Here is a 55,761-nt window from a genome sequence, read left to right as displayed (position 1 = left end):
AAGGCGCCCCCACCGACGGCTGGAAAGCCGCCCTCAACCACCTCGAACTGCTCTACCCCGACCGCCTAGCCGGACACATCAACTAAAACCGATACAACCCGTCCTACACAGAAGAATTGACAGGCCCCGACCCCGGTATGCAGCGCCCCGGTGGCCAGGGCGAACAGCGCCTCGGCGCGCAGCGCCTCCACGCTGCGGGAGTCCCCGTCCGCCCGCGCCGCCCGCGCCGCGTTGGTCAACAACAGATCGAAGGGCACCGCGTCCTCGGCCCCGGCCACGATGTACATCGACGCCATCCCGTCGGCCAACGCCCGCGGATGGGTCACGTGCTGACCCCGCACCGCCCGCGCGTGACGGGCCGCGGCCTCCTCCGGATCGACCTTGACCAGCTCGCGGGCCAGGTCCCGGCCGATCTGGTTGTGCGTGCGCCCCGCCGCCCCCGCCAGCACGTCGTGCTGGACCGACCAGGCCACCTCATCGGCCACCGGCCCCAACGTGGACACGATCGTCGCGGCCTTGCGCCAGTCGATCACCCCGGCCAACAACGCCTCCCCCGTCTGGGCGAACGCCCCCCGCAGCCCCGCCCCCACCGCCACCAGCCGCCGCGCCTCGGCCCGGGTGGTCGCCAACCGCATCGCCAGCTCCGCGCTCGTGCCGTTGACCTCCTCACCCACCCCCGGGGCGATGATCCGCTGGGCGCTCATCGCCGGCATCCGCGCCAGCTCCGCCGCCGCCAGCGCCGCCTGCCCCGCCGCCCACGCCTCCACCCGCTTGAACGCCGCGACCACCTCCACCGCCGCGAACGGGTCCAACGCGGCCACCTCCACCCCCTCCAGCACCACCGCCAGCTGGGCGTCCGGCGCCATCTGCGCCAGCACCCCCGCCGGCAGGTCCTGCGCCAGGCACCCCGCCCGCCCCGGCGGGCCCGGCACCGACGCCACCGGCACCGGCGGGGTCGGGGCGAAGGACTCCGGGCACTCCTCCCGCGCCAACGCCGCCGCGAGCTCGTCCTCGTCCCACCACCCCAGCAACGCCCGGGCGTGCCGGTCCCCCTCGATCGCCGCCGCCCGCGCCTCCAGCACCGGCGCCGCCGCCCGCTCCGCCGCCTCCTCCGCCTCGGCCTCGGCCCGCGCCTGAGCCATGACCGCCTCCATGTGCTCACACACCCGCCGGTCCGCCGCCACCTCGCAACACGCCCCGGCATCCCCGCCCGGCACGCCGCCCCCACCACGTTCCTCTTCGAACATACGTCCAGCCTAGAACGCCCCCCCGACACCGGCCACGAAGGCTAGGACGCCTGTGGAAACCCCGGCGACAGCAGTGCGCGAGAGCAGCGCACGCGCCCACAGCTGTGCGCCATCAAGAGCGGACCCGCTCGCGCGGCTGACATGATCGCCTCCATGAGCGCCTCTGATGACGCCACGGGCCAGGCTCCCTCGCACGACGTCCCGACAGGAGACATCCCAGGCCGAGACGCCCCGCCGCCGGACCTCGAGCCCCGCCAAGACATCCTCGGCCCGCCCTGGGCGGCCCGCACGATCCCGCTCGGCCGCCTCACCGACGGCGGGGAGGAGTCCAGCGCGCCAGACGTGGCCACCCTGGTCCACCACGACGACGCGGGACACCGGGAACGCGCGGTGCTCTACCTGTCCGGGTTCGTCGACTACTTCTTCCAGGCCCAGCACGCCCAGGCGTGGATCGACGCCGGCTACGACTTCTACGCGCTGGACATGCGCCGGGCGGGCCGCTCGACCAACGGCCATCCGCGCCCTGACGACGTCCGGGACCTGCGCGTCCACGACGAGGAGATCCAGGCGGCGCTCGACCTCATCAGAGCCGCCGGGGCGCGGCAGGTGGTCCTGCTGGGCCACTCGACCGGTGGCCTGCAGGCGGTGCTGTGGGCGGCGGACCACCCCGGGTCGGTCGACGTCGTCGTGCTCAACTCCCCCTGGCTGGACCTCAACCGCAGCTGGCTCGAGCGCACGGTGGGCACTGCCCTCCTCGACCGGCTGGGCACGTGGCTGCCCAGCCTCCCGGTCGGCAAGCTCGGCGACGCGTACGGCAGCTACCTCCACGCCGACAGCGGCGGGGAGTGGACCTACGACCTCACGCTCAAGCCGCTCGCCGGCTTCCCGGTGCGCGCGGGATTCATCCGCGCCGTCCGCCGGGCGCATGCCGAGGTCGCCCGCGGCCTCGACATCCAGGAACCGGTGCTGCTGTGCTGCTCGACGCGCTCCGGCCACCCGCGTGACCCGGGGCCGGCGGAGCTGAGCACCACCGACGTCGTGCTCAGCGTCGAGCAGATGCTGCACCGTGCCCCGTTGCTCGGCCCCGACGTGACGATCATGCAGGTGCCCGGCGGCGTGCACGACCTCGCGCTGTCCCCGGGGACGTCACGGGAGTACTACACGCGCGGTGCGGTGGAGTGGGCGGGGCTGCGGCTCGACGAGCAGACGGCGCGGCGGACGGCGGAGCAGCCAGCCGGGCGGACGGCAGAGCGGTCAGAGGGGCGGACGGCGGAGCAGCCAGCCGGGCGGACGGCAGAGCGGTCAGAGGGGCGGACGGCGGAGCCGCCGGCAGGACCGACGGCGTAACGGCCCCATGCCACGAGGGCAGCACACCGGCGGTGTGCTGCCCTCGTGGTCGTGACGGGTCGTCAGCCGCGCGACTCCCGGCGCCCGACGGCGTCGCCGAGCCCGTCCGCCTCGCCGGCGCCACCGCGCGGGACGCGCGCACCGCCGGACGCGCCGACCGACACCCCAGCGGGCGGGGCCGGCACGGTGGCGTCCACGGAGGCCGCCGCGGCGGCGCTGAGCGCGCCCGGCTGCTCCGGCTGCCCGGCCACCTCCTCGATGATCTTCTGGCTGCGGGCCGGGACCTCCCACGTGTTGCGCAGCTCGCTGCCCTTCATGAACAGCACGGCCACCAGGGCGATCGCCGAGATGATCGCTGCGATGCCGAAGACCAGGCCGATGCCGTCGCCGTAGGCGCTGTGGATGATGTCGGCGATCCCCGCCGGCAGCTGGCTGAGGTCCAGCGACGAGGTCGAGCTGTCCATCCCCGTCACGTCCACCCCCTGCGCGGCGAGCCGCGTGCGGGTCAGTGAGGTGACCTGCTGGGCGTACACCGCACCGAGCAGCTGGATGCCGACGGCGCCGCCGAGGGACCGGAAGAAGGTCACCGTGGAGGTCGCCGCGCCGACGTTGCCCAGCGAGATGCTGTTCTGCACGGCCAGGACCAGGTTCTGCATGGACGCGCCGAGGCCCAGGCCGGCGATGAGGAGGAACAGCCCGATCAGCACCAGGCTGGTGTCCGCCCCCACGGTCGCCATGAGGCCCATGCCGGCGGCCAGCAGGGCCACGCCGCCGACGACGTACGGCTTCCACCGGCCGCTCGCGGTGACCCACCGGCCGGCGACCGTCGAGGAGATGAGCAGCCCGAACATGAGCGGCAGGCCCAGCCAGCCGGCGATCGTCGGGGAGTACCCGCGGCCGATCTGGAAGTACTGGCCGAGGAAGACGTTGGCGCCGAACAGCGCCGTGCCCACCGCGAGGCTGGCGACGATCGCGAGCGCCGTCGTCCGGTCCGAGAGGATCCGCAGCGGGACCACCGGCTCGCTGACGCGCTGCTCGACGATGACGAACAGCACGGCGGCGATGGCCGAGGCCCCGAGCATGACGCCGGTCTGCCAGGAGACCCAGGCGAACTCGTGGTTGGCGAAGGAGACCCAGATGAGCAGCAGGGTGGCGGAGAGGGAGATGAGCACCGCGCCGAGGTAGTCGACCTTGGCACCCGGCCGTCCGGTGCCGGGCACGTGCAGGTTCCGCACCACGACGGCGATGGCCGCGAGCATGAAGGGTACCGTCGCCCAGAAGCACCAGCGCCAGCCGAGCCACGGGACGTCGACGATGAGGCCACCGGCGAGGGGGCCCGACACCGTGGCGACGGCGATCACGGCACCCATGTAGCCGTTGTACCGACCGCGCTGCCGCGGCGGGATGATCGTCGCGATGATGATCTGCGTGAGGACCATGTTGGCCCCCATGCCGATGCCCTGGAGCACGCGGACGCCGATGAGCATCCCGGCCGAGGTGGAGAGCCCGGCGAGGATCGACCCGCCGATGAAGACGACCATCGAGGCCAGCAGCAGCTTCTTCTTGTCGAAGAGGTCGGCCAGCTTCCCCGCGATGGGCGTGATCGCCGTCGAGGCGAGGATCGTCGAGGTGATGATCCAGGTGTACTGCTGCTGCGTGCCGCCGATCTCCCCGACGATCACCGGCAGCGCGTTGCCGACGATCGTGGCGGAGAGGTTGCCGACGAACATCGCCAGCAGCAGGCCGGTGAGCACCTTGAGGATCTGCCGGTGCTCGTGGTGGGCCCTGTCCGCCTCCTCGGCGGTCATCCCGGCATAGGCCCTCCGGGTCGTCAGGTCCTTCTTGCTCAAGAGAGCTCCTTCATCAGTTCATGTGCCGGCTGGTCGCCGGAAAGATCCTTTGCCGGCTGGTCGCCGGAAGAACTCGCGCCCGCGCGGGAGGTGCCGGCGTCGTCCACCGGCGCGGCCAGGCTTTGGTAGGCGTGCTCGGCGTTGCCGATCAGCTCCTCCAGGTCCTGTGCCAGGTGGTGGATCCGCTCCGCCGGCCAGCCCGCGACCGCCTGGGCCATCGCCCCCATGTGCAGCTCGCGGACCTGCTTGAGGCGGGCGAGGCCCGCATCGGTCAGCGAGACGAGGGAGGCGCGACCGTCCTCCGGGTCCGGACGGCGGCTGAGCAGCCCCTCCTTCTCGAGGCCGGCGATCTGCCGGCTCGCGACCGAGGGGTCGACGAGCTGCTGCTCGGCCAGGGCCGCGACGCGGCACTCCGAGGCGCGGTACAGGCTGAAGAGCAGGTTGACCTGGGAGGGCTGCAGCCCGCACTGGTGGGCGACCGCCGTGCTGAAGCTGCGCGACCGCCGGCTCAGGCTGATCAGCTGGGTGAGCAGGTCGACCGCCGCCTCACGCGGCGACTCGACGGCTCGGGAAGATTCAGTCGCTTGTGGCACGCAATCGACAGTACGCCTACATGCACCATGCATCTATGTGAAGGGATGTGCAGTGCGCCATATCGCGCCCGACGACGCCGCGGCGGGACGGAGGTCCTGGGCGCGGCGACCGCCTTTCGCCGGGGACCGGAGCTCAGAACCCCGCGCCCGTCCCTCAGCCGCGCACGTCGTGCAGGTGATGCAGCACGTCGTGGATGAAGTACTGGCTCAGCGTCGCCACGGTGAACTCAGCGCCGTTGCTGCGCAGCCCGCGTCGCTGCCAGCTCTCGGGCGGCACCGCGGCGAACGCGTCGGCCACCGCGGCCCCGGCCGCGGCCAGCTCCTCCCCCACCCGCGCGGGGTCCTCGTGCTCGTAGTCCCCCGCGACGGCGGCGGCGTCCTGGTCCCAGTTGGGGAAGACGGGGCCGTCCTGCTCGAGCATGAGCCGCAGGCGGCGGTCGAACACGCCGCACACGTCGCGCACGTGGGCGGCGTACTCGAGCGGGAACCACGTCGCCGTGTCCGGACGCACGGCGACGTCCGGCCGCCGGAGCACCTCCTGCCAGCGCCCGACGGCGTCACGCACCAGGGCGGGCACGCTCGCCGGGTCCTCGCGGGCGGCCTCCACCCCGCACTCCGCGCACGGACGCCGCAGCACCCACGTCCAGTCCTTGGTGTCCGGCTCGATCGCCATGCTGGCCCCTCTCCCGCGTTCGGACGGGCGGCGCACCGCCCGTCCGCAGGCTACGGCGTCCTGACGTCAGGGAACCGCCGGGGAGGGCGGGCGGTGCGTCCCCGGCGGGCATCCCGCGCGCAGCGCCCGATCCTGCTGCTTGACTGCGGTCATGCCTCTCATCGGAACCTACGAACCCAGCCCTCGTCAGTGGGTGCGCGACCAGGTCGAGCTCTACGAGAGCTCGGGCGGCACCGAGGGCACCACGCTGCACGGCAGGCCGTGCGTGCTGGTCACCGTGCGCGGCGCACGCTCGGGCAACCTCCGCAAGGTCCCGCTCATGCGCGTCGAGCACGACGGCAGGTACGCGATGGTCGCCTCGGTCGGCGGGGCGCCGAAGCACCCCACCTGGTACTGGAACGTGCGCGCCCACCCCGAGGTCGAGCTGCAGGACGGCCCGCAGAAGTGGGACATGGTGGCCCGCGAGGTCACGGGCGCCGAGAAGGCGGAGTGGTGGGAGCGCGCCGTCGAGGCCTTCCCGACCTACGCCGAGTACCAGGAGAAGACCGACCGGGAGATCCCGGTCTTCGTGCTCGAGCGCCGCTGAGACGGAGCCGGGACGCCGGAGGCCTGCCTGCAGCCGTGCTGACGCAGAAGGCTGCGCGCGGTCCGAGCCGATCCGATCCGTGGCGCCGGCCGAGGATGCGGGGCCGTGACCTTGGGCCGCGGTTCCGCCCGCGCTGCCGCCTACAGTGAGGGCATGCCGCTTGCGCCCCTGGTCGAGCCCGGCCCGCCGCTGACGAACGCGCAGGTCCAGCGCTACTCGCGCCACCTGCTGCTCGCCCAGCTGGGCCACGACGGCCAGCGCCGCCTGCTCGCCGCCCGCGTCCTGGTCTTGGGCGCCGGCGGCCTCGGCGCCCCGGCCCTGCTCTACCTCGCCGCCGCGGGCGTGGGGCACATCGGCGTGATCGACGACGACGTCGTCGACGCCTCCAACCTTCAGCGCCAGGTCATCCACACCCAGGCCGACGTCGGACGCCCCAAGGTCGACTCCGCCGCCGAGAAGGTCCGCGCCCTCAATCCCGAGGTCACCGTCGAGCGCCACCACCTGCGCCTGGACGCCGCCAACGCCCGCGACGTCGTCGCCGGCTACGACCTCGTCCTCGACGGCACCGACAACTTCCCCACCCGCTACCTCGTCAACGACGTGTGCGCCGACCTCGGCGTCCCGCTCGTGTGGGGGTCGATCCTGCGCTTCGACGCCCAGGTCTCGGTGTTCTGGTCCCGGCCGCGCCCGGTCGCGGGCACCGAGGCCCCCGCCGTCACGCTGCGCGATCTCTTCCCCTCCCCACCCCCGCCCGGCACGACGCCGTCATGCGGGCAGGCCGGCGTGGTCGGCGCGATGTGCGGGCAGGTGGGGTCGGTGATGGCCACCGAGGCGGTCAAGCTCATCACCGGCGCGGGCGAGCCGCTGCTCGGACGCGTCCTCGTCCTCGACGCGCTCGGCGCGCGGTGGAACGAGATCCCGCTCCGGCCGCGCCCCGGGGCCCGCCGCCCGCAGACGGTCGCCGAGCTCGGCTACGACCCGGCCGGCAGCCCCGACGGCTCGACGGCCGCGGCGTGCGCCGTCGCCCCGGGCGCCGTGACGACACCCGCCCAGGCCGAGCCCGAGCTCCCCGCGATCTCCGCCACCGACCTCGCCCGCCGCCTGGCCCGGCGCGAGAGCGGCGACGACGACTTCGTCCTCCTCGACGTCCGCGAGCCCACCGAGCGCGGCATCGTGGCGATCCCCGGGGCGCTGGCCGTCCCGCTCGGCGAGGTGCTGGCCGACCCCGACGCCACCGTCCACCGCCTCGGCCTGCACCACCCCGGCGGGGCCGGCCGCGAGCTCCTCGTGCACTGCCGCAGCGGGCAGCGCTCGGCCGAGGCCGTGCGCGCCCTGCGCGACGCCGGCGCGCGGGCCGTGAACGTGTCGGGCGGCGTGCTCGCCTGGGTCGAGGACGTCGACCCCACCCTGCCCACCTACTGACCGCTCGTCCCACCCACGAAGGGGCCCCGGCCCCGCCCCCGAGGAGTCGCATGATCACCGTCGAGCAGCACCTGGAGCGCGTCCTCGCCGCCGTGCGACCGCTCGCCCCGCAGCGCCTGCCGCTCGACCAGGCCCACGGCTGCGTGCTCGCCGAGGAGGTCACCGCCCTCCTCGCCGTCCCGCCCTTCGACAACTCCGCGATGGACGGCTTCGCGGTCCGTGCCGCCGACGTCGCCGCGGCCGAGGACGGCGCACCGGTGCGGCTGCGCGTTGTCGGCGACGTGCCGGCCGGCTCCCCCGCCCGCCCGCCGGTCGAGCCCGGCACCGCGGTGCGGGTCATGACCGGCGCCCCGATCCCGCCCGGCGCCGACGCCGTCGTGCCCGTCGAGCACACCGACCAGGCGGCCGGTCCCGGGCAGGCGCTGCCCGCCGTCGTCGAGGTCCGCCGGCCCGCCGCGCCGGGCGCCCACCTGCGCGGAGCCGGGGAGGACGTCACCCCCGGCGCCGTCGTGCTGCGCGCGGGCACCCCGCTGCGCGCCCGCGACCTGTCCACCGCGGCGTCCGTGGGGCACGGCGCGCTGCTCGTCCACCCCCCGGTGCGCGTGGGGGTGCTCTCCACCGGCTCCGAGCTCGTCCCGCCCGGCCAGACCCCGGACGCCGGGCAGATCCCGGACTCCAACCACATCCTCGTCGCCGGCATGGTGCGCGAGGCCGGCGCCCTGCCGGTCCTGCTCGGCGCTGTGGCCGACGACGCCGCCGCCCTGCGCGCCCGCCTCGCCGAGAACCTGGGCCGGGTGGACGCGGTGGTGACCACCGGCGGGGTCAGCGCCGGCGCGTACGACGTCGTCAAGGAGGTCCTCGCCCCGCTCGGCGAGGTGGCCTTCGAGCAGGTGGCCATGCAGCCGGGCAAGCCGCAGGGCTTCGGCGTGCTGCGCGAGGGCGCGGACGGCCCCGCGAGCGGCGCCGGCCAGGGCGCACCGGACGGCCCCGCCGCGACCGAGGCGGGTGTGCCGATCTTCTGCCTGCCCGGCAACCCGGTCAGCGTCTTCGTCAGCTTCCAGGTGTTCGTGGCGCCCGCGCTGCGCCGCCTGCGCGCCCTGGTGGGCGACGCCGGCCCGCTCGCCGCGGCCGTCGCCGCCACCGGCTGGCGCTGCCCGCCGGGCCGCCGCCAGTACATGCCCGTGGTCGTCGACGGCACGGACGGCACCGGCGCCCTGCGGGTGCGCCCGGCCACCGCCGGCGGGTCCGGGTCCCACCTCGTCGCGTCCCTCGCCCTGGCCGACGCCCTCGCCGTCGTCGACGCCGAGGTGGACGCCGTGCGGGAGGGGGACGCCGTGCGCGTCATGATGGTCCCGTGACCAGCACCGACCGGCGCGAGCTGCGCCTGACCCACCTCGACGCGGCCGGCCACGCCCGGATGGTCGACGTCACCGGCAAGCAGCCCACCGTGCGCGAGGCCGTCGCCACGGGCGAGGTCCGCTGCAGCCCGACCGTCATGACGGCGCTGCGCGAGGGCACCGTGCCCAAGGGCGACGTGCTCGCCGTCGCGCGCATCGCGGGCATCGCCGCGGCGAAGAAGACCCCCGAGCTGCTGCCGCTCGCGCACACCATCGGCGTGCACGGCGCCGCCGTCGACCTCGAGCTCGCCGAGGACCGGGTGGTCATCACCGCCACCGTGCGCACCGCCGACCGCACCGGGGTGGAGATGGAGGCCCTGACCGCGGTCTCGGTGGCCGCCCTCGCCGTCGTCGACATGGTCAAGGGCGTGGACCGCTCGGCCGAGATCACCGGGGTGAAGGTGATCGCCAAGTCCGGCGGGCGCTCCGGCGACTGGCGCCGTCCGAGCTGACGTGAGCGCCGCGATGCCGTCTCCAGATGCCGACGCGAACGCCGCGACACCGTCCCCCGACGCCGACCCGAGCGCCCCGCTGCCCGCCTTCGACGCGATCGTCCTCGCCGGCGGCACCGCGAGCCGGCTCGACGGCGTGTCCAAGCCCGACGTCGAGCTCGCCGGGCGCCGGCTGCTCGACCACACCCTCGCGGCCACCGCGGGCGCGGGCCGGGTCGTCGTCGTCGCGCCGGAGTCGGTGGCGGTGCCCCACGGCGTCGTCCGCACCCTCGAGGACCCGCCACACGGCGGCCCGGTCGCCGGCCTCGCCGCCGGGCTGGCCGCGCTGGACGGGCACCCGGCCGGCGGCACCGGCACCGCGCCGTTGCTGCTCGTGCTCTCCTGCGACGTGCCCTTCGTCGCCGGCGCCGTCCCCCGCCTGCTCGCCGCCGCCGGCGAGGGGGCCGACGGCGCGTGCCTGCGCGACGCCTCGGGCTACCTGCAGTGGCTGGTCGCCGTCTACCGCACGGACGCGCTGCGCGGCCGGCTCGACGCCCTGGCGTCCGGGCGGCGCGGGTCGTCGGTGCGGGCCCTGGTCGCCCCGCTGCGCCTGGCGGCGGTCGCGGCGCGCGGCAAGGAGGCGGCGGACGTGGACACCTGGGCGGACCTCGACGCGCTCGACTGACCGAGAGCACGCCGGGCCCGCAGAACACACCTGGGCCCGGACGGCACACCGGGCCCCGCAAAGCGCGCCCGCGCGCCGGTGGGGCGCTGTACGGTCCGCTCATCGGCGTCCGCGTCCTTCCGGCGGCCACAGGAGGTCGACCGCGATGATGGGATACTCCCTCGCCTACCGGCTGGGGTTCACCCCCTGGGAGCACCACGGGAAGGTGACCCGTGCCCATGTCGAGGCCCTGCTGGAGCGCGAGGAGGCCGGACGCTCCCGCCCGCCCGGTCGCGCCCTCGACCTCGGCTGCGGCCGGGGCCAGTACACCCCCCGGCTCACGCGCCGGGGGTGGGAGGTCGTGGGGATCGACGTCGTCCCGCAGGCGGTCGAGGCCGCCCGGCGCCGGCGCCTCGCCCACGCCACGTTCGTGGTCGGCGACGTGACGAACCTGGTGCCCGGCGAGCTGGGCACCTTCGACTTCTTCCTCGACGTCGGCTGCTTCCAGGGCCTGAACGCCGAGCAGCGCCGGGCCGAGGGACGCGGGGTCTCAGCGCTCGCCAACCCCGGCGCGACGCTGCTCATGCTCGCGTTCGGGGCCACGCCGATCCGGTCGGTCGTCGGCGGCGTGAGCCGGGCGGAGGTCGAGGCCGCCTTCGAGGGCTGGGAGATGCTCTCGGTCGACCCCGCGGACACCACGGGGCTGGGGTGGCCGCTGACGCGGACCTCGCCGCGGTGGTACCGCCTCCGCCTGGCGGCCTAGCAATCAGCGCGCCGACGCCGTCAGGACGGCTCGTGCGCTCCGCCCCCGAGCTGGTCGAGGATGTGGTGGACCAGCGGGGCGAGGACGGCGACGGCGTCGCGCACCCCGCCGGGTGAGCCCGGGGCGTTGACCACCAGCGCCTCGCCGGCCCGCCCGGGCGCGATGCCGGCCAGCCCGCGCGAGAGCACCGCGGCGGGCACCGCGGCGGCCCCCCGGGCGCGGATCGCCTCGGCCAGGCCCGGCAGCTCGCGCCGCAGGAGCGGGCCGGTGCCCTCCGGGGTGAGGTCGCGCGGCCCGATGCCCGTCCCGCCGGTGGTGAGCACGACGCGCGCGCCGGCCGCGAGCGCCCGACGGATCGCCCGGCGCACGCTGTCGACCCCGTCCGGCACGACGACGACGTCCGCGCGCACGCCGACCTCGGCGAGCAGCGCGGCGGCGAGCGGGCCGGAGCGGTCCTCCGCCTCCCCGCGGGAGCACCGGTCCGAGACGGTGATCACCGCGCCGGGCACCGGCTCACCGGAGGCCGCGCCCGCCTGGCGCGCGTCGTTGCTGGTCACCCGCTCACCGTATCGGGGCGCCCGGTCGGGCCGCGGACCTCGCCGGTCACGCCGTGCCGGTGGGCGAGGAGCACCGCCTGCACACGGTCGCGCGCGTCGAGCTTGGCGAGGATGCTGCGCACGTGCGTCTTGACGGTAGCGAGCGAGACCACGAGGCGATCGGCGATCTCGGGGTTGGTGTGACCGGCGGCCATCAGCCCGAGGACCTCCCGCTCGCGGGGGCTGAGGGACTGCAGGTTTGCCGGCTCGGGCGCGGGCGCGCGCTCGAGGAACCGGTGGATCATCCGGGTCAGCACGGGCGCCGCCATCGGCGCCTCCCCGTCCACGGCCCGCTCGACGGCGGCCACCAGCTGCTGCGCCGATGCCTCTTTGAGGAGAAATCCCGACGCACCGACCGTCAGTGCGTCGTACACGTGCCGGTCGAGGTCGAACGTGGTGAGGATGACGACGCGGCAGGGCAGGCCGGCGTCGATGATGCGACGGGTGGCCTCGATACCGTCGGTCCCGGGCATGCGGACGTCCATGAGCACCACGTCGGGTCGCAGCTCGGTGGCCAGAGCGACTGCCTCCGCGCCGTCGGCCGCCTCCCCGACCACCTCGATCCCGCCGAGCTCGAGGATCAGCCGCAGCCCGTTGCGGATCATGGCCTGGTCGTCGGCCAGCAGCACGCGCGTCATCGCTCGGCCTCCGCGGGCGCCGGCAGCCAGGCGTCGACCTCGAAGCGGCCGTCGACCTGTCCGGCGTCGAGGGTGCCGCCCAGCAGGCGGGCGCGCTCCGCCATGCCGGGCAGGCCGTGCCCGGAGCCCGGGCGGGCCGCGGCCGCCGCGGGGTTCACCACCCGTACCCGCACGCCGGCGTCCGACCAGTCCACGGTCACGTCCACCCTCTCCCCAGCGGCGTGCTTGCCGGCGTTGGTGAGCCCCTCCTGGACGATGCGGTTCACCGCCAGCCAGTGCCGCGGGGTGTCGGTCCAGGGCTCGCCGGTGACGACGAGGCGGTTGGCGATTCCGAGCCGTCCCGCCCGGTCGACGAGCTCGGCCAGCCCGCGCTCGTCGGGGGCGACGGCCAGCTCACCGTCGCCCAGCAGGTCGAGGATCGCCCGTAGCTCGCGGCTGGCCCGGTGGGCGGTCTCCCGCACGGCCGCGACGGGCACGGCCGCCCGCTCGGGCGCGAGCTCGAGCGCCTGGGCGGCGGCCTCGGACTGGATGGACATGAGGGTCACCTCGTGGCCGACGACATCGTGCAGCTCCCGGACGATCCGGGCCCGTTCCTCCTCCACCGCGTCGCGGCGCGCCGTCTCACGCTCGGTCGCGATCCGCTCCTGCGCCTCGCGGTCCTGGGCGGCCAGCAGCCGGCCGACGCCGTAGCTGCCCAGCACGAGCAGCCAGAACCCGACGATGCCGAAGACCACCTCGCCGTCCGGGATGCGGAGCTCCACCGCCATCTGCTGGACGTCGAAGTCGAAGAGCAGATCGACCAGCCGGTTCTCCGCCTGCTCGATGGTCACGAAGCCGCACGCCCCGCTGAGCATCGCCCAGCCGCAGGCCAGCGCGCCGAGGCGCCCGTCCGGGCACCGGCGGCCCACGGAGAAGAAGAGCAGCACGGCGCAGGCGTACCCGAGGAGCAGGAACCCGTCGGTCGGCACCCACCACAGCGAGCTGCCCACGACCGCGGCGCCCACGGGGCGGGCGCGGCGCCAGGCCAGCGGGAGCACCGACACGACGGCGAGGACGACACCGAACCACGAGCTGTCCGGCCACCACAGGGAGCTGACGGGCCGGAACCAGATCATCTGCGCGAGGCCAACCAGGAGGAAGCCGGCCGTCAGCACCACGTCCGAGCGGCGCACCCCGCTCGGCAGCACCACGTCGGCGCGGCGCGCGCCGCTGCTGAGCCCGTCGTGGATCCGCACGTCGCGAGGGTAGGGCTTACCGGAGCCCCACGTCCTCAACCCTGGGGCTGAGCCGACATCCAGCCCTCGGCGCGATGCGGGCGGGGTCCGTGCCGTCCTAGCGTCACGACCGCTCGACCCCGCGTCGCCGGGACCGGACGGCGACCCCCACGACAGGAGCACCATGACCACAGCTACGACCACCTCGACCACGACCACGCGAAACACCGCGCTCACCATCGCGCGCGTGGTGGCCGGCGTGCACGGCGCACTCGGACTGGCCGGCGTCGCCTTCTTCACCCTCATCGCCCCCGAGGAGTCCGTCTGGGTGGGGCCTTGGCTCGACATCCCGGTGGTGGCCCTCCTGATCGCCGCCCCGCTCGTCAAGCTCGGGGTGGCCCTCCTGCCAGGGCTGCCCGCGCCCCGACGGATCGCTCTCGGCCTCCTCGCGTTCCCGATCGTGTCCGTGGTGACGGTGGTGAAGGTGATCGCCTACGACGAGCCGGAGAGCGGCCTCTTCCTGATCGTCGACGCCGTCCTGCTCCTCCTGCTGCTTCTCGCGCGTCGAGCCGACCGTCTACGGGTCGCACCGCTCCCGACGGCCTGAGCCCGGCGGCCCGGAAGAATTCCGGGAAATTGGAGCCGGTGCCACGTGTCGACGTTCTCGCACGGGGCAGAAGAATGCCGCGGCCGCCCTCACCGACAACGCCGGTGCCGCAGCCTCGGCCAAACGCCGGGCAGGCACGACTGGCGGACGCAAACAATCCGCAAAGCGGCATGTTCCCACAGGCTCGCACCGGCCGCACCTCGAAGCGAGATGGGCGTCACGTCAACGGTTGACGATCCCTTGCGCGCCGCCGCAGCACCCCCTCCCCGGCCCCGGTGAGAACGGGAGAAGCAGGAAAGAAATCCGAGACAAACCCGCATTTAAACGTTCAACGAAAGGAGGCTGTCACGTAATCGAGAGGATCCCGAGAATTGGGACCACCCCCTGGTCGAAACAACGGGCGAGGCCGTGCATAATGACGGCCACGGCCTCCGGGTCGCGCGATTTGTCTGACCGACCAGGGAGCACTCGATGCCCGTCGTCACCGCCACCAGACACCACCCCCACACCGCCGCGGGGGCGGCATCGTGAGCGCCGGGCAGCCGGGCGGCGTCCCGGGCGCACGGCCCGGGACGGCGGGGGCCGCCGCCCCGACCGGCGCCCCCACGGCCCAGGGCCGGCCCGGCCTCATGCTGACGCTGGCCACCCTGGGCTTCCTCCTCAACTTCTGGGCGTGGTCGCTCATCGGCCCCCTGGGGCCGACCTACCGCGAGGAGCTCGCGCTCACGCCGGTCGAGCTCTCGGTGGCCGTCGCCGTGCCGGTCATCGTCGGCTCCCTCGGCCGCATCCCGATCGGCGCGCTCACCGACCGCTACGGCGCCCGGGTCATGTTCCCGGTCGTGAGCCTGGTGACGATCCTCCCGGTGCTCTTCGTCGGCCTCGTGGCCAGCAACTTCGCCATGCTCGTCGTCGGCGGGTTCTTCCTCGGGGTCGGCGGCACCGCCTTCGCCGTCGGCGTCCCGTTCGTCAACGCCTGGTTCGCCCCGGCGCGGCGCGGCACCGCGCTGGGCATCTTCGGCATGGGCACCGCGGGCACCGCGGTCGCCGCCTTCACCACCGTGGCGATCGCCGAGCAGTTCGGCCGCCCCGCCCCGTTCATCCTCGTCGCCGTGCTGCTGGCGCTCTACGCCGTCGTCGCCTGGACCGTGCTGCGCGACGCCGCGGGCCGCGCCGCTCCCACCGGCTCCCTCGCCGCCCGCACGTGGGCCACGGTGAAGATCCCGGCCACCGGCCAGCTCGCCCTCATCTACGCCCTGGGCTTCGGCGGGTTCGTCGCGTTCAGCGTGTACCTGCCCACCTACCTCACCACCGACTTCGGTCTGACCCGCGGCGACGCCTCGCTGCGCACCGCCGGGTTCGTCGTCCTCGCCGTGGTCGCCCGCCCGGTCGGCGGGTGGCTCTCGGACCGCTGGCACCCGGTGCCGGTGCTCACCCTGTGCTTCACCGTCGCCGGCGCCGCGGCGGTCCTCGCCGCGCTCCGGCTCCAGCTGCTGCCGGCCGGGACGGTCGCCTTCCTCGTGCTCGCCGCCACCCTGGGCGCGGCGTCGGGCGCGTGCTTCGCGCTGGTGGCCAAGGTGGCCCCGGCGGACAAGGTCGGCTCGGTCACCGGCATCGTCGGCGCCGCCGGCGGCCTCGGCGGGTTCTTCCCGCCGCTGGTCATGGGCGCCGTCTACAGCGCCACCGGCCACTACACCATCGGCTTCATCCTCCTCGCGGTCTCGGCCTTCGCCGTCGCCGCCTTCACCTGGGGCCCGGTGCGCCGCGCCTCCCGGCGCGGCGCCTGAGGGCCCGCCCGGCCACCACGGCCACCGCGCCCCGCCCCCGCCACCCGCCAGACCCCCCCGTACGGAAGGACCACCATGACGGTCACCAGCCCCCGGGAGAGCGCCCCCGAGGACGCCCTGCTCAAGCTCGGCACGTTCCTGCGCCGCGGCGAGGCCTCCCCGGACCTGCGCCAGCTCTTCCTCGAGGGCGGGCGCGAGGGCGACACGTTCTACCGGGACCGGTGGAGCCACGACAAGGTCGTGCGCTCGACCCACGGGGTGAACTGCACGGGCTCGTGCTCGTGGAAGGTCTACGTCAAGGACGGGATCATCACCTGGGAGACCCAGCAGACCGACTACCCCTCGGTGGGCCCGGACTCCCCCGAGTACGAGCCCCGGGGCTGCCCGCGCGGGGCGGCGTTCTCCTGGTACACCTACTCCCCCACCCGGGTGCGCTACCCGTACGTGCGCGCCGCGCTGCTCAACCTCTACCGCGAGGCCAAGGCACGCCTGTCCGACCCGGTCGAGGCGTGGGCCGACGTCGTCGAGGACCCCGAGCGGGCCCGGCGGTACAAGGCGGCGCGCGGCAAGGGCGGCCTGGTGCGCGCCACCTGGGACGAGGTCGAGGAGATGATGGCGGCCGCCCACGTCTACACCACCCAGCAGTACGGCCCCGACCGGCTCGCCGGCTTCACCCCGATCCCGGCCATGTCGCAGGTCTCCTACGGCGCCGGGTCGCGGTTCTACTCGCTCATGGGCGGCCACATGCTGTCCTTCTACGACTGGTACGCCGACCTGCCGGTGGCCTCCCCGCAGGTCTTCGGCGACCAGACCGACGTGCCGGAGTCCGCCGACTGGTTCAACGCCGGGTACCTCATCATGTGGGGCTCGAACATCCCGGTCACCCGCACCCCGGACGCCCACTTCATGACCGAGGCCCGCTACCGGGGGCAGAAGGTCGTGGGCATCTCCCCCGACTACGCCGACAACACCAAGTTCGCCGACGAGTGGCTCGCCGTCCACCCGGGCACCGACGGGGCGCTGGCCATGGCGATGGGCCACGTCATCCTGACCGAGTTCCACGTCCGCGACCGCACCCCGCGCTTCCTCGACTACATGAAGCGCTACACCGACGCCCCCTTCCTCGTCAGCCTCGAGGCCCGCGACGACGCCTACGTGCCCGGCAAGTTCCTCACCGCCGCGGACTTCGCCGGCGACGCCGAGCACGCCGCCCTGGCCGACGGCGAGAGCCCGGCCTTCCGCACCGTCCTGCTCGACGGCGACGGCACGCCCGTCGTGCCCAACGGCACCCTGGGCGACCGCTTCGGCGAGGCCGGCGCCGGGCGGTGGAACCTCGACCTGGGCGGCACCGACCCCGTCCTCACGCTCGCCGACCTGCCCGGCGGCGAGGCGGTGGCGGTGGACCTGCCGCGCTTCGACCTGCCCCCCACCGAGGCGTCCGGCGAGGTCGGCGCGCACGCCGGCGGCGCCGGGGTGATCCGGCGCGGGGTGCCGGTGCGGCGGGTGGCCGGCCGGCTGGTCACCACCGTCTACGACCTGCTCCTGGCCCAGTACGGCGTGGCCCGCCCGGGCCTGCCCGGCACGTGGCCCACCGGCTACGAGGACGCCACCAGCCCCGGCACCCCGGCCTGGCAGGAGGAGCTGACGAACGTCCCCGCCGCCGCGGCCATCCGCGTCGGGCGCGAGTTCGCCGACAACGCCGTGCGCTCGGGCGGGCGGTCGATGATCGTCATGGGCGCCGGCGTCAACCACTACTTCCACGCCGACGCCATCTACCGGGCCATGCTCGCGCTGACCACGATGACCGGCTGCCAGGGCGTCAACGGCGGCGGCTGGGCGCACTACGTGGGCCAGGAGAAGGTCCGGCCCATCACCGGCTTCCAGCAGTACGCCTTCGCCCTGGACTGGCAGCGCCCGCCGCGGCAGATGACGGCGACGTCGTTCTGGTACCTCGCCACCGACCAGTGGCGCTACGACGGCATGCCCGCCAACACCCTCGCCTCCCCGCTGGCCAAGGGCGCCTTCGCGGGCCGGACGACGGCCGACACCCTCGTCGAGGCGGTCAGGCGCGGCTGGACGCCGAGCTTCCCCACCTTCAACCGCAACCCGCTGCTCATCACCCAGGAGGCCGCCCAGGCGGGCAAGGAGGTCGCCGACCACGTGGTCGACGAGCTCAAGGCCGGGACCCTGCGCTACGCCGTCGAGGACCCCGACGCCCCGGAGAACTTCCCCCGGGTGCTCACCGTGTGGCGCTCGAACCTGCTGGGCTCCTCGGCCAAGGGCGACGAGTACTTCCTCAAGCACCTGCTCGGCACCGAGGCCGCGGTGCGGGCCGTGGAGAACCCGCCCGGGCGGCGCCCACGGGACATGGTCTGGCGGGAGGAGGCCCCCGAGGGCAAGCTCGACCTGCTCACCACCATCGACTTCCGGATGACGTCGACCACCCTGTTCTCCGACATCGTCCTGCCCGCGGCCACGTGGTACGAGAAGTACGACCTCAACACCACGGACATGCACCCGTTCATCCACGCGTTCACCCCGGCCATCAACCCGCCGTGGCAGACCCGCTCGGACTTCACCATCTTCCAGGGGCTGGCCGCCCGGGTCGCCGCGCTCAGCGCCGGGCACCTGGGGGTGCACCGCGACGTCGTCGCCGTCCCGCTGGCCCACGACACCCCCGACGAGCTGACCACCCCGCACGGGTCGGTCGCCGCCATGGACGAGCTGCCGATGACGCCGGGGGTGACCATGCCCAAGCTCGTCGTCATCGAGCGGGACTACCCGAACCTGGCGGCGAAGTTCAACGCGATGGGCCCGCTGACGGACACGCTCGGGATGATGACCAAGGGGGTGAAGTTCGACCCCGCCGAGGAGGTCCAGGCCCTGGGCGAGAAGAACGGGCGGGCCGCCTCCGGGATCGCCGCCGGCCGGCCGCTGCTGGACAAGGACACCAAGGCCTGCGAGATGATCCTCGCCCTGTCCGGCACCACCAACGGGCGCCTGGCCACCCAGGGCTTCGAGCACCTCGAGAAGCGCACCGGCACCACGCTCGCGGACCTGGCCCGCGACCACGCCGGCACCCGCATCACCTTCGCCGACACCCAGTCCCGCCCACAGCCCGTGGTGACCTCCCCGGAGTGGTCCGGCTCCGAGCACGGCGGACGGCGCTACTCCGCCTTCGTCGTCAACGTCGAGCGGCTCAAGCCCTGGCACACCCTGACCGGGCGTCAGCACTTCTTCCTCGACCACGACTGGATGAGCGAGATCGGCGAGAACCTGCCGGTGTTCCGTCCGCCGCTGGACATGCACCGCCTCTTCGGCGACGCCGTCCCCGGGGCCACCGGCGCGGCCGCGGCGGCCGGCGCCGGCGTGGGCGGCGGGGCGGCGGCGGCCTCGGAGCACGCGCAGGTCGCGGTGCGCTACCTGACGCCGCACTCGAAGTGGTCCATCCACTCCGAGTACCAGGACAACCTGCTCATGCTCTCCCTCTCCCGCGGCGGGCCGACCATCTGGATGTCGCCGCAGGACGCCGGGAAGATCGGCGTGAAGGACAACGAGTGGATCGAGGCGTACAACCGCAACGGCGTCGTCGTCGCCCGCGCGATCGTCTCCCACCGCATGCCCGAGGGCACGGTGTACATGCACCACGCCCAGGACCGGGTCATCGACGTCCCCCGCACCGAGACCTCCGGCCTGCGCGGCGGCATCCACAACTCCCTCACCCGGGTGCTGCTCAAGCCGAGCCACCTCATCGGCGGGTACGCGCAGCTGAGCTACGCGTTCAACTACATCGGCCCGACCGGCAACCAGCGCGACGAGGTGACGGTCATCCGGCGCCGCTCCCAGGAGGTGCAGTACTGATGAAGGTCATGGCCCAGATGTCCATGGTGATGAACCTGGACAAGTGCATCGGGTGCCACACCTGCTCGGTGACCTGCAAGCAGGCGTGGACCAACCGCACCGGCATGGAGTACGTCTGGTTCAACAACGTCGAGACCCGCCCCGGGCTGGGCTACCCGCGCACGTACGAGGACCAGGACCGCTGGGGCGGGGGCTGGGTGCGCACGAAGCGCGGCAAGCTCAAGCTGCGGGCCGGCGGGCGGGCGAAGAAGCTCGCGACGATCTTCTCCAACCCCAAGATGCCCACCCTCCAGGACTACTACGAACCCTGGACCTACGAGTACGACCAGCTGCTCTCCGCCCCGGCCGACTCCCGGCACACCCCCGTCGCCCGGCCCAAGTCCCTGCTCACCGGCGAGCCGACGACGATCCAGTGGTCGGCGAACTGGGACGACAACCTCGGCGGGTCGAAGGAGATCGCCGTCGGGGACCCGGTGCTCAAGCACATGAACGAGCACGTGGCCATGGAGTTCGAGAAGACCTTCATGTTCTACCTGCCGCGCATCTGCGAGCACTGCCTCAACCCCTCGTGCGTGGCCTCGTGCCCCTCCGGCGCGATGTACAAGCGGGCCGAGGACGGCATCGTGCTCGTCGACCAGGAGCAGTGCCGCGGCTGGCGCATGTGCGTGACCGGCTGCCCGTACAAGAAGGTCTACTTCAACCACAAGACCGGCAAGGCCGAGAAGTGCACCCTGTGCTACCCGCGCATCGAGGTCGGGCTGCCCACCGTGTGCTCGGAGACCTGCGTGGGCCGGCTGCGCTACCTCGGCCTGGTCCTCTACGACGCCGACCGGGTCGGCGCGGCCGCCGCCGTCGAGGACGAGCACGAGCTGCTCGCCGCGCAGCGCTCGGTCTTCCTCGACCCCTTCGACCCCGACGTCATCGCCGCCGCCGAGCGCGACGGCATCCCCTCCGACTGGATCGACGCCGCCCAGGCCAGCCCGATCTGGCGGTTGATCAGCGAGTACGAGGTGGCGCTGCCGCTGCACCCGGAGTACCGGACGCTGCCGATGGTCTGGTACATCCCGCCGCTGAGCCCGGTGGTCGACGTCGTCGCCGCCTCGGGAAACGACGGCGAGGACCACAAGACCCTCCTGACGGCAATCTCGACCATGCGCATCCCGCTGGAGTACCTCGCCGGGCTGTTCACCGCCGGGGACACCGCACCGGTGGAAAAGGTGCTGCGGCGCCTGGCGGCGATGCGCTCGTACATGCGCGACCTCAACCTGGGCGAGCACCCGCGCGAGGAGATCGCCGCGGCGGTGGGCATGACGGGCCAGGGCATCGAGGAGATGTACCGCCTCCTGGCGATCGCCAAGTACGAGGAGCGCTACGTCATCCCCACCGCGCACACCGAGGTGGCGCAGGGCCTGGAGGAGATGGCCTGCTCGCTGGACTTCGAGGGCGGGCCGGGCATGGGCGGCAACGGCCCGTTCGGGTCCTCGTCGGGCCCGCTGGAGCCGGCCAGCGTGGAGACCTTCCACGCCCTGAAGGCGCGGCAGACGGCGGACTCACCGCACGCGCCGTCGACCCCGGGCCGGGTCAACCTGCTCAACTGGGACGGCCGGGGCAGCACCACCGGGCTCTTCCCGCCGGGCTCGGGCACCGCCGCCGAGCCGGCCAGCCTCGAGGCCACCGGCGCGGAGGCCGCGCCGGGCACGTTCCGCGAGGACCCGCACCCCGGTGGCCGGCCGGGCGTCGCCACCGGCGACGAGCGGCCCATCGGGGAGGAGCCGCGGTGAGCGCCGTCATCCGGGTGCCCGCCCTCGCCCCGCTGCGCCCGGTCAGGGTCACCGAGCGCGAGCGGGCGCTGGCCGCCATGGCCGCCTCGGTGCTGCTCGACTACCCCGGCCCCGAGCAGCCGGCCCGGGTGCGCGCGGTGCGCGACGGCGTCGCCCGCCTGCCCGAGCCGGTGCGCGACCGCCTGGTCGCCTTCGCCGACCACGCCCTGGCCGCCGACCCGCAGGACCTCGCCCGCGCCTACGTCGACACCTTCGACACCAAGCGCAAGTGCTCGATGTACCTGTCGTACTTCCTCACCGGCGATACCCGCCGGCGCGGCACCGCGCTGGTCCGGTTCGTCGAGGCCTACCGGGCCGCCGGGTGGGAGGTGGGGCGGTCCGAGCTGCCGGACTTCCTGCCGATCGTGCTGGAGTTCCTCGCCGTCGGGGACGCCGAGCTGGGCACGGCCCTGCTCGCCGCCCACCGCGAGGGCCTGGAGGTGCTGCGGGCGGCGCTGACCCAGCTGGGCAGCCCGTGGGCCGCCGTCGTCGAGGCGGTGTGCCTGGTGCTGCCCCGGCCCAGCCCCGACCTCGAGGACCGGCTGCTGCAGCTGATCACCGCTGGGCCGCCCACCGAGATGGTGGGGCTCAGCGCGCTGGGACCGTTGGAACCGTTCGCCCCGCAGGGGGCCGCACACGCGGAGGTCAGGGCATGAGCGCCGGCAACATCCTGTTGTGGGTGGTGTTCCCGTACGTGTCGATGGCGGTGTTCGTCGTCGGCACGATCTGGCGCTACCGCTACGACAAGTTCGGCTGGACCACGCGGTCCTCGGAGCTGTACGAGAAGACGATCCTGCGCCTGGGCTCGCCGCTGTTCCACTTCGGCATCCTCTTCGTCGCGCTCGGGCACTTCATGGGCCTGCTCATCCCCGAGTCCTGGACGGAGGCGGTGGGCTTCCGGCAGGAGGCCTACCACTTCATCGCCACCTACATGGGCTCGGTGGCCGGGGTGGCCACGGTCGTGGGCCTGGCCATCCTCATCTACCGCCGGCGCACCACCGGCCCGGTGTTCCTGGCCACCACGCGGGTCGACAAGCTCATGTACGTCCTGCTCGCCCTGCCCATCCTGCTGGGGCTGTGGGCGACGGTGCAGACCCAGCTGCTCGGCGGCGCGCACGGGTACGACTACCGGCAGACGATCTCGCCGTGGCTGCGCTCGCTGTTCTACCTCCAGCCGCAGGCCCAGCTCATGACCGACGTGCCGCTGCCGTTCAAGCTGCACGTCACGGCCGCGTTCCTGCTGTTCCTCGCCTGGCCGTTCACCCGGCTCGTGCACGCCTTCTCCGCGCCGCTGCCCTACGCCACCCGGCCGTACATCGTCTACCGCTCCCGGGAGGCCGGGGCCGGGGCCCGGCCCTCGCGGCGCGGGTGGGAGGCGTCGGCGGCGCCGCAGGGCCGGCGCGAGCGCCCCACCAGCACCCGCACCTAGCGATCCGAGCCGACGCCCCGGCGGCTCACGTGCGCGCCGCGCCGCCGGGCGCCAGGACCGCCCCCACCACCGGGCGGGTGCCCAGCAGCGCCAGGCGCACCAGGCCCACCCCGGCCGCGAGGCAGGCGAGGAGCACCGCGACCGACAGCGGCGCCATGACCAGGGCCAGGCCGACCAGCGGCAGGACGAGCGCGGCGGCCACCCCGGCGGAGCCCAGCGCCACGGTGAGCAGCGGGACCATGACGGCGCGGGTGCGGGCCGCCTCGAGGGTCTTCCGGGGCATGCCCAGCCTGTCGAGGCTGACGTAGAGGTCGGCCCGGTCGAGCACGGAGGCGGCCTGGTTGACGCCCACCGAGCAGGCCACGGTGAGGAACGAGGCGACGAGGGTGATGAGGATGCCCGTGCGGATGTCCTGCGCGAGGTACATCTCCGGCCCCGACGTCGGCTCCTGGCCGGCCATCATCGCCATCCCGGTGCCGGCGAAGACCGCGACGAAGCTCGTCATCGCCACGCCGCCGACCTGCCGCCAGGCGGCCTTCGGGGCGTCGAGCACCTGCCGGGCGGCGATGAGCCGCTCGGCCGTCCGGGCGCGGCGCAGCTGGGACCGGGCGACGACCCCCACCGCCCAGGGGCCGACGAGGTTGAGCACGCCGAGGCCGGCGGCGAACGCGCCGAGGATGACCGCCACGGCCACGGCGACCTCGCGGAAGCTGGACTGCAGCGCGACGACGGCGGCCACGACCACGATCGCGGCGACGACGGCGCGGCGGCCGCGCACCCGGTCGGCGCTCTGGCGGGTGCGCACGCCGAGCGGTGAGATCACCACCCGGCGCAGGCCGACGGCGGCGCTGACGGCGCCGAGGACCGTCACCGTCGCCACGGCGGCCAGCACGGCCAGGGGCGGCAGCCAATAGGCGGCGCCGATCGCCTCGCCGCGGAACGGGATCTGCTGCACCGCCGGGCCGAGCAGGAGGTAGCCCAGCACGCCGGCCACCGCCCCGCCGAGCGCCAGGACCGCCGACTCGGCGACCGTCATCGCGGCGACGGTCGCCGGCGTGGCCCCGAGCAGGCGGAGGGTGGCGAGGCGGTCGTCGCGCCGCCGGGCCGAGAGGCGGGCCGCGGACCCGCCCAGGGTGAGCAGGGGCAGCACGAGGAGGATCACCGCCAGGGCGGCCAGGGACTGGTAGAAGGTCGCCATCTCGTCGTGCCAGCGCAGGAAGGACACGGCGCCGGCGAGCACGGTCAGCAGCAGCGTGGTGGTGGCGGCGAAGGCCGCGACGGGCAGCGCCACCGTGCCGCGGGCGGCGGAGCCGCGACGCGTGAGCAGCCACAGCAGGCGCACGGTGGTCACCGGGCACCCCCGGCGTGCTCGGCGACGACGCGTCCGTCGCGCAGCCGCACCACGCGGGTGCACCGGGCGGCCACGCCCTCGTCGTGGGTCACGACGACGAGCGTGCGGCCGGTGCCGGTGGTGGCGCCCAGGAGGAGGTCCATGACCTCGGCCGAGGTGGCGGAGTCCAGCGCCCCGGTGGGCTCGTCGGCGAAGGTCACCGGCGCCCCGGTGACCTGGGCGCGGGCGATGGCGACGCGCTGGGCCTGGCCGCCGGAGAGCTGGCCGATGCGCCGGTGCTCCATGCCCGCCAGCCCGAGGGCGTGCAGCCAGCCGACGGCCGCGTGCTCCGCCGCCGGGCGGGCGACGCCGCCGAGCATGAGGGCGACGGCGACGTTCTCCAGCGCCGTGAGCTCGGGCAGCAGCAGCCCCTCCTGGAAGACGAAGCCGAACTGCTCGCGGCGCAGCCGGGAGCGGCCCGCCTCGTTGAGGCCGCTGACCATCACCTCGCCGGCGGCCGTGGCGAGGCCGACCTCGCCGCCGTCGGGCCGGACGATCCCGGCGAGGCAGTGCAGCAGGGTGGTCTTGCCGGACCCGGAGGCCCCCATGATGGCCACCGACTCCCCGGCCCGGACGGTCAGGTCGACCCCGGCGAGGGCGGTCGTGGTCCCGTAGGTCTTGGTCAGGCCCCGGGCGGTGAGGACGGGGGTGCCGGCGGGCGTCGGGGCGGTGGGCGCCGGCGCGGCGGGCGCCGCGGCGGCGGCACGGGTCTCCCCCAGGGTGCCGGCGGACGGGACGGGCGGGTGCTGGCTCATGCCCTCGATCCTCCGCGCCGCACCCGGCCCGCAGCATCGGGCACCGGAATGAATCCGTGCGCCTGGTGTCAGCCCCCGGACTGACCCGCCGGTCGCCCTCGCGTCGCACGGCGCCCGGGCGGCACCGTCGCGCGGCGTCACCAACAGCGGCCGGGAGACTCCGCACGCGCGGAACAACGACCTAGATATCGCCGCACGTGCGACGTTAAGGTCAGCACCATGCCGCACTACCGCATCAGCGAGGCCGCCGCGCTGCTGGGTGTCAGCGACGACACCGTCCGCCGCTGGGTCGACGACGGCCGGCTCGAGGCGTCGGTGGACGCCGCCGGCCGCAAGGTGGTCGACGGCGCCGATCTCGCCCGCCACGCCCAGGAGCTGCACGCGGCCCCGCCGGCCGGGCCGGACGACCGGGTCGGGCGCTCGGCCCGCAACCGGTTCACCGGGCTCGTCACGCGCGTCGTCGCCGACAAGGTGATGGCGCAGGTCGAGCTGCAGTGCGGGCCGTACCGGGTCGTCTCGCTCATCAGCCGGGAGGCCGCGGAGGAGCTCGGCCTCGAGCCCGGCTCGCTGGCTACCGCCGTCGTGAAGGCCACGACGGTGATCATCGAGACCCCGAGGGCCGTCTGATGCGTCGGCCCCGCGCGCTCGTGCTGCTTCCCGCCGTCGCGGCGCTCGCGCTCGCCGCGTGCGGCAGCTCGGGCGGTGAGGCCCCCAGCCCCGCGGGCGCGGCGGGCACCGCCTCCTCGGGGCAGGGCCCGCGCGGGGAGCTCACGGTCTTCGCCGCGGCCTCGCTGCACGAGGCCTTCGAGGAGCTCGGCCACCAGGTCGAGGCCGACCATCCCGGGGTCACCGTCAGCTTCTCGTTCGCCGGCTCCTCGGACCTCGTCTCGCAGGTCCTCGCCGGCGCGCCGGCCGACGTCCTCGCCACCGCCAACGAGGCGACCATGCGGCAGGCCGTCGACGGCGGCGCCGTCGCCGGCGAGCCGGTCGTGTTCGCCGAGAACGTCCTCACGCTGGTGGTCCCGCCCGGCAACCCGGCCGTGGTGACCGGCCTGGACGCCAGCCTCGACCGGGCCAAGCTCGTCGTGTGCGCCCCGCAGGTGCCGTGCGGGGCGGCGACGGCCGAGCTGGCCCGGCTCGAGGGCGTCCAGCTGCACCCGGTCAGCGAGGAGTCCTCGGTCACCGACGTGCTGGGCAAGGTCAGCTCGGGCCAGGCCGACGCCGGCCTCGTCTACACCACCGACGCGACCGGGGCCGGCCAGGCCGTGCAGGTCGTGAACGTGCCCGGCGCCGACCAGGTCGTCAACCGCTACCCGGTGGCGGCCCTCGCCGAGAGCCGTCACCCCGAGCTGGCCCGCCTGTGGGTCGACACCCTCACCGGCGACGCCGGCCGCACGGTCCTCGCGGACGCCGGGTTCCGGCTGCCGTGAGCGGGCCCGCAGCTCCTCGCGGAGGCCGTGTCCCTCGGGGCCGGCCGCGCGCCGCGGTCCCGGCCGGCCTGCCCCGGTGGGTGGCCGCGCCGGCCGCCGTCGCCGTCCTCCTCCTCGCCGTGCCGGTGCTCGGGATGCTGCTGCGGGTGCCGTGGGCACGGTTCCCCGCGCTGCTCGCGACCGAGGCCTCGGTGGACGCGCTGCTGCTCAGCCTGCGCACGTCGCTGGCGGCGACGGCGCTGTGCGTGCTGCTGGGGGTCCCGCTGGCCCTCGTGCTGGCCCGCACCCGCTGGCCCGGGCAGCGGGTGGTGCGCACGCTGGTCCTGCTGCCGCTCGTGCTGCCGCCGGTGGTCTCCGGCCTGGCGCTGCTGACCACCCTCGGCCGCCGCGGGCTGCTCGGGGCACGGCTCGAGGCGCTCGGCATCGACGTCGCCTTCACGACGGCGGCGGTGGTCCTCGCCCAGACCTTCGTCTCCCTGCCCTTCCTCGTGCTCTCGCTCGAGGGCGCGGTGCGCACGGCCGGGCACCGCTACGAGGACGTCGCCGCCACGCTGGGCGCCCGGCCCACGACGGTGCTGCGCCGGGTGACCCTGCCGCTGCTGCTGCCCGCCCTCGGCTCCGGCACGGCGCTGGCCTTCGCCCGCTCGCTCGGGGAGTTCGGCGCCACGCTGACCTTCGCCGGCTCCCTGCAGGGGGTCACGCGCACCCTGCCGCTGGAGATCTACCTCCAGCGCGAGACCGACCCCGACGCCGCGCTGGCCCTGTCGGTGGTGCTCATCGCCGTCGCCGCGGTGATCGTGCTCGCGACGCAGCGCGGGCGGCGCCGGAGCCCGGGGGCCGGCGGCCCCGGGGCAGCCGGTGAGCCGGACGATGCCGCCTCCGCACCATCCCCCACCGGCGTTGACCGCCGATCGGCGCCCGGGCAGGCCGCTGCCGGAGCCGGTCCGGGCGTAACGGTGAGCTTTCGTCAGGCATGGCCTGACGAAAGCTCACCACAGCGCGCGCCCGTGGCCGAGGAGAGGTCCGCGCCGGCCCGCCGGGCGCCCGTGGCCGAGGAGAGGCCCGCGGCGGCCCGCCGGGCGCTCGCCGCCACGGGGATGCCCGCCGCCGCCCGCCGGCCTGCAGGCGGCGGAGAGCCGGCCCCCGGCGCCTCGATCATGGTGCATGCGAGCGTGCCGGAGCGCGGCGTCGACCTCGACGTCGAGCTGCCCGGCGGCCAGGTGGTCGCCGTGCTGGGCCCGAACGGCGCCGGGAAGTCCACCCTCCTCGGCCTGCTCTCCGGCCTCGTCCGCCCGGGCGCGGGCACGGTGCGCATCGGCGCGCGCACCGTGGCCGACGACGCCACCTGGGTGCCGCCGCACGCCCGGCGCGCGGCGCTGCTCGCCCAGGAGCCGCTGCTGCTGCCCCATCTCGACGCGCTCGGCAACGTCGCCTTCGGTCCCCGCGCCGGCGGCGTCCCGCGGGCGAGCGCCGACCGCCTGGCCCGTGAGCGCCTCGCCCAGGTCGGCGCGGAGGCGCTGGCCGGGCGCCGCCCGCACCAGCTCTCGGGCGGTCAGGCCCAGCGGGTGGCCCTGGCCCGCGCCCTCGCCCCCGAGCCGGACGTGCTCCTGCTCGACGAGCCGCTCTCCGCCCTCGACGTCTCCGCCGCGGTCGCGATGCGCCAGGTGCTGCGCACCCTGCTGCGCGGGTCGGGCCGCACGGCGGTGCTCGTCACCCACGACCTGCTCGACGTGCTCGCCGTGGCCGACGCCGTCGTCGTCCTCGACGGCGGCCGGGTCGTCGAGCAGGGCCCCGCGCTGGAGGTGCTCACCCGCCCGCGCTCGGCCTTCGCCGCCCGGCTCGCCGGCGTCAACCTCGTCCTCGGCGGGCTGGCGCCGGAGGGCGATGCGGTGGTGACGGGCTCTCTCGCCCTGCACGGCCTCGTCGACCCCGCGTGCCAGGCCGGCGAGCAGGTGGCGGCCACCTTCAGCCCGCGTGCCGTCAGCGTGCACCGGACCCCGCCGGGCGGCAGCCCGCGCAACGTCGTCGGCGTGACCGTCACCGGGCTGGAGCACCTGGGCGAGCTCGTGCGGGTGCGCGCGACGACGGCGGACGGGCACTCCCTGGCGGCCGACATCACCCCCGCCGCCGTCGCCGAGCTCAGCCTGCAGCACGGCGCGACGGTGCTGTTCAGCGTCAAGGCCGCCGAGGTGACGATCTTCCCGGCCTGAGCCGGCTCAGCCGCCGGTGAGGTAGTCGCGCAGCACGACGGCCTGGTTGTGCTCGGTGTCCTTCGCCCCGTACAGCAGGGTCACCGTGCCGTGCTCGCGCTCGAGCTCGCGCAGCCGGTCCACCGCCGGGTTGGCGTCGAGCTCGGCGCGGTAGCGACGGGTGAACTCCGGGAAGAGGTCGGGGTCGTGGTGGAACTCCTTGCGCAGCTCGTTCGACGGCGCGACCTCCTTGAGCCAGAGGTCCACGTGCGCGTCGGCCTTGGCCAGGCCCCGGGGCCAGAGCCGGTCGACGAGCACGCGGGCGCCGCCGTCGTCGGCCGGCGGGTCGTAGACGCGGGCGACGGTGAAGGTCATGGGGCCATGGTGGCCCGTGCCGGCGCGTCCCGGAAGGGAATCCGGCAGCCGCAGCGGTCAGCCCAGCCGCGGGGCGTACTGGTCGAAGAACACCTTCGCGACGAGCTCGCGGCGGCTGGAGACGCCCGCCTTCTCGAACACCGACTTGAGGTGGTCCTGGATGGTGTAGCCCGACAGGTGCAGCTCGGCCGCGATCTCGCTCGTGCTGGCCCCGCGCAGGACGGCGCCGACCACGTCCCGCTCGCGGGGGCTCAGCCCGAGCGCGTCGACGATGAGCGGCACCACGTCCGGGGGGCCCGCCTCCTCGATGGTGACCACGACCTGGGGTGCCCCGCCCTCGTGGTGCTGGAGCGGGGCCGCGTGCAGGGCCAGCCACCGGCCGGTCCGGGCGCGCACCCGCGCCCGGGGCTCCGTGGCGAGGCGGCCGGACGCGAAGCCGCGGGCCGCGGCGATGATGGCGCCGAGCGCCACCGGCAGCGCCCCGCCCAGCGCGCCGCCGAGGTCGGCGACGAGCCGCTCGGCCGCCGCGGTGGACTGCACGACCCGGCCCGCGGCGTCGACCACGAGCACCCCCGGCCCGCCGGGCTCGGCGCGCCCGAGCTCCGCTTGCGCGCGGGCGGTGACGGCGGCGGCGCGCGTGCCGACCGCGAGCAGGGGCGCGACGGCGGCCACGACGTCGGCCTCGGCCGGGGTGAACGCGGCCGGGCCGCTCTCCCGGTACAGCGCCAGGGTGGCCCAGGCGACGCCGGCGACGACCAGCGCCGCGCGCAGCTCGTGCTCGACCCCGTAGATCTCGAACAGCTCGCGGTAGCGCGAGCTGCGGCGGGGGTCCCCGCCCGCCTCCTCCGCGAGGACCCCGACGGGGCGGGGGCGCCCGGCGAGGTCGGCGAAGAGGTTGACGTCGTCGAGGACGTACTCGTGGACGAGGAAGTCCTCGTCGTAGGCGCTGGTGAGGTGGCGCTTGACCGAGCCGGTCAGCAGCCCGGTCGCAGGGTCGAGCGTGCCGTGGCAGGCGGCGTCGAACGGCACCGTGCGGCCCAGCACGTCGAGCGCCGCCTCGACGTAGGCCGCCGGGTCCAGCCCCGCACGGACGACCGACTCGAGACGGCGGCGAACCGGCTCGACAGGGATGCTCGCCATGCGCACATGGTGGCGCCGATCCGGGCTTCCGGGGGCCGTTTCGTCCGGGACCGTCGTCAGGCGGGGGCAGGACGGCGCCCGGGTGACATCCCCGGGAGCTGCTGAGAGGGTCGGCGGGTGCGTGAGCTGATCGTGCTGGGCACCGCCTCGCAGGTGCCCACCCGGACCCGGAACCACAACGGCTACCTGCTGCGCTGGGACGGCGGGGGGCTGCTCTTCGACCCCGGCGAGGGCACCCAGCGGCAGATGATCCACGCCGGCGTGGCGGCGTCGTCGATCACCCGCATCTGCCTCACCCACGTCCACGGCGACCACTGCTTCGGCCTGCCCGGGGTGCTGGCCCGCATGGCGGTGGACGGCGTGGCCCACCCCGTCCACCTGCACTACCCCGCGTCCGGCGAGGAGGTGGTGCGCGCGCTGGTGGGCCTGGCCGGGCCGGGGATCGACCTGCGCCTGGTCCCGCACGGGGCGGCGGGTGAGGTCGCCGACGGGCTAACCGTGGCGCCGCTGGACCACCGGGTGGAGACCTACGGCTACCGGCTCACCGAGCCCGACGGCCGCACGCTGGTGCCCGAGCGGCTCGCGGCCGCCGGGCTGTCCGGGCCGGCGGTGGGCCGGCTGCAGCGCGAGGGCCGGGTGGGGGCGGTGCGGCTGGAGGACGTCAGCGTGCCGCGGCCGGGGCAGCGCTTCGCCCTCGTCATGGACACCGCGCCGTGCCCCGGGGCCGAGGAGCTCGCCGCGGGGGCGGACCTCCTCGTCGCCGAGTGCACCTTCGCCGACGAGGACGCCGACCTGGCCGCGGCGTACCGGCACCTCACCGCCGGGCAGGCCGGGGCCCTCGCCGGCCGGGCGGCGGCCCGCACGCTGGTGCTCACCCACTTCTCCGCGCGCTACCCCGACACCACCCACCTGGCCGCGCAGGCACGGGCGCGGGCGGGCCGGGCGCGGGTGCTGGCGGCCGCGGACCTCGACCGCGTCGCCCTGCCCCGCCGCCGCGACACCGCGCCGCGCGGGTGATCCGCACCCCATCGGCGCGCCGGAGCGCGATGATGTGAGCAGCGCGCGGGCCGGTCCGCCGCGGGCCGGCGCCGCACCGTCACCCGAGAGACGGAGGCTGCGATGCAGTTCACCTTCGAGACCTCGCCGGCGCGGGTGCTCTTCGGCCGCGGCGGGCTGCGCGCCGCGCTGCCGGCCGAGGTGGAGCGCCTGGGTGCCCAGCGGCTCATCGTCGTCGCCGACCCCGCCCACGAGATGCTCGCCCGGGAGGCCACCGCCCCGTTCGCCGAGGCCACGATCGCCTGGTTCACCGGCGTCGAGCAGCACGTGCCGGTCACCGTCGCCGAGCGCGCCGTCGCGCTCGCCCGGCAGCGCCGCGCCGACGCCGTGCTGAGCATCGGCGGCGGGTCCACCACCGGCACGGCGAAGATCATCGCCCGGGAGACCGGCCTGCCGATCCTCGCGGTGCCCACCACCTACGCCGGCACCGAGATGACGCCGGTGTGGGGGCTGACCCGCGGCGGGCGCCGCGAGACGGGCACCGACCCGGCGGTCCTGCCCCGCACGGTCGTCCTCGACCCCGACCTCACCGACCGGATGCCCCGCCGGCTCGCCGTCGCCTCGGCGCTGCACGCCATGGCGCACGTCATCGAGGCGCACTGGGCGCCCGGCGCCAACCCGGTCAGCTCGGCCCTGGCCGACGAGGCCATCCGGGCCCTGGCCACCGGGCTGCGCTCGCTCACCCGCGAGAGCCTGCGCGAGGCCGGCTCCCCCGAGGCGGCGCTGCGCGACCCGGTGGCGGCGTGGGTGGGCACGCCCATCGCCGCCGGGGAGCAGCTGCTCTACGGCGCGTTCCTCGCCGGCGGCACCTACGCCATCACCGGCACCGGGCTGCACCACACGATCTGCCACGTCCTCGGCGGCACCTTCCGCCTGCCCGACGCGGCGACCCACGCCGTCGTCCTGCCCAACGTCCTCGCGCTCAACGTCCCGGCGGTGCCGGTGGCCGCGGACCGCATCGCGCACGCCCTCGGCGCCGACGACGCCGTCGCCGGCATCCGGGCGCTGCTGGCCGAGGTCGGGGCCCCGCGCACCCTCGTCCAGCTCGGGCTGCGGGCCGACCAGCTGGAGGAGGCGATCGACCGGGTCAACGCCGTCCTGCCGATCGCGAACCCCCGGCCGGTGGGGCACGCCGAGGTGCGGGCGGTGCTCACGGCCTCGTTCGGCGAGGCGGCCTGAGGCTCAGCGCCGCTGCAGCCGCGCGAGCTTCTTGCGGGCGGCCGCGAGCGCGGCCGCCGCCTCGTCCCGGCTCTCCGCGGCGGCGTCGCGCTGGTCGTCGGCCGCGGCGAGGTCGTCCTCGACGCCGTGCAGCCGGGTCTCGCGATCGTCGATCTGACGCCGCAGCTCCTCGATCTCGGCGCGCAGCTGCAGCCCGCGGGCCTCGGCCTTGCGGACCTTCTCCTCCGCCCGGCGCAGCGCCCGCTCGGCGCCCTCGGCCACGAACTCGGCGGCGTCGACCGCCTCCTGGGCCTCCTCGACGGCGCGGGTGTTGTCCGGGACGACGTGCAGGCGCCCGCCGGTCTCCTCCCCCGGCTCCTCCGGCTCCGCCTCCGCACGAGGGGTCAGCTCGACGGCGCCGGGCACCGCCACCGCGCCGTCGAGGTCGACCCCGCCCAGCCCGGCGGGCTCGAGGGCGCGGACGAGCAGGCCGGTGCGCAGGGCGGCCGCGGCGTCGGCGTCGGTCATCGCGGCGTGGAGGGTGGTCTCGGCCTGCTCGGCGACGGCGGCGCTGACCTTGGTGCCGAGCTCGGCCGCCCGCGTGCCGGCCTGGCGCACCAGCGCGGCGGTCAGGCGCCGCCGCTGGCTCGTGAGGGTGCGCAGCTGGGCGGCGTCGAGGTCCTGCTGGGCCTGGCGCAGCGCCGCCCCGACCTCGAGCGCCTGGCCGATCTCCGTGCCCATGCGCCGGACCATGAGGTTGACCAGCCAGGCGGCGGTGGAGGGCTTGGGCAGGGCCTTGACCGCCTCGGCCAGGGCGGGGTCGCCGTCGGCCCTGGCCTGCTTGGCCCGGTCGTTGCGCGCCCGCGTGAACTGCCCCGGCTCGAGGCTGTACAGCTCCTCGGCCGCGGCGGCCAGCCCGGCCGGGGCCTCGGTGGTCTCGTGGGCGGTCATGTCGCACATCGCACCACCGGCCGCCCACGCGCGCGACCGGCGCGCGGGGCCGCCTGGGGACGTCAGCGCCGGGTGACGGCGTTGGCCCACAGCCAGGCGTAGCCCTCGCGCCCGTGGCCGTCGGTGTAGCGCACCCGCACCGCGCGTTGGGTCCAGGCCACCGCCACGCCGTCGACCGCCTCGTGCCCGCGGCGGGTGTGGATCCAGGCGCGGACCGGGAGGGGCTCGTCCGGCCGGGTCACCGGCCCGCCGTGCTGGGCGGGGCCGAGGCTGTGCGCCTGCTCGCTGAGCGGGACGGGTTCGACAGCCATGGCGCCAGCGTACCCGCTTCTCGAACGCGCGTTCGACAGGGTAGGTGTGCCGGCATCACCGTGCGCGGGGCCGAGGATGCTCGGTCGAGGGCGGCCGAGCGGCACCGGCGGGTCAGTCGGCCTCGCGCTCGGTGTGCTGGGGCGTCGTCTGGGCCACGCCGCCCCACGCGGCCCGGGCCCCGGAGTCCCCCACCCGGTAGCACTGCACGCCCGCCCCGAGCGCGACGACGACGGCCAGCGCGGCCACCGCGGTCGTGAGGACGTTGCCGCTGCGGCGCGCCTGCGCGCCCGGGCCCGCGCCGACCGGCGTGCCGGGTCGCGCGGTGACCCGGTCGCCCGGCAGCAGCGCCACCCGCCCGTGGCGCCGCTCGACCAGGACGAGGACCCACAGGATCGCCGCCAGCACGACGCCGATGTACAGCAGCTGCTCGCCCAGCTCGGCGTGGACGCTCGGGGTGCCCACCCGCCGCGCGAGCGCCTCGCCGGACTGCGTCGCCAGCGGCAGGAAGAACGCCGCGACGGTGGCGAGCACCGCGACGACCGGGGCGTAGCGTCGCCAGCGCGGCACGAGCACGACGGCGAGCGTGCCGAGCACCGTGAGCGGCACGAGCACGACGACGGCGTGCACGACGAGGGGATGCATCGGCAACCCGTTGATGAGGTCGAACATGGCGCGTCCTTCGCTCGGTGGCCCGGTCGGTGCAGGGTCGCACGGCGCCCCGCCCGCCGGGGCACGGACACGGCCCACCCCAGGGCGCCGGCTGTCCCGGGCGCCGGCTATGAGGTCATACGGTGCACGCGCTTCCTGGGATGTGCCCGGGAACGGGCTGGCACGACGGTGGGAGCCGACGCGGACCGCGGCACCTGGAGCGCGGCTGAGGCCCTCCGCGGCAACGGCGGTGGAGGTCTACCCCGCGTGGGAACGCCGGCCGGCGAGACCTGTCAGCACCACGTTGCCCCGCTTGCGCCCCGTGTCGACGAAGCCGTGCGCCGCGACGATCTCGGGGAGCTCGAAGGTGCGGTCGATCACCGCACGGAAGCGACCCGCCTCGGCCAGCCGGACCAGGTGGGCCAGGTCCTCGGCCCGGTACCTGCCCACGCTCGCGGTGACGAGCGTGCCGCTCCTCCGGCTGCGCCACGGCGCGAGCAGCACTCCTCGAAGGTCGGCGACGACCAGGAGCAACGCCCCACCCGGATTGAGGGACGCCGCGACCCGCTCGAAGGGGGCGTTGCCGACACAGTCGACGACGACGTCGTAGCGGCTGCCCTCGGCGGTGAAGTCGCGCTCGGTGTAGTCGATCACCCGGTCGGCGCCCAGGGAGGTGACCAGGGCGGCATTGGCGGCGCGGGACACGGCGGTGACGTGGGCACCGGCGTCCTTCGCCAGCTGCACGGCCGCCGTGCCCACCGCGCCGGACGCCCCGTTGACGAGCACCCTGGCGCCCGGCCGCAGCGCGACCTGGTTCAGGAAGCCCCGTGCCGTGATTCCTCCGAAGACGAGGGTCACCGCCTCCTCGAAGCTCATGTTGCGCGGTTTGGCCGTGATGGCGCCGTCCTGCGGCACCCGGGCGAGCTCGGCGTGCCCGCCGAACCGGCCCCCGAGCATCGCGATGACCTCGTCGCCGGGCCGGAACCTGGTGACGTCCCCGCCGACCGCCTCGACGACGCCGGCGACGTCCATGCCGAGCACGCGGCGGCGGGGCCGGAACGCCCCGATGCCCGCTGCGGCGAGCAGCCCCAGCCCGCGCGGGACGGAGCGGCTGCGGGCGCGGTGGTCGGCGGCGCTGACGGTGCTGGCGTGGACCCGGACGAGGACGTCGTCGCGGCCCAGGGACGGCGGGGGCACCTCCTCGACCCGCACGACCTGGGGGGCGCCGAACCGTCGGTACACCGCGGCCCTCATCGGACGACGCCCGCGGACAGCAGGGCGGTGAGCGGTGCGGGCCGGAAGCCCTTGACGGTGAGGTAGACGCCGAGGGCGAGCTCCCACACCGCGATCGGCAGCACCGCGATCCCCGTGAAGGCGGACACCGGCCCCCACAGGCCGAGCACCGTGCCCACGGTGGACGCGATCAGCAGGGGCGCCCCGACGAGTCCGAGCAGGGGCAGGATGCGCGGCACCAGGCCTGACCGGTAGAGCAGGGAGCCCAGCAGCACGGCGTTCACGGCGGGCATGGTGCTCTGCCCGAGCCGGAACAGCCAGTCGTACTGGGCGACCAACGCCTGGGCGGTGACGGACGCGTCCGCCCCGGCGCCGGCCTGCCGCAGGGTGACGATCGTCAGGAGGCTCGCGATGCCGGCGACGATGGTGGCGGCCTCCAGGACGCGGGCGCCCACGAAGGCCAGCGCGACCCCCTCGTTCTGCCGCTTGACCACCGGGTACAGCGCGACGGCGGTGCCGACGCAGGCCAGCGCCACGATCATCTCCAGGGCGCCGCCGGCGAGCGCGGGGGTGTCCGGGCCGGGCCCGGTGACGTAGCCGGGATCCTTGACCGGGCCGTAGAGGACGAAGCTCGGGATCGAGACGAAGGTGATCAGGTAGAGCACCCCCGCGGTGCGGGCGGTCCTCCTCAGGGAGCGCATCGGGACTCGGTCCGGTGCCGAGGTGGTGGGGGCGGTGGTGGACATGGCGGTCTCTCTTCCTTGGAGTGAATCAGCGGGGCTCGCCGGCGGGGGCCGCTGGCTGGCCGGGTTCGACCTGGGTGACGGACAGCAGCGGCAGGCCGACGTCGCGCACCCGCTGCAGCACGCCGTGCAGGGCGGCCTGGTCGGCGACCGGGCCCCGGAGGGTGGTGCCGTCGTCGGTGGCGAGGACGCTGAGGCCGTCGAACCAGGCGGCCCAGCGGGCGTCGAGGCGCCCCTGGACGCGGATCTCGTACCACCGGGGTTCGTCGTGCTGCCCGGCCGGTGTCGGCGTCATGGCGCTCCTCCTGTCTCCCGGCGGGGGCCGGCACGGTCCCGTGCGGCTCTTTGGGAAAGGTAGGAGCGAAGGTGGTGAGCGCGGATCACCCGATGTGGTGATCGTGATGGTGGTCCGCGCGGCCGCTCAGCACCGGCACGGGGCGGGGACGGGGGCGCCCGCCGGGCTCAGCGCGGCGCGGTGCGGCCGTGCGGCAGCAGGCCGAGCTCCTGGGCGCGGCGGACCGCCGCCCGGCGGCTGGTGGCGCCGAGCTTGGCGTAGATGTTCTTCGTGTGCGTGCGCACCGTGTTGACGGAGACGACGAGCTCGCGCGCGATGTCGGGGCCGCTGAGGTCGGTGCCGAGCAGCCGCAGCACGTCCAGCTCGCGGTCGCTGAGCGGGTCGACGAGGCCCGCGGGCGCGACGACCTCACGTCGGCCCGCGACGGCGAGGAGCCGGCGGACGTAGGCCCGGGAGTCGCCTTGCTTCTCGACGGCGCGCAGCACGCCGACCAGGGCACGGCCCTCGTCCGCGAACACGCGGACGTACCCCTCCGGCTCGGCCAGCGAGATCGCCCGGCGCAGCGCCGCCTGCGCCGCGGGGCCGTCACCGCGGGCCTGGTGGGCGCGCGCCTGCAGCACGAGGATCTCGATGACGGTGCCGGTCCGGCCGCCCTCCTCCGCCGCCCGCAGCAGGCGCGCCAGCAGCGCGGCCGCCTCGCGGAGCGCGCGATCGCCGTCGTCCGCGCCGTGCCGGGCGAGCAGCACCCGGGCCAGGGTGACGTGCTCGAACTCGCGCAGGTAGGTCAGGTCGTCGTCGGCGCCCAGGCCGTGCGCCCGCACCCAGCCGAGCGCCGCGTCGAGCTCCCCACGCGCGAGCCGCAGCCGGGCCCGCAGGGCCGGGATCGGGCGCACGTCGGGGAACATGTCGGGCGTGTACGCCCGCTCGGCGTCGTCGAGCAGCGCCAGCGCGGCGTCCGCGTCGCCCTCGAGCTCGCGGAGCCGGGCCGTCGCCACCCGCCACCGGTGCCCGTTCTGCGGCAGGCCGGCGTGCTCGCCCAGCCCCTCGCCCGCCAGCAGGTGCCGCCGGGCGGCGTCGAGCTCGTTCCGTTCGAGGAGCACCGCGGCCAGGCCCACGTGCATGTCGGCCGCGCCGCGGAGCACGGCCGGGCCGTGCCCGGTCGCCACCCGCAGCCCGCGCTCGTAGCCGGTCATCGCCTCGTGGAGGCGGCCCTGGGCGATGCGGATGTCGGCCAGGGCGAGGGTGCAGCCGAGGGTGTCGGCGTGGTGCCCGGCGCGCTCGAGGTTCGCGGCGGACTCGGCCCAGAACCGGTGCGCCGGCTCGAGGTCGCCGGTGGTCCAGTGCGCGAGCCCGAGCAGCCCGGCCGCCGCCCCCCGTTCGAGCGCCGCGTCCTCGCCGAGAAGGTCGAGGACCCGCCGCGCGTGCATGACGGTGGCGGCCACGTCCCCGCGGATCCTCGCCTGCGCCGCGCGGTAGACGGCGACCTCTCCCTGGATCTTGCGCACGCGCGGGTCCTGGCCTCCGGTCGAGGGCGGCGCGTCCTGGCCCGCGGTCGAGGGCGGCGCGTCCTGGCCCGCGGTCGAGGGCGGCGCGTCCTGCGCGTCCTCGCCCGTGTCCGCCCGCGCGGCGCTCAGGCGGGCCTCGACCCAGCGCTCGGCGTCGTGCAGGCGGGCCTCCACGCCGTCCAGCTCGCCGTGCATGAGCAGCGTCCCGGCGTGGGTCAGGCCCAGCTCCGGCCGGGCGCGAATCTCCGTCTCGGGCAGGGCCTCGAGCCAGCGGCGCAGCGTGGCCTCCTGGCGCAGCCGGCGCAGGGCCGGGAGGGCGAGCTCGACGAGGTCCGCCGCCCGCCCGCCGTCGTCACCGGCCAGCGCATGGCGGATCGCCTCGGCCCGCTCGCCGTTCCGCTCGTACCAGTCGCTCGCCCGCCGGTGGAGGCCCGGGACGTCGTCGGGCCGCTCGGCGAGCAGGCGGGCGTGCAGCACGTCGGCGAAGAGGTGGTGGTATCGGTACCACCGGCGGTGGTCGTCCAGCGGGACCAGGAACAGGTTCGCCCGCTCGAGGGCCGCCAGCCTCGCGGCGCCGCCGGCGGTACCGGTGACGGCGTCGCACAGCGGACCGCTCAGCCGGCCCAGGATCGACGTCCGGAGCAGGAAGTCGCGGACGTCGGCGGGCTGGCGCTGCAGGACCTCCTCGACCAGGTAGTCGACGACGTACCGGTCGTCCCCGCCGAAGCTCGCGACGAAGCCGGTGACGTCGTCCCGGTCGCGCAGCGAGAGCGCCGCCAGCTGCAGCGCGGCGATCCAGCCCTCGGTGCGCTCGTCGAGGACGGCGACCTCGCCCGCCGCCAGGGTCAGGCCCGTGCTCCGGCCCAGGTACGCCGCCGCCTCGTCGCGGGTGAAGCGCAGGTCCCGGGCGCGGATCTCCACGAGCTGACCCCGGGCGCGCAGGCGGGCCAGCGGCAGGGGCGGGTCGGCGCGGCCGGCGAGCACCACGCGCACGTGCGGAGGCAGGTGCTCGAGGAGGAACGCCAACCCGTCGTGGACCTCGCGCGCGTCGATGACGTGGTAGTCGTCGAGCACCAGGACGACGTCGTGCTGGAGCGCGTCGAGGTCGTTGAGGAGGGTCGCGAGGACGGTCTCCGTCGTCGACTGCGCCGACCGGAGCAGCGTCAGCGCCTCGGCGCCGATCCCGTCCACCGCCCGCTGGAGTGCGGCCACGACGTAGGTCCAGAACACCGCCGGGTCGTTGTCGCGGACGTCGAGCGAGAGCCAGGCCACGGACGGCGCCGCCGGAGCGGCGGCCAGCCACTGCGTCAGCAGGGTCGTCTTGCCGAACCCGGCCGGGGCGGACACGAGGGTCAGCTTCGGCGCGCCCGCCTCGCCCAGCCGCTCGGTCAGGCGGGGGCGCGCCACCAGCTCCTGCCGGCCTCGGGGGACGTGGAACTTGGTCTGGAGCAGCGGCCCTGCCATGACTCCCCTCCGCGGGTGGTGCGCGTCACGAACGCGCGGCGGGACACACCGTAGTGGTTCCGGCGCCGGGCGCGGGCCGCGGCCCGCACGGCACGCCCGGACCCGGCGGGCCCCACGGCACGCCCCGACTCGGCGGGCCCGCACGGCCCACCCCGACCCGGCGGGCCCCGGTGGGGATCTGGGACTTGTGGCGAGGCGAGCGACGCCAGATCATCTGCGGACACGCATCCGACGGCGGTTGCTGCGGCCGGGCGGGGCGCGTGCCGGCGGACGGTCCGCCGGCGGACGGAGGAGGCCCGAGATGACTGCTGTGCGCGACGTCGTGAGCACCCCGCACCTGGGAGACATCGGCGAGGAAGAGGAGGAGATCGAGGTGGTGCCCATGCCCACCGAGGTCCCGGTCCCCGAACCGTCGCCCGCGCCGGCGCCGGAGGAGGTCCCGGCCTGATGGAGCCGGACATCGCGGGCCCGGCCCTCGTGCTGGGTTCGGTGCGGGGGCGCCGCTCCTTCTGCGTGCTGCCCGACGGGCGCCTCACCGGCGTGTTCTTCCCCCAGGTCTGGCAGCCCGGCGAGAACCGGGCGTCGTGCTTCCACGACGGCGGCGTCGTCGTCCGCGAGCCGGACGGGCGGCTGGCCGTGCGGGGCTACTCGGTCCGCGACATCGGGGCCGCGCACGGCCTGCAGGGCTGCACCTGCGGCTTCTACGCCTACTACCGCGCCGATCCCTACGCCAGGCCCCGGCGGGTCTCCGGGATCATCGAGGGCTACGGCCGCGTCGTCCTCGGCACCAAGGGGTTCCGGGCGCAGAAGGCGCGCCTGGTCGCGCTGGTGCTGCCCGAGGAGCTCCCGGGGTCCGAGAACGCCCCGACCGACGCGGTGCCGGCGGACGGGCGGCTCGCGCCGGGCGACGGCGCCCGCGTCCGTGAGCGCTATCCCGACGTCGCCGTCTTCCCGCGGGAGGAGGCCATGGTGGTCGCATTCCCGCCCACGGAGGACGGCCCTACCCTGTGAGCACGCCGTGAGACGAGCGGCGCCGTCGTCCTCGGGCGACGGCGCCCGTGCTCGACGTGCCTGACCCACTGCTCCCCACGTGAGAATGCGAGCCGACGATGCCTCTCGTCCGCGTCGACCTGCCTGCATCGACCCCGCCGGCCGATCGTGAGGCGATCGTGGAGGTGATCTACGACGCGCTCGTCACCGTCGCCGGGGCACCGGCCGACGACAAGTTCATGGTCGTCACCGAGCACGACCGGGCCGGCCTGGTCCTGGACCCGCACTACGTCGTCGAGCGCAGCGAGCGCGCGCTGATCGTCCAGATCACCCTGAACGCCGGGCGCACCGTGGAGGTCAAGAAGAACCTCTACCGGTCGATCGCCGACGGCCTGCACGACCGTATCGGCCTGCGCCCCGAGGACGTGTTCATCAGTCTGGTCGAGGTCCCCAAGGAGAACTGGTCCTTCGGCCTCGGCGAGGCGCAGTACGTCGACTGACACCGGCGAGCCGCAGGACGGCCACCGGGACCTCCCGCATCCAGCCGGCGAGGGCCCACAAAACACGATCGGCACCATCCCGACTGTTCCTCGCGATGATGCCGATCAGCTGTGCGCCCGGAGGGACTCGAACCCCCAACCTTCTGATCCGTAGTCAGATGCTCTATCCATTGAGCTACGGGCGCCTGGCCGCTTGGGCCGGGTTCGACTTTAGCGTGCCGGGGCGGCGCGATCCAATCCGGGGCACGTGAGGGTGGTCACTGGCCCCTCCGTGCGGCGGCCCCGACGGCTGGTCACGCGCCCTCCTGACCGGGGGTCAGCGCCGGGACGTCGGCGAAGGAGTACGGCGGCCAGGGGCCCAGGTACCGGATCCGCGCCGCGGACTGCTCGCGCTGGATGTCGGCGAGCGCCTCCCCCACCCGCGGCATGTCCTCCCGGGCCACGAGCACCGCGACCGTGAGCACGGCGACCGTGCCCGGGTCCGTGCGGGCGCTGCGGTTCTCGGTGATCTCCTCCGCGAGCGCCGCGAGCCGGCGGCGGTACTCGGGGTAGAGCTCGTCGGCCAGGGCGTCGGTGACCTCCTTCTCGAGCTGCTCGAGCCGCTTGCGCAGCAGGCGCTGGACCCCCGCGGGGCGGGACCCGAGCTCGGCGAGCAAGGACCGGGCGTCCGGGTGGCCCGCCGCGGCGTCGTGGGGGTCCAGGGCGATCTCCACGCGCAGCTCCACCCGGCCGCGGAGCCGCTCGAGCCGCCCGCCCAGCTGGCTCGAACCCCGCCCCAACCAGTCCCGCAGCCGGTCGCGGGCCGGGGCGTCGTCGGACGCGGCGACGATGACGTTGAAGCTGACCGGCAGCACCGTGCCGGCGGCGTCGAAGACCCGCTCGACGACGTCGCCGTGCTCGAGCACCCACCGCCGCACGTCCTCGTCGGCGCCGTCGTAGGGGTTACCGGCGTGCTCGTGCACGACGGCGGCCACGCCGCCCGGGGCCACCACGAGCTCCAGCGGGGCGCGGTCGATGCCGGTGCCGAGCTGCGTCGGCGGCATGTCCGCCGGGACGATGGCGTAGACGTACAGGCCACTCACCCGTGCTGTCCTCCTGCCTCCTGGGCCCACCGGGCCGGGTTGACGAGCTTGTCGACCACCTCGTCGACGACGTCGTCGAGGCCGCGGCGCAGGTCCGCGACCGAGGTGTGCAGCCCGTGGTCGGCCTTGATCTGGTCGATCGCCTCGTCGAGCTCGAGCAGCGCCTGCCCCAGCCGCTCCTGCTCGTCCTCGGTCAGCTCCCCGCCCTCGAGCCGGCGGATGGCCTGGCTCTCCAGCGCCTCCTCGATGACCTCGACGAGCGTGATGACCAGCGTCAGGACGCCGTTCTTGAGGCTCTTCTCGTCGATCTTGAGCGTCATGCCGTTCCCTCCCCCGCATCCTCCGCGGTCAGCCGGCGCAGCTCGCGCACCCACGGCTCGGGATCGCCGGCGGCGAGCCGGACCTCCCCGGCGGGCGAGCCGACGACGATCACCGCCTCCCCGGCCGGCACCCGGGCGCGTTCGACGGCGACCGCGGTGACCGTGCCGGGCCGCAGCCGGACGGCCGGCCGGGCGTCGAGCGCACCCTTCCAGGTCAGCCCGGCGACGGGGTCGAGCGTCGCGGTCCCGCCGCGCCACAGCGGCCCGCCGGCGCGGCGCTCGAGGTACCACATCTGGCCCTCCAGGACGGGCGCGGGACGGCCCGGCGGGCCCGGGCGCGGCCCGGCGGCGCCCACGCCGTGCTGCCGGAGCAGCTCGAGCAGGCGCTGCGGCTCGGCCGCGGAGAGCAGCACCTCGCCGTCGGGGGTGGTGACGAGCAGGCGGGTGCGGTCCTCCCCGCCGATGGCGCGCTCGGTGCGCAGGTCGACGGCGGTGATGCCGGCGAGCGGGGCCTGCCAGAGGGTCTCGGCGGGCTCGCGCCGGTGGACGACGAGCCGGTGGGTGGTGAGGTAGACGGTGCCGGGGCGCCACGTCTCGTAGGGCTCCTCCTGGCGGTGGCCGCCGGCCATCCGGGCGACGATCTCCTCGCCGTCGGCCAGCGGCAAGTGACGCGAGATGGACCGGCGCACCCACGCGCGCGTCTGCTCGTCCCAGCTGCGCATCATCCCGTACTCGAGCATCGTCTCGATGCCCGCGATGGTCGCGCGGAGGTTGACGCCGATCAGCGGGATGTCCGCGATCGTGATGATGAGGTCGAGGTCGAGGTAGACGCCCTTGTTGAGGAGCACCTCGAGGAGGTCCGGCAGGGTCGCGCGCGGGTCCCGCGTGGGCTGCAGCGCCTGCGGGGTCTGCGGGACGGCGACGACGGAGCGCTCACCCATCGCCGCTCCGGTCACCGCCGTCGGGCACGCGCGCCTCTCGCCGTGGCTGACGGCCGTTCCCGTCGCCGTCGCCGTCGCCGTCGCCGCGGGAAGCGTCCTTGTCCGGGCGCGCCGCCGGGCGCCGGCCGCGGCCATGGTCGGACCCCGTCTCCTCCGGTGCGGCGGCCGCGGCCTCCGGCTCGTCGGGACCACCCGCGACGTCGGGCGCCGACTCGTCCTCAGGCTGCCCGCCGACCTGGCGGCGTTCCTCCTCGCGGATCGCCCGCGCGCTGCGCCACCCGCACCAGGGGCAGTACTCGTTGAGCAGCTGGGCGGTGGGCGCCGTCTTGCCGCAGCGCGGGCAGGTCTCCTTGGGCTCGATGGCGTTGCGCCACGCGATGGTCTCGGTGTTGGTCCCCGAGGGGAACTCCAGCCCGTAGCGGGCCGCCGTCTCGAACGACGCGAGTGCGGCGCGGATGCGAATGCCGAGCAGCTCCACGCCCGCGACCGAGACCATGATGTCGGCGTTGAGCACGAGCCCCTTGTCCAGGAGGGTCTCGATGACATGCACGAGCGAGCCCTCGCGGTCGCGCCGCGGCTCCATCCCGCCGCCGCGCCCGGCCACGACGCTCATCCCTGCATCACTCCCCTGTTCCTCATCAACCTCCCAGACCCGTCGGTCACGTCTGGCCGCGCACGTAGCGCGAGCGCCGGTGATAGGCGACCAGCTCGCCGTCGGTGTCGAGCTCGACCTCGTACTCGGCCATGATGTCGGCGGTGCTCGGCACGTGCCGGTCCTCGACGGCCTCGATCGTCACCTTCCACCCGTCGTGGTCCCGTTCGACGCCGACGATGCCCTCGGCCGCGCGCCCGGTGAGCTCGACGAGCTGCTCGAGGGCGAGGATCGCGGCGCGGCGGGCGGTCAGGCGGGGACGACGCTCCTCGGGTTCGTCACGGGGCTCGGCCGTCCGGCGTGATCCCTCGCGGGGTTCCCCCTCGCGGGTCCCCCCATCGCCGTCCTGCACCTCGTCCTCGGTCTCCTCTCGCGGCTCTTCCTCCTCGGGCTCCTCGGGTGCCTCGTCCTCCGGCTCCTCCTCGGGCGCCTCGTCCTCCGGCTCCTCCTCGGGCGCCTCGTCCTCCGGCTCTTCCGACGCTTCGTCCTCGGGCTCGTCTGCCTCGTCACCCGGCCTCGGTTGTCCGCCGTCGGGCGTCTCGTCGCTGGTCTCGTGGTCCTCGGCGACGTCCTGGTCGGCGTCCGTGCCCGGCTCGTCCTCGTCGGACCCGTGCGCCTCGTCCTGCTCTTGCGGCTCCTCCGTGCGGTGCACGGGGATCTCCTCCGGCGGGCGCCGGCGGGCGGCGCGGCGCGGGGCCTTGGTGGACTCGGTCATCGTCCCTCCTCGCGGCTGCGTCGGTTGCTCTCGATGAGGCGGGCGACGAGCTGCTCCTCCAGGGCGTCGGCCTCGTCGTCGCGTAGCTCGCCGGACTCGCGCGCGGCGGCCACCTCCTCGAGCTGCCGGCGGATGGCGCCGGCGTCGTAGTACTGCCGCTCGGCCTCCTCCAGCACCTGCTCGGCGACCCACACCGTGCCCCGGACGGGGGCGAGCGGCAGGGAGATCAGGTTCCAGAGCAGGCCCACGGCGATCAGGCCTCCGTCACGAAGTCGTACGGGGCCTGCGGTCCGACGAGGCGGAACGTCATCCGGTCGACCCGCCGGGAGGCCAGCGCCTCCACGGTGTCGTCGAACCGTCGCTGCTCCCCGCGACGCACCAGAACGGCGGCCTCGAGGACATCCTCGACCTGCCCCGTCTCGCGGGAGCGGAGGTCGAGCACGACGGGCCCGAGCGCCTCGGTGAGCGCCGCGGCGTCGCCGAGGCGCTTCTGCTCGAAGCCGTTCACCACCAGCTCGCCCAGCCGGATCCGTTCGTAGTAGGCCGCGTCGGGCGCGGCGCCCGCGGTCGCCTCACGCAGCCGGCGGATCTCCGGCTGCTCCTCGACGAGCTCGGCGATGACCGCCTCCTGGCGGTAGCGGACGGTGAGGGTGTACTGCACGGCGTCGCCGAGGCGGGCGAGGTCCTCCCGGAGGCGCGCCACGCCGTCGGCCGCGAGCGCCTCGCGCAGGTCGTCGACGTCGGGCACCACCGTGCCGAACCGCATGGGCAGCACGGGCCCGGCCTGGGCGACGGCGTCGAGGACCGCCGCGTGCGCACGGACCTCGGCGGGCAGCCCGACGACCTCGGGGTCGGCCACGCCGGAGACCAGCGCCGCGACGTCGCCCAGCGGGCGGAGCCGCACACGCCCGCCCCCGACGCCCGCGACGTCGGGGACGGGGGTGTCCGGCGGCACGATGCCGTAGACGTACTGACTCAGCTCGCCGGTCTCGGGTGCGGCTGCCGTCATGAATCCGCCTTGCTCGAGGTGCGCCGCTCGGTCTTCTCCTCACGGCGACGCCCCTCGTCGTCGTCGTCGTCCTTGTTGCCGAGGAGGGCCTCCTTGGCGCCGGAGAGCATCCCGCCGGTCTTCCCGCGAGCGCCGGCCTGGGTCATGCCCTCGACCAGCTCGGGCAGGTCCTTGCCGCCCTGGGCCTGCAGGTCCAGGCGGTTGGTGGCCTCGGCGAAGCGCAGGAACGTGTCCACGCTCGCGATGACGATGCGCGCGTCGATGGTCAGGATCTCGATACCGACCAGCGACACCCGCACGAAGGCGTCGATCACCAGGCCCTTGTCGAGGATCAGGGCGACGACGTCGGCCAGCGAGGCGGACGACGGCCGATCGACGTAGCTGCCGTGGGACCTCGTCGCGACGGAACTCATCGCGTCCTCCCCTGCGTCTCAGCGGGCTCGGGCTCTTCCTCTTCCTCCGGCCCTTCCTCTTCCTCGGGCTCTTCTTCCTCCCCCTCGGGCTCCTCGCCCTCGCCCTCGGCCTCGGGCTCCTGCTCCTCCTCGCCTTCCTCGGGCTGCTCGCCCTGGGCCTCCTCCTCGGCCTGCCGCTCCTCCTCCATCACGTCCTCGTGGGTGCGCACGATCTCCTTGTCGTGGATCTCGGCGCGGTAGCCCTCGAAGTCCTCGGGGTGGAGGATCGCGTCGCGCATGACCTGGCGGATGAAGAACTTGATCTCCAGGCGCATCCGGCGGTTGGCCGCCCGCCAGATGTTGGCGGTCTTCTCGAAGAACCCCTGCGGGTAGTACTCGAGGACGACGACGATCCGTGTGAGGTCCTCCTCCAGCGAGTGGAAGGTGACCGCCCCGCTGATGTGTCCCTTCGGGCCGGCGGAGTCCCAGACGATCCGCTTGTTCGGGACCTGCTCCTTGATCGTGGTCTCCCACTCGCGGTGGGACCAGAACACCTGCCCCTTGAGCTTGACCTTGCCCTGGTCCGCGTCCAGCTCGGCGGTCTCGGTCTTCTTCATGAAGTTGGGCCACTGGTCGTAGGTGGTCCACTGGTTGTACGCGAGCTGGACGGGGACGCCGATGTCGAAGCTGTCGACGAAGTTGTTGAACTTCATCTTGCGGCCGCCGCCCTTGCCGCCCTTGCCCCGCCCGAACAGGCCCTTGATCTTCTCCTTGATCCCGGTGCCTGCGGCGGAGAGCCCGGCCTTGATCGGGGACTCTCCCGAGGCGAGCTTCTCCGCGGCCTTGCCGGCCGCGGCGGCCTTGGCGCTGCCCTGCTCGCCGCCGTCACCGTCGTCGCGGCCCTCGTCCTCGTCCCCGCCGCCCTGGCTCTCGCCGCTGGCGAAGGAGGTGAGCCGGTCGGACAGGCCCCCCACCCGGTCGGTGATCTTGTCGACGGCGCGGCCACCGAGCGCCCGGGCGAAGCCGCCCCCCGCCCGCTTGAGCGCCTCGAGGGGGTCGTCGGACGTGCGGCCCCCGCCTTCTTGGGAAGATGTCTCAGTCATCAAGCTGCTCCTTCCGGCGTTTCGACGCCGCGGTCACGGCTTCGGCGTGGTCGGGGGCATGGTCTTGGACTTGCCGCCCTTCGCCGCGGTCTTGGAGGTGTTCTTCGAGGTGCTGCTGCTCTTCGAGGAGTTGCCCGACGACTTCGTCGTCACCTTCGCGGCGCGGGCCCGCGGGGCGGGCCGGCCCTCCGGAAGCGGGTGCGGCTCGGGCTCGCGCTGGGCGGCCTTGCCGCCCTCCTCGGCCTCTTCCTCGCCGCCCTCTTCTTCCTCACCGGCCTCCTGAGCCTCGTCCTCGGGCTCGCCCTCCTCCTCGCCGGCTTCCGCAGCCTCCGCCTCGGGCTCGCCCTCTTCCTCGGCCTCGCCCTCCGGCTCGCCCTCCTCGGCCTCCGCCTCAGGCTCGCCCTCTTCCTCGGCCTCGCCCTCCGGTTCGCCCTCTTCGGCCTCAGCCTCGGCCTCGCCACCCTCCTCGGCGGCCCCCTCCTCGGGCTGTTCGGCCGTCTCCTCCTCGGCCTGGCCCTGCGGCGCCTCTTCCTCCTCCGCCTGCGGCTCGGCGCCCTCGCCACCCTCCTCGGCGGACTCCTCGGCGTGCTTCTTCTTCCCGAAGTGCATGCGGTCCTTGAGGGACGACGCCGTCTTCTCGGCCGTCCCAGTGGCCGTCCCGGCCGCCGTGCCCGCCGCCGACGAGGCCTTGCCCGCCGCCGACGTCGCCTTCCCCGCAGCGGCCTTGGCACCCTCGCCCACAGGGGTCGTGAGCTTCTCGGTGCGGTGCTCAAGGTTCGCCGTCATGGACTCCACGCCCCTGGTGACCGCCGCCAGCGCCGCGGCGCGGCCGGCCTCGGTCAGGCGGACGGTGAGCTCCTCGGTCAGTCGCTTGACCTCCGGCGAGGACATCACCGAGGTCAGCTGCCCGGTGATCTTCTCGGGGTTCTCCCGGAGCTGGCGCGCTCCCAGGCCGGTGGCGAGCATGAGCGCGAGCCGCATCTTCTTCGTGCGACCGAGCAGGTACCCGCCCAGCAGCATCCCGGCGAACTTGAGCTTGTCGTCCATGGCGTATCAGTCCCCGTCCTCACGAATGTGATGATCGACACATGCTGCGCGCGCAGTTGCAGGATGTCACAGGCATTCCCGCCCTGCCCGACGAGAGTCGGCGGGCCGGCCACGAGCCCCCGCCAGGCTCACGGAGCGCGCGAACACCCGCAACCGGAGGGGAGCGGGAGGGACCGCCCCGGACTCCTCCAGCGGTGCCGGGCGGCGCCGGCCCGAGCGCCAGTCACCCCCGGAGGTTCGTGACGTGCGTCGAACGTTTTGGCCAGGCGGACCGCGCCCGGTAACCTGAGGACGTCCTTGGAGACGTCGCATAGTCAGGTCTAGTGCGCGGCCCTGCTAAGGCCGTGACGGGGCAACCCGTCCGTGGGTTCAAATCCCACCGTCTCCGCTCTCGCGAGGGGCCGGGAACCGCTGCATCACCAGCGTGGTTCCCGGCCCTTTTCGTTTGCCTGCACCCGTTCCCGGGGCGACTCGGTGACGCCTTCGCCGTCGCGGGGACGCCCCGCCCGCCCCGCCATGGGACGGCCGCTCGGCCCAAACTTGAGTCTTCTGGGCTAAAGTCTGTCTCGGATCCCTTCCCGACGCCGCGGAGGCACGTAGGCCCCGCCTGCCACGCGCCGTCCGCGACTTCTCACCCACAGCGGTGGAAGGAACGTGAACTGGAGGTGGTTCGTGACTCAGGCGTGGAACTTCGCCGGCGCACCGTCCGGCGTCACGGCGGGTGCCGTGACCCTCATCGAGGGCTCCTCTTTCTGCATCTCCGACGCGGCCGGTGACATCTCGCCCGGCGGCGTCCAGGGTCTCTTCGTCCGCGACACCCGTGTGCTCTCCCGCTGGGAGCTGCGGGTGGACGGCGAGCCGGTCGAGCCGCTGACCGTCTTCGCGGAGGAGACCTACCAGGCTACCTACGTGGGCCGTGCCCGCCCCCGGGCCGGCCTTGCCGACTCGACCCTGCTCGTCGAGCGTCACCGCTTCGTCTCCGCCGGGATGCGCGAGGACCTCGTGGTGCGCAACCTCGGCCGCGAGACCGCCGCGTTCGCCATGACCGTCCACGTCGGCGCCGACTTCGGCGACCTCTTCGAGGTCAAGCAGGGCAACGTGACCAGCCGCGGTGACCACCGCATCTCCTTCGACGAGCACGAGCTGCGGCTCGCCCGGCGGTGGCAGGGACACACCCGCGAGGTGGTGGTCTCCGCGTCCGACGCCCGCGTGGCCGCCGACACCCTCACCTTCCGCGTGGTGGTGCCCCCGCGCGGCATCTGGCGCACGTCCGTCTACCTCAACCCGGTCGACGACGGCGAGGTCACCCCGATCGCCTTCCCCGCCGACCAGCCCATGGAGGTCACCGGTCCCCAGGTGCGGCGCAGCGCCTGGCGCCACGAGACCCCCTCGCTGTCGCTGCCCGACCCGGTGCTCACCGACGTGCTGCGCACCAGCAGCCGTGACCTCGAGTCCCTGCGCATCGACGACCCGGCACACCCCGACTCCGTCGCGGTCGCGGCCGGCGCGCCGTGGTTCATGGCCCTGTTCGGCCGCGACTCCATCCTGACCGCGATGATGACCCTCGCGATCAACCCCTCCCTGGCCCTGGGCACCGCCGAGGCGCTCGCCCGCCATCAGGGCACGAAGGTCGACGCCGTCACCGAGGAGCAGCCCGGCCGCATCCCGCACGAGCTGCGCTTCGGGGTCGACGCCGAGGACGCCCTCGGCGGCAACGTCTACTACGGCACCGCCGACGCCACGCCCCTGTTCGTCATGCTCGTCGGCGACCTGGCCCGCTGGGGCGCCGACCCGGCGCGGGTGCGCGCCCTCCTGCCGCACGTCGACCGCGCCCTCGAGTGGATCGAGACCTACGGCGACGCCGACGGCGACGGATTCGTCGAGTACCAGCGCACCACCGACCGCGGGCTGGTCAACCAGGGCTGGAAGGACTCCTTCGACGGGATCACCGACGCCTCGGGGCGCATCCCCGAGGGGCCGATCGCCCTCGTCGAGGTCCAGGCCTACGTCTATGGCGCCTACCTCGCCCGGGCGCTGCTCGCCGAGGCGCTGGAGCGCGACGCCGACGCCGCGGCACGCTACCGCGAGCGCGCCGCCCGCCTGCGCGAGCGCTTCGAGGCGGCGTTCTGGCTGCCGGAGCGCGGCTGGTACGCCCTGGGGCTCGACGGCGCCAAGCGGCCCGTGGACTCCCTCGCCTCGAACATGGGGCACGCCCTGTGGACGGGGATCGTCCCGCCCGAGCGGGCCCGGCAGGTGGCCGACCACCTGCTCTCCCCCGAGATGTTCAGCGGGTGGGGGGTGCGCACGCTGGCGACGACGATGGGCGCCTACAACCCGATGAGCTACCACAACGGGTCCGTCTGGCCGCACGACAACGCGATCATCGCCGCCGGCCTGCGCCGCTACGGGCTCGTCGAGCACGCCACCGCCGTGGCGCGCGCCGTGCTGGACACCGCCGCCGAGCTCGGCGGGCGCCTGCCCGAGCTGCTGTGCGGGTTCGACCGCGCCGAGTACCCCCGGCCCGTCCCCTACCCGGCCGCGTGCTCGCCGCAGGCCTGGGCCTCGGCCGCGCCGCTCGAGCTGATGCGCGTCATGCTCGGGGTCGAGCCGTGCCTGCCCCACCACCGGCTGGCCCTGGACCCGGTGCTGCCCGCCGCGGTGCAGCCGCTGAGCCTGCGCGGGATCCCCTTCGCCGGCGGCGAGGTCGACCTCGCGGTCCGTGACGACGTCGCCACCGTGACGGGCCTGCCCGACGGCCTCACCGTCGGCCCCGGCACGTGCCCGTGCCACGGCGACACCGGCGCCGACGCCGGCCCGCCCGACGGCGCACGCCAGGCCGCCGCGCCCGCCTGATCACGGTCTCGCTCGCCTGACTTCCGGTCGTCGCCGACCGGACCCTCGCCTCGGCGCCCGGCGCACCCCCGCGCCGGTTCGCCGTCGTCCTCTTCATCTGCCTTCCCGCGGATGCCGCGCACCCTCGTGCGCCCCGCGCCAACAGAAAGGATGTCCATGCCCCAGTCGCCTCTGCGCATCGCGATGGTCGCCCCGCCGTTCTACGAGCTGCCGCCCCGCGGCTACGGCGGCATCGAGGTGGTGGTCGCCAAGCTCATCGACGCCCTCGTCGACCGTGGCCACGAGGTGACCCTCGTCGGCGCCGGCCGCAACGGCACCAAGGCCCAGTTCCGCCGCACCTACGCCGACCCGCAGTTCGCGCGGCTCGGCGAGCCGCTGCCCGAGGCGGTCCACGCCGCCGCCACCGCCGAGATCCTCGAGCACCTGGACGTCGACGTCGTCCACGACCACACCCTGCTCGGGCCGCTCCAGGCCCGGGGCCGCGCCGTCCCCACGGTGGCCACCGTGCACGGCCCGGTGACGGGCGAGCCCGGCCTGTACTACCGCAGGCTCGCGAAGACGACCGAGCTGGTGGCCATCTCCGACGCCCAGCGCGGGTTCGCCCCGGACCTCAACTGGGCGGCCACGGTGCACAACAGCCTCGACCCGGCCGACTACACCTTCCGTTCCGAGAAGGAGGACTGGGTGCTGTTCCTGGGCCGGTGCACCCCCGACAAGGGCATGCACCTGGCCATCGACGCCGCCCGGGAGGCCGGCCGGGAGATCAAGCTGGCCGCCAAGTGCAGCGAGCCGTCCGAGCGGGAGTACTTCGAGCGCGAGATCCGCCCGAGGCTCGGCGCGGGGGTGGAGTGGCTCGGGGAGATTGGCGGGCAGGACAAGCGTGACGCGCTGGCCTCCGCCCGCTGCCTGCTGTTCCCGCTGCAGTGGGAGGAGCCGTTCGGGATGGTGATGATCGAGGCGCTGGTCTCGGGCACCCCCGTGGTCACCATGCCCCGCGGCGCCGCCCCGGAGATCGTCACCGACGGGGTCACCGGTCTGCTCCGCGAGCGCCTCGAGGACCTGCCGGCGGCGATCGACGCCGTGGACATCATCGACCCGGCGCTGTGCCGGGCGGAGGTGCTCGACCGGTTCACGCCGGACGTCATGGCCGCGGGGTACGAGAAGGTCTACCGCGACGTCGTCGAGCGCGCCCTGGCGGGGACCTGGACGCCGTCGCGCAAGGCCGGGATGCGGCCCGCCACGGCGCTCGGGCAGGCGGCCCCCGTGGTGGCGCCCAAGGCGCCGGGCGTGGGCCAGAAGGCAGCGACCGGGCACCTGGCTGCGGGCACCGGAGCGGCGGGGGGCGGCTCCACCGGGGTGCGGCTGACCCTGGACAAGTAGCCACCGGGCAGGACCGGGGGCGGGACCACGCGTCCGCCCCCGGTCCTGCCCGTCAGGTGAGCTCCCGGTCCTGCCCGTCAGGTGTACCGGGGCCGGTTCCGCAGCTGGCGCCCGTCCGGGCCGGCACGGCGCGAGCCGGCCCCGCCCGGGGAGGGCGCCCGCACGCGGGAGCGCACGATGAGGACGAAGCCCACCCAGGAGAGCAGCACGACGGCGGCCGCGCCGAGACGGACCAGCGCGACGCGGTCCGCGGGGTAGAGGTGCCCGGTGAGGTATGTCTTGATGAAGCCCCCGGGGCTGAGGCCCGGCTCGCCGGCGCGGCGGCGGAGGTCGTTCTCAAGAAGGGTCAGCGGGCAGTCCCAGCGGAAGAGGAGCGCGAGCCCGCCCCAGGCGATGGCGATGACGTGGGCGACGATGCTCCTCGGCCAGCGCCAGGCGACGAAGCCGCCCAGCAGGAAGTAGAGCAGGTAGCCGAAATGGGCCGCCATGGTCAGATCGGCGAGCGCGCCGTCCATGGCTCAAGCCTCCCGCGCGGGCGGCGAACGGCCAACCCTCGACGTCATCAGGGGCGCGGCAGACCGCGCACCACTGCCACGAAGACTCGGCGGAGGGCAAGGGATTCGAACCCTTGGTGGGTTGCCCCGACGGCTTTCAGGTGCACTGAGGCCCGGTGATCCCGTTTAGCGCCGCACCTCACCGTTATGTGTCGCCGCAGGGCGGCAGCCTGTCTTGCCCGTCCACCACTGACGGCGGTTAGCCCACCTCGTCGTGGTTTAGCGTCGGGCTGCGCCATGGCGCAGTCCAGGGGGATCGTTCGCGGGCCTGTGCCGGCGGGGGTCGCCCACAGGCACCGCATCATGCGGGCACCACCTCTAGTAAATCGGACGCTGGCGCTAGCCTTCGAAGATGCCGTTGTCCGCCGAGACCTTCGCCCGCCGAGTACTTCGGCAAGAACGTGAGTCGGTAGCCGAGGCCATGCAGCGCGCGCTAGGCGCCTACATCGCCGCCGACCGGGATCCGTCTCCCCGTGTGGTGGACATCGCCTGGGTTAGAGAGCAGCCTTGGAGCCAGCGTGAGGCGGTTCAGGGAGTCCTTGACTCCGGTGTGGAGCACGTCGCCGGCTTCCTCAAGTCCGCTTGTGAGCACGTCATTGCGATGGAGCGCCTCTTCACGGACGATGCCGAGCTACTGCCGCTTCCCGCGTTCAGCCTCGCGCGCAGCGTGCAGGAAGCGGCCCTGCTGGCGTGCTGGCTCGCTGATCCGGCGGCATCCCCGGAGCGACGGGCCGCGCGTGCCGCCGCGGTGTTGCTTGGCTGGCCGACGGGAACTGCGCGAACACTGGCGCAGTTCCCAGTTGAACAACGCCAAAGGTTAGAAAGGGCGAAGCAGGCAGGATCCCTGCTCGTGGCCCATCTTGAGGCAAACGGATTCCGCATTGGGCGGGACGCAAAGCGGCCGGAGAAGTTGCTGAACGTGAGCCGGGGGTCCGCGACGGTGAACATCGAGTTCAACGCAACGGACGCGGCAGCCAAGTACACGCCGGGAAGCAAGTACTCCTGGTCCATCGGCTCTGGGGCCTCACACTCTCAACCTTGGCTCACCAAGGGCATCGAAGGCGACGGCTGGCTCGTCGTGAGCTCCGTGCTGGCGCCGGTTCTCGACGTCTCTGATGCACTGGTGGATAACGTCCTCGGTTACGTCGGCATCGACCCATCCCGCCAGCACGAGGCGACGCACCTCCGCAGGCGTGCGGTCATCGGCTACTCTCGCGGCTTCGGGGTTTTTCACGGGTATGAGGAGTACGCCCGCACTCGCGATAATGCTTAGGGATAGCCGTTTCGGATCGCTGGACGTCATCGCTGCGGAGCACGCCAGCTGAACCGCCCCGGGTCTGATGAAGGCTCTCATTCCACGGAAGGATGAGAGTCATGGCAGCACCGCGGAAGTACAGCGAGGAGTTGAGGGACCGCGCTACCCGGATGGCGATGGACGCGCGGCAAGATCCGGAGACGAGCCGAGGGGCGATCAAGCGGATCGCCGACCAGCTCGGAATTCACCCCGAGGCGTTACGGACGTGGGTGAGGCAGGCCGAGATCGACGGCGGGGTGCGGCCCGGGACCACGACCGATGACGCGACCCGGATCGCTGAGCTCGAGCGGGAGGTCCGCGAGCTGCGCCGGGCCAACGAGATCCTGAAGACCTCCGCGGCTTTTTTCGCCGCCGCGGAGCTCGACCGCCAGATCAAGTAGCCCGCGAGGTACCGACCGCGGTGGTGATCGAGTACATCGACGCCCACCGCGACCGGATCGTCGAGGGACACAGGCTCGGGGTCGAGCCGATCTGCGCCGTGCTGAGGGACGCCAGCGTGCCGATCGCCCCGAGCACCTACTACGCCGCGAAGAACCGTGCCCCGTCGGCGCGTGCCGTGCGGGACGCCGAGCTGAGTGAGGAGATCAAGACCGTGCACGCCGAGAACCTGGGCGTCTACGGGGCCCGCAAGGTCCACGCCGAGCTGCGCCGCAGGGGCCACCGGGTGGCCCGCTGCACCGTCGAGCGGCTCATGCGCGCCCACGGCCTGCGCGGCATCGCCCGGGAGAAGACCCGCAAGACCACCCTGAGCGCGGGCGCCGAGACGCCCAGGCCTGCTGACCTGGTCGAGCGCCGGTTCGTCGCGGCGGCGCCGAACCAGCTGTGGGTGGCGGACCTGACCTACATCCGCACCTACTCCGGGTGGGGCTATGCCGCGTTCGTCCTGGACGTCTTCTCCCGGATGATCGTGGGCTGGCAGGTATCCACGTCCCTGCGCACCGACCTCGCCCTCGACGCCCTCGACATGGGCCTATGGGCGCGGCGTCGGGCCGGTCAGGACGTCGCGGGCCTGGTCCACCACTCCGACCGCGGCGTGCAGTACCGCGCCATCCGCTACACCGAACGCCTCGCCGAGGCCGACGCGGTGGCCTCGGTGGGGTCCCGGGGCGATTCGTACGACAACGCCATGGCCGAGGCGTACAACTCCCTGTTCAAGGCCGAGTGCGTGCGCAACCCCGCCATGCGGCGCGGCGGCTGGAAGTCGATCACCGATGTTGATGCCGCTCGCCGATCTTCCCCAGGGGTGCTCGTTGAAATTCCCCACCCGGAGGCGGTTGTCAATGTAGCGGTCGCGGGTTGCCGGTGGTGGCTCGGCGGAGGGTGTCGGTGGCGGCGTGGTGGG

The 55,761-nt window shown here is 74.6% G+C and carries 55 protein-coding genes and 2 tRNA genes; 27 read left to right on the top strand and 30 right to left on the bottom strand.

Annotated elements, in window-relative coordinates; translation table 11 throughout:
* Positions 1–65 precede the first annotated feature (65 nt).
* Positions 66–1,142: a DUF222 domain-containing protein gene (locus tag GD970_RS14385; protein WP_193314946.1), complete on the bottom strand. Its 1,077-nt coding sequence runs from the start codon at positions 1,140–1,142 to the stop codon at positions 66–68.
* Between the two features lie 258 nt (positions 1,143–1,400).
* Between GD970_RS14385 and GD970_RS14380 the strand changes: the two genes are divergently transcribed.
* Positions 1,401–2,594 (top strand): alpha/beta hydrolase, encoded by a 1,194-nt coding sequence (locus tag GD970_RS14380; RefSeq protein ID WP_193314945.1) that lies wholly within the window; start codon positions 1,401–1,403, stop codon positions 2,592–2,594.
* Positions 2,595–2,656: 62 nt separating this feature from the next.
* On the opposite strand, the gene GD970_RS14375 is transcribed toward GD970_RS14380, so the two are convergent.
* The 3 genes from GD970_RS14375 to GD970_RS14365 all read right to left on the bottom strand — a co-directional run bounded on the left by GD970_RS14375 (position 2,657) and on the right by GD970_RS14365 (position 5,710).
* Positions 2,657–4,444, bottom strand: a complete 1,788-nt coding sequence (locus GD970_RS14375; RefSeq protein WP_226925360.1) for an MDR family MFS transporter — start codon at positions 4,442–4,444, stop codon at positions 2,657–2,659.
* Positions 4,441–5,037 carry a MarR family winged helix-turn-helix transcriptional regulator gene (locus GD970_RS14370; protein WP_170297289.1) on the bottom strand — a complete coding sequence of 199 codons (597 nt, stop codon included), beginning with the start codon at positions 5,035–5,037 and terminating at the stop codon, positions 4,441–4,443. Before GD970_RS14370 ends, GD970_RS14375 begins: the two co-directional genes overlap by 4 nt.
* 154 nt (positions 5,038–5,191) lie before the next feature.
* Positions 5,192–5,710 carry a DinB family protein gene (locus GD970_RS14365; RefSeq protein ID WP_152203583.1) on the bottom strand — a complete coding sequence of 173 codons (519 nt, stop codon included), beginning with the start codon at positions 5,708–5,710 and terminating at the stop codon, positions 5,192–5,194.
* Between the two features lie 151 nt (positions 5,711–5,861).
* On the opposite strand from GD970_RS14365, the gene GD970_RS14360 reads away from it, so the two are divergent.
* The 6 genes from GD970_RS14360 (at position 5,862) to GD970_RS14335 (ending at position 10,973) form a co-directional block, all read left to right on the top strand.
* Positions 5,862–6,296, top strand: a complete 435-nt coding sequence (locus GD970_RS14360; protein WP_152203582.1) for a nitroreductase family deazaflavin-dependent oxidoreductase — start codon at positions 5,862–5,864, stop codon at positions 6,294–6,296.
* A 153-nt stretch (positions 6,297–6,449) separates the two neighbouring features.
* On the top strand, positions 6,450–7,718 hold the full coding sequence (gene moeB / locus GD970_RS14355) for a molybdopterin-synthase adenylyltransferase MoeB (RefSeq protein ID WP_152203581.1): 1,269 nt from the start codon (positions 6,450–6,452) through the stop codon (positions 7,716–7,718).
* Positions 7,719–7,768: 50 nt separating this feature from the next.
* Positions 7,769–9,076, top strand: a complete 1,308-nt coding sequence (locus GD970_RS14350) for a molybdopterin molybdotransferase MoeA (RefSeq protein WP_152203580.1) — start codon at positions 7,769–7,771, stop codon at positions 9,074–9,076.
* A 20-nt stretch (positions 9,077–9,096) separates the two neighbouring features.
* The gene (gene moaC, locus GD970_RS14345; RefSeq protein ID WP_152203591.1) at positions 9,097–9,567 is read left to right on the top strand and encodes a cyclic pyranopterin monophosphate synthase MoaC; all 471 of its coding nucleotides are present in this window, start codon (positions 9,097–9,099) and stop codon (positions 9,565–9,567) included.
* A gap of 1 nt (position 9,568) precedes the next feature.
* Positions 9,569–10,231, top strand: coding sequence for a molybdenum cofactor guanylyltransferase (gene mobA / locus GD970_RS14340; RefSeq protein ID WP_226925359.1), 663 nt, complete (start codon positions 9,569–9,571; stop codon positions 10,229–10,231).
* A gap of 145 nt (positions 10,232–10,376) precedes the next feature.
* The gene (locus GD970_RS14335; protein WP_152203579.1) at positions 10,377–10,973 is read left to right on the top strand and encodes a class I SAM-dependent methyltransferase; all 597 of its coding nucleotides are present in this window, start codon (positions 10,377–10,379) and stop codon (positions 10,971–10,973) included.
* A 20-nt stretch (positions 10,974–10,993) separates the two neighbouring features.
* On the opposite strand, the gene GD970_RS14330 is transcribed toward GD970_RS14335, so the two are convergent.
* From GD970_RS14330 to GD970_RS14320, 3 genes are read right to left on the bottom strand one after another with little or no spacing between them, the layout of a single operon-like run.
* Entirely contained in the window at positions 10,994–11,530 is a 537-nt protein-coding gene (locus tag GD970_RS14330; RefSeq protein ID WP_152203578.1) for a MogA/MoaB family molybdenum cofactor biosynthesis protein, read from the bottom strand.
* On the bottom strand, positions 11,527–12,207 hold the full coding sequence (locus GD970_RS14325) for a response regulator (RefSeq protein ID WP_152203577.1): 681 nt from the start codon (positions 12,205–12,207) through the stop codon (positions 11,527–11,529). Before GD970_RS14325 ends, GD970_RS14330 begins: the two co-directional genes overlap by 4 nt.
* Positions 12,204–13,442: a sensor histidine kinase gene (locus GD970_RS14320; protein WP_170297290.1), complete on the bottom strand. Its 1,239-nt coding sequence runs from the start codon at positions 13,440–13,442 to the stop codon at positions 12,204–12,206. Before GD970_RS14320 ends, GD970_RS14325 begins: the two co-directional genes overlap by 4 nt.
* 163 nt (positions 13,443–13,605) lie before the next feature.
* Here GD970_RS14320 and GD970_RS21685 point away from each other — a divergent pair, with 163 nt between their 5' ends.
* The 6 genes from GD970_RS21685 to narI all read left to right on the top strand — a co-directional run bounded on the left by GD970_RS21685 (position 13,606) and on the right by narI (position 22,922).
* Positions 13,606–14,028 (top strand): hypothetical protein, encoded by a 423-nt coding sequence (locus GD970_RS21685; protein WP_170297291.1) that lies wholly within the window; start codon positions 13,606–13,608, stop codon positions 14,026–14,028.
* A gap of 527 nt (positions 14,029–14,555) precedes the next feature.
* Positions 14,556–15,812: an MFS transporter gene (locus GD970_RS14310; RefSeq protein ID WP_226925358.1), complete on the top strand. Its 1,257-nt coding sequence runs from the start codon at positions 14,556–14,558 to the stop codon at positions 15,810–15,812.
* Positions 15,813–15,887: 75 nt separating this feature from the next.
* Complete coding sequence (locus GD970_RS14305) at positions 15,888–19,673, top strand: nitrate reductase subunit alpha (RefSeq protein WP_152203574.1); 3,786 nt, start codon at positions 15,888–15,890, stop codon at positions 19,671–19,673.
* On the top strand, positions 19,673–21,454 hold the full coding sequence (gene narH / locus GD970_RS14300) for a nitrate reductase subunit beta (protein ID WP_152203573.1): 1,782 nt from the start codon (positions 19,673–19,675) through the stop codon (positions 21,452–21,454). Before GD970_RS14305 ends, narH begins: the two co-directional genes overlap by 1 nt.
* On the top strand, positions 21,451–22,149 hold the full coding sequence (narJ, locus tag GD970_RS14295) for a nitrate reductase molybdenum cofactor assembly chaperone (protein ID WP_226925357.1): 699 nt from the start codon (positions 21,451–21,453) through the stop codon (positions 22,147–22,149). Before narH ends, narJ begins: the two co-directional genes overlap by 4 nt.
* A complete protein-coding gene (narI, locus tag GD970_RS14290; RefSeq protein WP_152203572.1) occupies positions 22,146–22,922 on the top strand; it encodes a respiratory nitrate reductase subunit gamma in 777 nt (258 codons plus the stop codon). The genes narJ and narI overlap by 4 nt, the downstream gene beginning before the upstream one ends.
* Positions 22,923–22,947: 25 nt before the next feature.
* On the opposite strand, the gene GD970_RS14285 is transcribed toward narI, so the two are convergent.
* Both GD970_RS14285 and GD970_RS14280 read right to left on the bottom strand, forming a co-directional pair.
* Entirely contained in the window at positions 22,948–24,273 is a 1,326-nt protein-coding gene (locus GD970_RS14285; RefSeq protein ID WP_152203571.1) for an ABC transporter permease, read from the bottom strand.
* Positions 24,270–25,067, bottom strand: coding sequence for an ABC transporter ATP-binding protein (locus GD970_RS14280; RefSeq protein WP_152203570.1), 798 nt, complete (start codon positions 25,065–25,067; stop codon positions 24,270–24,272). The genes GD970_RS14285 and GD970_RS14280 overlap by 4 nt, the downstream gene beginning before the upstream one ends.
* 219 nt (positions 25,068–25,286) lie before the next feature.
* Here GD970_RS14280 and GD970_RS14275 point away from each other — a divergent pair, with 219 nt between their 5' ends.
* The 3 genes from GD970_RS14275 (at position 25,287) to GD970_RS22605 (ending at position 28,707) form a co-directional block, all read left to right on the top strand.
* Positions 25,287–25,694 carry a TOBE domain-containing protein gene (locus tag GD970_RS14275; protein WP_152203569.1) on the top strand — a complete coding sequence of 136 codons (408 nt, stop codon included), beginning with the start codon at positions 25,287–25,289 and terminating at the stop codon, positions 25,692–25,694.
* Positions 25,694–26,497 (top strand): molybdate ABC transporter substrate-binding protein, encoded by an 804-nt coding sequence (modA, locus tag GD970_RS14270; protein WP_152203568.1) that lies wholly within the window; start codon positions 25,694–25,696, stop codon positions 26,495–26,497. The genes GD970_RS14275 and modA overlap by 1 nt, the downstream gene beginning before the upstream one ends.
* Before the next feature lie 80 nt (positions 26,498–26,577).
* Complete coding sequence (locus GD970_RS22605) at positions 26,578–28,707, top strand: ABC transporter permease (protein WP_152203567.1); 2,130 nt, start codon at positions 26,578–26,580, stop codon at positions 28,705–28,707.
* Between the two features lie 6 nt (positions 28,708–28,713).
* Here the strand turns inward: GD970_RS22605 and GD970_RS14260 are convergent, their stop codons facing one another.
* Both GD970_RS14260 and GD970_RS14255 read right to left on the bottom strand, forming a co-directional pair.
* Complete coding sequence (locus tag GD970_RS14260) at positions 28,714–29,061, bottom strand: DUF488 domain-containing protein (RefSeq protein ID WP_152203566.1); 348 nt, start codon at positions 29,059–29,061, stop codon at positions 28,714–28,716.
* A 57-nt stretch (positions 29,062–29,118) separates the two neighbouring features.
* The gene (locus tag GD970_RS14255) at positions 29,119–30,201 is read right to left on the bottom strand and encodes a helix-turn-helix domain-containing protein (protein ID WP_152203565.1); all 1,083 of its coding nucleotides are present in this window, start codon (positions 30,199–30,201) and stop codon (positions 29,119–29,121) included.
* A 117-nt stretch (positions 30,202–30,318) separates the two neighbouring features.
* Between GD970_RS14255 and GD970_RS14250 the strand changes: the two genes are divergently transcribed.
* Positions 30,319–31,218: a ribonuclease Z gene (locus GD970_RS14250; RefSeq protein WP_152203564.1), complete on the top strand. Its 900-nt coding sequence runs from the start codon at positions 30,319–30,321 to the stop codon at positions 31,216–31,218.
* A gap of 102 nt (positions 31,219–31,320) precedes the next feature.
* Positions 31,321–32,436: a maleylacetate reductase gene (locus tag GD970_RS14245; RefSeq protein WP_152203563.1), complete on the top strand. Its 1,116-nt coding sequence runs from the start codon at positions 31,321–31,323 to the stop codon at positions 32,434–32,436.
* 3 nt (positions 32,437–32,439) lie between these two features.
* Here the strand turns inward: GD970_RS14245 and GD970_RS14240 are convergent, their stop codons facing one another.
* The 7 genes from GD970_RS14240 to GD970_RS14210 all read right to left on the bottom strand — a co-directional run bounded on the left by GD970_RS14240 (position 32,440) and on the right by GD970_RS14210 (position 39,566).
* Positions 32,440–33,366, bottom strand: coding sequence for a hypothetical protein (locus tag GD970_RS14240; protein WP_152203562.1), 927 nt, complete (start codon positions 33,364–33,366; stop codon positions 32,440–32,442).
* Between the two features lie 62 nt (positions 33,367–33,428).
* Positions 33,429–33,677 (bottom strand): hypothetical protein, encoded by a 249-nt coding sequence (locus GD970_RS14235; protein WP_152203561.1) that lies wholly within the window; start codon positions 33,675–33,677, stop codon positions 33,429–33,431.
* Between the two features lie 112 nt (positions 33,678–33,789).
* Positions 33,790–34,347, bottom strand: coding sequence for a DUF2231 domain-containing protein (locus tag GD970_RS14230; protein WP_152203560.1), 558 nt, complete (start codon positions 34,345–34,347; stop codon positions 33,790–33,792).
* A 237-nt stretch (positions 34,348–34,584) separates the two neighbouring features.
* A complete protein-coding gene (locus tag GD970_RS14225) occupies positions 34,585–35,568 on the bottom strand; it encodes an NAD(P)-dependent alcohol dehydrogenase (protein WP_226925356.1) in 984 nt (327 codons plus the stop codon).
* 8 nt (positions 35,569–35,576) lie between these two features.
* Complete coding sequence (locus tag GD970_RS14220) at positions 35,577–36,305, bottom strand: DUF4386 domain-containing protein (RefSeq protein WP_211489825.1); 729 nt, start codon at positions 36,303–36,305, stop codon at positions 35,577–35,579.
* Positions 36,306–36,330: 25 nt separating this feature from the next.
* On the bottom strand, positions 36,331–36,597 hold the full coding sequence (locus GD970_RS14215; protein ID WP_152203558.1) for a hypothetical protein: 267 nt from the start codon (positions 36,595–36,597) through the stop codon (positions 36,331–36,333).
* Positions 36,598–36,764: 167 nt separating this feature from the next.
* Positions 36,765–39,566, bottom strand: coding sequence for a LuxR C-terminal-related transcriptional regulator (locus tag GD970_RS14210; protein ID WP_152203557.1), 2,802 nt, complete (start codon positions 39,564–39,566; stop codon positions 36,765–36,767).
* Positions 39,567–39,867: 301 nt separating this feature from the next.
* Between GD970_RS14210 and GD970_RS21680 the strand changes: the two genes are divergently transcribed.
* The 3 genes from GD970_RS21680 to GD970_RS14200 all read left to right on the top strand — a co-directional run bounded on the left by GD970_RS21680 (position 39,868) and on the right by GD970_RS14200 (position 41,056).
* Positions 39,868–40,014, top strand: coding sequence for a hypothetical protein (locus tag GD970_RS21680; RefSeq protein ID WP_155524121.1), 147 nt, complete (start codon positions 39,868–39,870; stop codon positions 40,012–40,014).
* A complete protein-coding gene (locus GD970_RS14205; RefSeq protein WP_152203556.1) occupies positions 40,014–40,577 on the top strand; it encodes a hypothetical protein in 564 nt (187 codons plus the stop codon). Before GD970_RS21680 ends, GD970_RS14205 begins: the two co-directional genes overlap by 1 nt.
* Before the next feature lie 98 nt (positions 40,578–40,675).
* Positions 40,676–41,056, top strand: a complete 381-nt coding sequence (locus tag GD970_RS14200; RefSeq protein WP_152203555.1) for a tautomerase family protein — start codon at positions 40,676–40,678, stop codon at positions 41,054–41,056.
* A 112-nt stretch (positions 41,057–41,168) separates the two neighbouring features.
* On the opposite strand, the gene GD970_RS14195 is transcribed toward GD970_RS14200, so the two are convergent.
* The 11 genes from GD970_RS14195 to GD970_RS14145 all read right to left on the bottom strand — a co-directional run bounded on the left by GD970_RS14195 (position 41,169) and on the right by GD970_RS14145 (position 48,317).
* Positions 41,169–41,241 (bottom strand) — tRNA-Arg (locus tag GD970_RS14195).
* A gap of 108 nt (positions 41,242–41,349) precedes the next feature.
* Positions 41,350–42,138, bottom strand: coding sequence for a GvpL/GvpF family gas vesicle protein (locus GD970_RS14190; RefSeq protein WP_152203554.1), 789 nt, complete (start codon positions 42,136–42,138; stop codon positions 41,350–41,352).
* On the bottom strand, positions 42,135–42,458 hold the full coding sequence (locus GD970_RS14185) for a gas vesicle protein K (RefSeq protein ID WP_152203553.1): 324 nt from the start codon (positions 42,456–42,458) through the stop codon (positions 42,135–42,137). Before GD970_RS14185 ends, GD970_RS14190 begins: the two co-directional genes overlap by 4 nt.
* On the bottom strand, positions 42,455–43,399 hold the full coding sequence (locus GD970_RS14180) for a gas vesicle protein (RefSeq protein ID WP_152203552.1): 945 nt from the start codon (positions 43,397–43,399) through the stop codon (positions 42,455–42,457). The genes GD970_RS14185 and GD970_RS14180 overlap by 4 nt, the downstream gene beginning before the upstream one ends.
* Positions 43,392–44,012 carry a gas vesicle protein gene (locus GD970_RS22600; protein ID WP_282958501.1) on the bottom strand — a complete coding sequence of 207 codons (621 nt, stop codon included), beginning with the start codon at positions 44,010–44,012 and terminating at the stop codon, positions 43,392–43,394. Before GD970_RS22600 ends, GD970_RS14180 begins: the two co-directional genes overlap by 8 nt.
* A 46-nt stretch (positions 44,013–44,058) precedes the next feature.
* On the bottom strand, positions 44,059–44,766 hold the full coding sequence (locus GD970_RS22250) for a gas vesicle protein GvpO (RefSeq protein WP_211489824.1): 708 nt from the start codon (positions 44,764–44,766) through the stop codon (positions 44,059–44,061).
* Positions 44,763–45,014, bottom strand: coding sequence for a gas vesicle protein GvpG (locus GD970_RS14165; RefSeq protein ID WP_152203551.1), 252 nt, complete (start codon positions 45,012–45,014; stop codon positions 44,763–44,765). Before GD970_RS14165 ends, GD970_RS22250 begins: the two co-directional genes overlap by 4 nt.
* A 5-nt stretch (positions 45,015–45,019) precedes the next feature.
* Positions 45,020–45,775: a GvpL/GvpF family gas vesicle protein gene (locus GD970_RS14160; RefSeq protein WP_152203550.1), complete on the bottom strand. Its 756-nt coding sequence runs from the start codon at positions 45,773–45,775 to the stop codon at positions 45,020–45,022.
* Positions 45,772–46,188 carry a gas vesicle protein GvpJ gene (gene gvpJ / locus GD970_RS14155; protein WP_152203549.1) on the bottom strand — a complete coding sequence of 139 codons (417 nt, stop codon included), beginning with the start codon at positions 46,186–46,188 and terminating at the stop codon, positions 45,772–45,774. Before gvpJ ends, GD970_RS14160 begins: the two co-directional genes overlap by 4 nt.
* On the bottom strand, positions 46,185–47,270 hold the full coding sequence (locus GD970_RS14150; protein ID WP_152203548.1) for an SRPBCC family protein: 1,086 nt from the start codon (positions 47,268–47,270) through the stop codon (positions 46,185–46,187). Before GD970_RS14150 ends, gvpJ begins: the two co-directional genes overlap by 4 nt.
* Before the next feature lie 33 nt (positions 47,271–47,303).
* On the bottom strand, positions 47,304–48,317 hold the full coding sequence (locus GD970_RS14145; RefSeq protein ID WP_152203547.1) for a hypothetical protein: 1,014 nt from the start codon (positions 48,315–48,317) through the stop codon (positions 47,304–47,306).
* 299 nt (positions 48,318–48,616) lie between these two features.
* Here GD970_RS14145 and GD970_RS14140 point away from each other — a divergent pair.
* From GD970_RS14140 to GD970_RS14130, 3 genes are all read left to right on the top strand, one after another.
* Positions 48,617–48,705: transfer RNA gene (locus GD970_RS14140), tRNA-Ser, on the top strand.
* A 284-nt stretch (positions 48,706–48,989) separates the two neighbouring features.
* A complete protein-coding gene (locus GD970_RS14135) occupies positions 48,990–51,170 on the top strand; it encodes an amylo-alpha-1,6-glucosidase (RefSeq protein ID WP_152203546.1) in 2,181 nt (726 codons plus the stop codon).
* 150 nt (positions 51,171–51,320) lie between these two features.
* A complete protein-coding gene (locus tag GD970_RS14130) occupies positions 51,321–52,550 on the top strand; it encodes a glycosyltransferase family 4 protein (protein ID WP_152203545.1) in 1,230 nt (409 codons plus the stop codon).
* A gap of 77 nt (positions 52,551–52,627) precedes the next feature.
* Here GD970_RS14130 and GD970_RS14125 read toward each other — a convergent pair whose 3' ends face one another.
* Complete coding sequence (locus GD970_RS14125; RefSeq protein ID WP_152203544.1) at positions 52,628–53,065, bottom strand: DUF2784 family protein; 438 nt, start codon at positions 53,063–53,065, stop codon at positions 52,628–52,630.
* 391 nt (positions 53,066–53,456) lie between these two features.
* Here GD970_RS14125 and GD970_RS14120 point away from each other — a divergent pair, with 391 nt between their 5' ends.
* The 3 genes from GD970_RS14120 to GD970_RS14110 form a co-directional block, all read left to right on the top strand.
* The gene (locus GD970_RS14120; protein WP_152203543.1) at positions 53,457–54,377 is read left to right on the top strand and encodes a hypothetical protein; all 921 of its coding nucleotides are present in this window, start codon (positions 53,457–53,459) and stop codon (positions 54,375–54,377) included.
* A gap of 101 nt (positions 54,378–54,478) precedes the next feature.
* The gene (locus GD970_RS14115) at positions 54,479–54,799 is read left to right on the top strand and encodes a transposase (RefSeq protein WP_170297264.1); all 321 of its coding nucleotides are present in this window, start codon (positions 54,479–54,481) and stop codon (positions 54,797–54,799) included.
* A 20-nt stretch (positions 54,800–54,819) separates the two neighbouring features.
* Positions 54,820–55,761 (top strand): IS3 family transposase (locus tag GD970_RS14110; protein WP_152203541.1); only part of this gene is annotated, 942 nt, incomplete at its 3' end.

Source organism: Georgenia thermotolerans, assembly GCF_009193185.1.
Classification (GTDB): domain Bacteria; phylum Actinomycetota; class Actinomycetes; order Actinomycetales; family Actinomycetaceae; genus Georgenia; species Georgenia thermotolerans.
Note: the sequence above shows the minus strand (reverse complement) of the source record. Positions and strands in the feature narration are given on the sequence as shown.

Coding starts and splice junctions, on each gene's coding strand:
- GD970_RS14385 (WP_193314946.1), bottom strand. CDS start 1,142: ATGGCTCAGGCGCGGGCCGAGGCCGAGGCGGAGGAGGCGGCGGAGCGG.
- GD970_RS14380 (WP_193314945.1), top strand. CDS start 1,401: ATGAGCGCCTCTGATGACGCCACGGGCCAGGCTCCCTCGCACGACGTC.
- GD970_RS14365 (WP_152203583.1), bottom strand. CDS start 5,710: ATGGCGATCGAGCCGGACACCAAGGACTGGACGTGGGTGCTGCGGCGT.
- GD970_RS14360 (WP_152203582.1), top strand. CDS start 5,862: ATGCCTCTCATCGGAACCTACGAACCCAGCCCTCGTCAGTGGGTGCGC.
- moeB (WP_152203581.1), top strand. CDS start 6,450: ATGCCGCTTGCGCCCCTGGTCGAGCCCGGCCCGCCGCTGACGAACGCG.
- GD970_RS14350 (WP_152203580.1), top strand. CDS start 7,769: ATGATCACCGTCGAGCAGCACCTGGAGCGCGTCCTCGCCGCCGTGCGA.
- GD970_RS14335 (WP_152203579.1), top strand. CDS start 10,377: ATGATGGGATACTCCCTCGCCTACCGGCTGGGGTTCACCCCCTGGGAG.
- GD970_RS14325 (WP_152203577.1), bottom strand. CDS start 12,207: ATGACGCGCGTGCTGCTGGCCGACGACCAGGCCATGATCCGCAACGGG.
- GD970_RS21685 (WP_170297291.1), top strand. CDS start 13,606: ATGACCACAGCTACGACCACCTCGACCACGACCACGCGAAACACCGCG.
- GD970_RS14305 (WP_152203574.1), top strand. CDS start 15,888: ATGACGGTCACCAGCCCCCGGGAGAGCGCCCCCGAGGACGCCCTGCTC.
- narH (WP_152203573.1), top strand. CDS start 19,673: ATGAAGGTCATGGCCCAGATGTCCATGGTGATGAACCTGGACAAGTGC.
- narI (WP_152203572.1), top strand. CDS start 22,146: ATGAGCGCCGGCAACATCCTGTTGTGGGTGGTGTTCCCGTACGTGTCG.
- GD970_RS14280 (WP_152203570.1), bottom strand. CDS start 25,067: ATGAGCCAGCACCCGCCCGTCCCGTCCGCCGGCACCCTGGGGGAGACC.
- GD970_RS14275 (WP_152203569.1), top strand. CDS start 25,287: ATGCCGCACTACCGCATCAGCGAGGCCGCCGCGCTGCTGGGTGTCAGC.
- modA (WP_152203568.1), top strand. CDS start 25,694: ATGCGTCGGCCCCGCGCGCTCGTGCTGCTTCCCGCCGTCGCGGCGCTC.
- GD970_RS14260 (WP_152203566.1), bottom strand. CDS start 29,061: ATGACCTTCACCGTCGCCCGCGTCTACGACCCGCCGGCCGACGACGGC.
- GD970_RS14255 (WP_152203565.1), bottom strand. CDS start 30,201: ATGGCGAGCATCCCTGTCGAGCCGGTTCGCCGCCGTCTCGAGTCGGTC.
- GD970_RS14245 (WP_152203563.1), top strand. CDS start 31,321: ATGCAGTTCACCTTCGAGACCTCGCCGGCGCGGGTGCTCTTCGGCCGC.
- GD970_RS14240 (WP_152203562.1), bottom strand. CDS start 33,366: ATGACCGCCCACGAGACCACCGAGGCCCCGGCCGGGCTGGCCGCCGCG.
- GD970_RS14235 (WP_152203561.1), bottom strand. CDS start 33,677: ATGGCTGTCGAACCCGTCCCGCTCAGCGAGCAGGCGCACAGCCTCGGC.
- GD970_RS14230 (WP_152203560.1), bottom strand. CDS start 34,347: ATGTTCGACCTCATCAACGGGTTGCCGATGCATCCCCTCGTCGTGCAC.
- GD970_RS14220 (WP_211489825.1), bottom strand. CDS start 36,305: ATGTCCACCACCGCCCCCACCACCTCGGCACCGGACCGAGTCCCGATG.
- GD970_RS14215 (WP_152203558.1), bottom strand. CDS start 36,597: ATGACGCCGACACCGGCCGGGCAGCACGACGAACCCCGGTGGTACGAG.
- GD970_RS14210 (WP_152203557.1), bottom strand. CDS start 39,566: ATGGCAGGGCCGCTGCTCCAGACCAAGTTCCACGTCCCCCGAGGCCGG.
- GD970_RS21680 (WP_155524121.1), top strand. CDS start 39,868: ATGACTGCTGTGCGCGACGTCGTGAGCACCCCGCACCTGGGAGACATC.
- GD970_RS14205 (WP_152203556.1), top strand. CDS start 40,014: ATGGAGCCGGACATCGCGGGCCCGGCCCTCGTGCTGGGTTCGGTGCGG.
- GD970_RS14200 (WP_152203555.1), top strand. CDS start 40,676: ATGCCTCTCGTCCGCGTCGACCTGCCTGCATCGACCCCGCCGGCCGAT.
- GD970_RS14185 (WP_152203553.1), bottom strand. CDS start 42,458: ATGACGCTCAAGATCGACGAGAAGAGCCTCAAGAACGGCGTCCTGACG.
- GD970_RS14180 (WP_152203552.1), bottom strand. CDS start 43,399: ATGGGTGAGCGCTCCGTCGTCGCCGTCCCGCAGACCCCGCAGGCGCTG.
- GD970_RS22600 (WP_282958501.1), bottom strand. CDS start 44,012: ATGAGCGTCGTGGCCGGGCGCGGCGGCGGGATGGAGCCGCGGCGCGAC.
- GD970_RS22250 (WP_211489824.1), bottom strand. CDS start 44,766: ATGACCGAGTCCACCAAGGCCCCGCGCCGCGCCGCCCGCCGGCGCCCG.
- GD970_RS14160 (WP_152203550.1), bottom strand. CDS start 45,775: ATGACGGCAGCCGCACCCGAGACCGGCGAGCTGAGTCAGTACGTCTAC.
- gvpJ (WP_152203549.1), bottom strand. CDS start 46,188: ATGAGTTCCGTCGCGACGAGGTCCCACGGCAGCTACGTCGATCGGCCG.
- GD970_RS14150 (WP_152203548.1), bottom strand. CDS start 47,270: ATGACTGAGACATCTTCCCAAGAAGGCGGGGGCCGCACGTCCGACGAC.
- GD970_RS14145 (WP_152203547.1), bottom strand. CDS start 48,317: ATGGACGACAAGCTCAAGTTCGCCGGGATGCTGCTGGGCGGGTACCTG.
- GD970_RS14130 (WP_152203545.1), top strand. CDS start 51,321: ATGTCCATGCCCCAGTCGCCTCTGCGCATCGCGATGGTCGCCCCGCCG.
- GD970_RS14125 (WP_152203544.1), bottom strand. CDS start 53,065: ATGGACGGCGCGCTCGCCGATCTGACCATGGCGGCCCATTTCGGCTAC.
- GD970_RS14120 (WP_152203543.1), top strand. CDS start 53,457: ATGCCGTTGTCCGCCGAGACCTTCGCCCGCCGAGTACTTCGGCAAGAA.
- GD970_RS14115 (WP_170297264.1), top strand. CDS start 54,479: ATGGCAGCACCGCGGAAGTACAGCGAGGAGTTGAGGGACCGCGCTACC.